Origin of the sequence: Paenibacillus suaedae (assembly GCF_032337355.1) — a bacterium.
In the GTDB taxonomy this organism is placed as follows: domain Bacteria; phylum Bacillota; class Bacilli; order Paenibacillales; family Paenibacillaceae; genus Paenibacillus_B; species Paenibacillus_B suaedae.
In genome coordinates this window covers 230,686-288,356 of sequence record NZ_JAVYAA010000005.1, presented here as the reverse complement: position 1 = coordinate 288,356, position 57,671 = coordinate 230,686, and the positions used below count along the sequence as shown (strand labels likewise).

Annotated in this window: 56 protein-coding genes (2 of these 56 only partly in view); 28 read left to right on the top strand and 28 right to left on the bottom strand. The window is 45.4% G+C overall.

Features of this window, described 5'->3' with window-relative positions:
• Positions 1–1,064: the 3' portion of an FAD-binding oxidoreductase gene (locus RQP50_RS20795; protein WP_394358420.1), read on the top strand. 358 nt of this gene lie to the left of the window's left edge; 1,064 of the gene's 1,422 nt are visible here — the last part of the coding sequence; the start codon falls outside the window, past its left edge; its stop codon occupies positions 1,062–1,064.
• A 159-nt stretch (positions 1,065–1,223) separates the two neighbouring features.
• On the opposite strand, the gene RQP50_RS20790 is transcribed toward RQP50_RS20795, so the two are convergent.
• Positions 1,224–1,697: a VOC family protein gene (locus RQP50_RS20790; RefSeq protein WP_315746601.1), complete on the bottom strand. Its 474-nt coding sequence runs from the start codon at positions 1,695–1,697 to the stop codon at positions 1,224–1,226.
• Positions 1,698–1,857: 160 nt separating this feature from the next.
• On the opposite strand from RQP50_RS20790, the gene RQP50_RS20785 reads away from it, so the two are divergent.
• The 4 genes from RQP50_RS20785 to RQP50_RS20770 all read left to right on the top strand — a co-directional run bounded on the left by RQP50_RS20785 (position 1,858) and on the right by RQP50_RS20770 (position 4,747).
• Positions 1,858–2,292 carry an Lrp/AsnC family transcriptional regulator gene (locus tag RQP50_RS20785; protein ID WP_315746600.1) on the top strand — a complete coding sequence of 145 codons (435 nt, stop codon included), beginning with the start codon at positions 1,858–1,860 and terminating at the stop codon, positions 2,290–2,292.
• Between the two features lie 37 nt (positions 2,293–2,329).
• Entirely contained in the window at positions 2,330–3,139 is an 810-nt protein-coding gene (locus RQP50_RS20780; RefSeq protein WP_315746599.1) for a MerR family transcriptional regulator, read from the top strand.
• 129 nt (positions 3,140–3,268) lie between these two features.
• Positions 3,269–4,060 carry a CPBP family intramembrane glutamic endopeptidase gene (locus tag RQP50_RS20775; RefSeq protein ID WP_315746597.1) on the top strand — a complete coding sequence of 264 codons (792 nt, stop codon included), beginning with the start codon at positions 3,269–3,271 and terminating at the stop codon, positions 4,058–4,060.
• Between the two features lie 102 nt (positions 4,061–4,162).
• On the top strand, positions 4,163–4,747 hold the full coding sequence (locus RQP50_RS20770) for a Crp/Fnr family transcriptional regulator (protein ID WP_315746596.1): 585 nt from the start codon (positions 4,163–4,165) through the stop codon (positions 4,745–4,747).
• A gap of 7 nt (positions 4,748–4,754) precedes the next feature.
• Here the strand turns inward: RQP50_RS20770 and RQP50_RS20765 are convergent, their stop codons facing one another.
• Both RQP50_RS20765 and RQP50_RS20760 read right to left on the bottom strand, forming a co-directional pair.
• Positions 4,755–5,483 carry a DUF4386 domain-containing protein gene (locus RQP50_RS20765; protein WP_315746676.1) on the bottom strand — a complete coding sequence of 243 codons (729 nt, stop codon included), beginning with the start codon at positions 5,481–5,483 and terminating at the stop codon, positions 4,755–4,757.
• Between the two features lie 265 nt (positions 5,484–5,748).
• Positions 5,749–6,327, bottom strand: coding sequence for a TetR/AcrR family transcriptional regulator (locus RQP50_RS20760; RefSeq protein WP_315746595.1), 579 nt, complete (start codon positions 6,325–6,327; stop codon positions 5,749–5,751).
• A gap of 190 nt (positions 6,328–6,517) precedes the next feature.
• Here RQP50_RS20760 and RQP50_RS20755 point away from each other — a divergent pair, with 190 nt between their 5' ends.
• Complete coding sequence (locus tag RQP50_RS20755; protein WP_315746594.1) at positions 6,518–7,711, top strand: MFS transporter; 1,194 nt, start codon at positions 6,518–6,520, stop codon at positions 7,709–7,711.
• 131 nt (positions 7,712–7,842) lie between these two features.
• On the opposite strand, the gene RQP50_RS20750 is transcribed toward RQP50_RS20755, so the two are convergent.
• From RQP50_RS20750 to RQP50_RS20725, 6 genes are all read right to left on the bottom strand, one after another.
• Positions 7,843–9,057: a spr1629 family repressor/antitoxin gene (locus tag RQP50_RS20750; RefSeq protein ID WP_315746593.1), complete on the bottom strand. Its 1,215-nt coding sequence runs from the start codon at positions 9,055–9,057 to the stop codon at positions 7,843–7,845.
• Positions 9,058–9,106: 49 nt separating this feature from the next.
• Complete coding sequence (locus RQP50_RS20745) at positions 9,107–10,405, bottom strand: hypothetical protein (RefSeq protein ID WP_315746592.1); 1,299 nt, start codon at positions 10,403–10,405, stop codon at positions 9,107–9,109.
• Between the two features lie 495 nt (positions 10,406–10,900).
• A complete protein-coding gene (locus RQP50_RS20740; RefSeq protein ID WP_072730979.1) occupies positions 10,901–13,192 on the bottom strand; it encodes a DGQHR domain-containing protein in 2,292 nt (763 codons plus the stop codon).
• On the bottom strand, positions 13,189–14,028 hold the full coding sequence (locus tag RQP50_RS20735) for a DNA adenine methylase (protein WP_139295415.1): 840 nt from the start codon (positions 14,026–14,028) through the stop codon (positions 13,189–13,191). The genes RQP50_RS20740 and RQP50_RS20735 overlap by 4 nt, the downstream gene beginning before the upstream one ends.
• 14 nt (positions 14,029–14,042) lie before the next feature.
• Positions 14,043–14,246: a DNA-binding protein gene (locus tag RQP50_RS20730; RefSeq protein ID WP_315746589.1), complete on the bottom strand. Its 204-nt coding sequence runs from the start codon at positions 14,244–14,246 to the stop codon at positions 14,043–14,045.
• A gap of 362 nt (positions 14,247–14,608) precedes the next feature.
• On the bottom strand, positions 14,609–15,799 hold the full coding sequence (locus RQP50_RS20725) for a coenzyme F420-0:L-glutamate ligase (RefSeq protein WP_072730982.1): 1,191 nt from the start codon (positions 15,797–15,799) through the stop codon (positions 14,609–14,611).
• 126 nt (positions 15,800–15,925) lie between these two features.
• Between RQP50_RS20725 and RQP50_RS20720 the strand changes: the two genes are divergently transcribed.
• The 4 genes from RQP50_RS20720 to RQP50_RS20705 all read left to right on the top strand — a co-directional run bounded on the left by RQP50_RS20720 (position 15,926) and on the right by RQP50_RS20705 (position 21,159).
• Complete coding sequence (locus RQP50_RS20720) at positions 15,926–16,813, top strand: LysR family transcriptional regulator (RefSeq protein WP_315746588.1); 888 nt, start codon at positions 15,926–15,928, stop codon at positions 16,811–16,813.
• Positions 16,814–16,958: 145 nt separating this feature from the next.
• Positions 16,959–17,711: a suppressor of fused domain protein gene (locus RQP50_RS20715; RefSeq protein WP_072730983.1), complete on the top strand. Its 753-nt coding sequence runs from the start codon at positions 16,959–16,961 to the stop codon at positions 17,709–17,711.
• 366 nt (positions 17,712–18,077) lie between these two features.
• On the top strand, positions 18,078–20,180 hold the full coding sequence (locus RQP50_RS20710) for a TerD family protein (protein WP_315746587.1): 2,103 nt from the start codon (positions 18,078–18,080) through the stop codon (positions 20,178–20,180).
• A gap of 391 nt (positions 20,181–20,571) precedes the next feature.
• Positions 20,572–21,159 (top strand): chloramphenicol phosphotransferase CPT family protein, encoded by a 588-nt coding sequence (locus RQP50_RS20705; protein WP_315746586.1) that lies wholly within the window; start codon positions 20,572–20,574, stop codon positions 21,157–21,159.
• A gap of 35 nt (positions 21,160–21,194) precedes the next feature.
• Here the strand turns inward: RQP50_RS20705 and RQP50_RS20700 are convergent, their stop codons facing one another.
• Positions 21,195–22,400, bottom strand: a complete 1,206-nt coding sequence (locus tag RQP50_RS20700) for an MFS transporter (RefSeq protein WP_315746585.1) — start codon at positions 22,398–22,400, stop codon at positions 21,195–21,197.
• Between the two features lie 125 nt (positions 22,401–22,525).
• Here RQP50_RS20700 and RQP50_RS20695 point away from each other — a divergent pair, with 125 nt between their 5' ends.
• The 4 genes from RQP50_RS20695 (at position 22,526) to RQP50_RS20680 (ending at position 27,423) form a co-directional block, all read left to right on the top strand.
• Positions 22,526–23,467 carry a LysR family transcriptional regulator gene (locus RQP50_RS20695; RefSeq protein ID WP_315746583.1) on the top strand — a complete coding sequence of 314 codons (942 nt, stop codon included), beginning with the start codon at positions 22,526–22,528 and terminating at the stop codon, positions 23,465–23,467.
• Between the two features lie 250 nt (positions 23,468–23,717).
• Positions 23,718–24,728: a LacI family DNA-binding transcriptional regulator gene (locus tag RQP50_RS20690; protein WP_315746582.1), complete on the top strand. Its 1,011-nt coding sequence runs from the start codon at positions 23,718–23,720 to the stop codon at positions 24,726–24,728.
• 122 nt (positions 24,729–24,850) lie between these two features.
• Positions 24,851–26,494 (top strand): glycoside hydrolase family 13 protein, encoded by a 1,644-nt coding sequence (locus RQP50_RS20685; RefSeq protein WP_315746580.1) that lies wholly within the window; start codon positions 24,851–24,853, stop codon positions 26,492–26,494.
• A gap of 314 nt (positions 26,495–26,808) precedes the next feature.
• Positions 26,809–27,423 (top strand): hypothetical protein, encoded by a 615-nt coding sequence (locus RQP50_RS20680; protein WP_315746579.1) that lies wholly within the window; start codon positions 26,809–26,811, stop codon positions 27,421–27,423.
• A gap of 172 nt (positions 27,424–27,595) precedes the next feature.
• Here the strand turns inward: RQP50_RS20680 and RQP50_RS20675 are convergent, their stop codons facing one another.
• From RQP50_RS20675 to RQP50_RS20665, 3 genes are read right to left on the bottom strand one after another with little or no spacing between them, the layout of a single operon-like run.
• Complete coding sequence (locus RQP50_RS20675) at positions 27,596–28,201, bottom strand: response regulator transcription factor (protein WP_315746578.1); 606 nt, start codon at positions 28,199–28,201, stop codon at positions 27,596–27,598.
• The gene (locus RQP50_RS20670; RefSeq protein WP_315746576.1) at positions 28,198–29,313 is read right to left on the bottom strand and encodes a sensor histidine kinase; all 1,116 of its coding nucleotides are present in this window, start codon (positions 29,311–29,313) and stop codon (positions 28,198–28,200) included. Before RQP50_RS20670 ends, RQP50_RS20675 begins: the two co-directional genes overlap by 4 nt.
• A 15-nt stretch (positions 29,314–29,328) precedes the next feature.
• Positions 29,329–30,462: a DUF418 domain-containing protein gene (locus RQP50_RS20665; protein WP_315746575.1), complete on the bottom strand. Its 1,134-nt coding sequence runs from the start codon at positions 30,460–30,462 to the stop codon at positions 29,329–29,331.
• 185 nt (positions 30,463–30,647) lie between these two features.
• Here RQP50_RS20665 and RQP50_RS20660 point away from each other — a divergent pair, with 185 nt between their 5' ends.
• The gene (locus RQP50_RS20660) at positions 30,648–31,868 is read left to right on the top strand and encodes a cation:proton antiporter (protein ID WP_021257444.1); all 1,221 of its coding nucleotides are present in this window, start codon (positions 30,648–30,650) and stop codon (positions 31,866–31,868) included.
• Positions 31,869–31,892: 24 nt separating this feature from the next.
• Positions 31,893–32,381, top strand: a complete 489-nt coding sequence (locus RQP50_RS20655) for a cation:proton antiporter regulatory subunit (RefSeq protein WP_021257443.1) — start codon at positions 31,893–31,895, stop codon at positions 32,379–32,381.
• 73 nt (positions 32,382–32,454) lie between these two features.
• Here the strand turns inward: RQP50_RS20655 and RQP50_RS20650 are convergent, their stop codons facing one another.
• Complete coding sequence (locus tag RQP50_RS20650) at positions 32,455–33,357, bottom strand: LysR family transcriptional regulator (protein ID WP_315746574.1); 903 nt, start codon at positions 33,355–33,357, stop codon at positions 32,455–32,457.
• Between the two features lie 115 nt (positions 33,358–33,472).
• Between RQP50_RS20650 and RQP50_RS20645 the strand changes: the two genes are divergently transcribed.
• Positions 33,473–33,880, top strand: coding sequence for a tautomerase family protein (locus RQP50_RS20645; protein ID WP_072729253.1), 408 nt, complete (start codon positions 33,473–33,475; stop codon positions 33,878–33,880).
• A gap of 1 nt (position 33,881) precedes the next feature.
• Entirely contained in the window at positions 33,882–34,211 is a 330-nt protein-coding gene (locus RQP50_RS20640) for a carboxymuconolactone decarboxylase family protein (RefSeq protein WP_072729252.1), read from the top strand.
• A gap of 76 nt (positions 34,212–34,287) precedes the next feature.
• Here the strand turns inward: RQP50_RS20640 and RQP50_RS20635 are convergent, their stop codons facing one another.
• Positions 34,288–34,980, bottom strand: a complete 693-nt coding sequence (locus RQP50_RS20635; RefSeq protein ID WP_072729251.1) for a Dph6-related ATP pyrophosphatase — start codon at positions 34,978–34,980, stop codon at positions 34,288–34,290.
• A 233-nt stretch (positions 34,981–35,213) separates the two neighbouring features.
• On the opposite strand from RQP50_RS20635, the gene RQP50_RS20630 reads away from it, so the two are divergent.
• The gene (locus RQP50_RS20630; protein ID WP_021257438.1) at positions 35,214–35,774 is read left to right on the top strand and encodes an NADAR family protein; all 561 of its coding nucleotides are present in this window, start codon (positions 35,214–35,216) and stop codon (positions 35,772–35,774) included.
• Between the two features lie 233 nt (positions 35,775–36,007).
• Here RQP50_RS20630 and RQP50_RS20625 read toward each other — a convergent pair whose 3' ends face one another.
• The 5 genes from RQP50_RS20625 to RQP50_RS20605 all read right to left on the bottom strand — a co-directional run bounded on the left by RQP50_RS20625 (position 36,008) and on the right by RQP50_RS20605 (position 41,244).
• Positions 36,008–36,835: a carbohydrate ABC transporter permease gene (locus tag RQP50_RS20625; RefSeq protein ID WP_315746573.1), complete on the bottom strand. Its 828-nt coding sequence runs from the start codon at positions 36,833–36,835 to the stop codon at positions 36,008–36,010.
• Position 36,836: 1 nt separating this feature from the next.
• Positions 36,837–37,790: a carbohydrate ABC transporter permease gene (locus tag RQP50_RS20620; protein WP_174810307.1), complete on the bottom strand. Its 954-nt coding sequence runs from the start codon at positions 37,788–37,790 to the stop codon at positions 36,837–36,839.
• Between the two features lie 90 nt (positions 37,791–37,880).
• Positions 37,881–39,179 carry an ABC transporter substrate-binding protein gene (locus RQP50_RS20615; RefSeq protein WP_315746571.1) on the bottom strand — a complete coding sequence of 433 codons (1,299 nt, stop codon included), beginning with the start codon at positions 39,177–39,179 and terminating at the stop codon, positions 37,881–37,883.
• Between the two features lie 200 nt (positions 39,180–39,379).
• Complete coding sequence (locus RQP50_RS20610) at positions 39,380–40,339, bottom strand: AraC family transcriptional regulator (RefSeq protein WP_315746569.1); 960 nt, start codon at positions 40,337–40,339, stop codon at positions 39,380–39,382.
• Between the two features lie 164 nt (positions 40,340–40,503).
• Positions 40,504–41,244 carry an SDR family NAD(P)-dependent oxidoreductase gene (locus RQP50_RS20605; protein ID WP_315746568.1) on the bottom strand — a complete coding sequence of 247 codons (741 nt, stop codon included), beginning with the start codon at positions 41,242–41,244 and terminating at the stop codon, positions 40,504–40,506.
• A 121-nt stretch (positions 41,245–41,365) separates the two neighbouring features.
• On the opposite strand from RQP50_RS20605, the gene RQP50_RS20600 reads away from it, so the two are divergent.
• From RQP50_RS20600 to RQP50_RS20590, 3 genes are all read left to right on the top strand, one after another.
• A complete protein-coding gene (locus tag RQP50_RS20600; protein ID WP_315746566.1) occupies positions 41,366–42,250 on the top strand; it encodes a LysR family transcriptional regulator in 885 nt (294 codons plus the stop codon).
• A gap of 143 nt (positions 42,251–42,393) precedes the next feature.
• Entirely contained in the window at positions 42,394–42,882 is a 489-nt protein-coding gene (locus RQP50_RS20595; RefSeq protein WP_315746565.1) for a DUF2975 domain-containing protein, read from the top strand.
• 15 nt (positions 42,883–42,897) lie between these two features.
• Entirely contained in the window at positions 42,898–43,134 is a 237-nt protein-coding gene (locus tag RQP50_RS20590; RefSeq protein WP_021260803.1) for a helix-turn-helix domain-containing protein, read from the top strand.
• Between the two features lie 102 nt (positions 43,135–43,236).
• On the opposite strand, the gene RQP50_RS20585 is transcribed toward RQP50_RS20590, so the two are convergent.
• From RQP50_RS20585 to RQP50_RS20575, 3 genes are all read right to left on the bottom strand, one after another.
• Positions 43,237–44,721, bottom strand: a complete 1,485-nt coding sequence (locus tag RQP50_RS20585; protein ID WP_315746564.1) for an N-acyl-D-glucosamine 2-epimerase — start codon at positions 44,719–44,721, stop codon at positions 43,237–43,239.
• A gap of 145 nt (positions 44,722–44,866) precedes the next feature.
• Complete coding sequence (locus RQP50_RS20580; protein ID WP_315746563.1) at positions 44,867–45,721, bottom strand: Gfo/Idh/MocA family oxidoreductase; 855 nt, start codon at positions 45,719–45,721, stop codon at positions 44,867–44,869.
• The gene (locus tag RQP50_RS20575; RefSeq protein ID WP_315746561.1) at positions 45,718–46,797 is read right to left on the bottom strand and encodes a Gfo/Idh/MocA family protein; all 1,080 of its coding nucleotides are present in this window, start codon (positions 46,795–46,797) and stop codon (positions 45,718–45,720) included. The genes RQP50_RS20580 and RQP50_RS20575 overlap by 4 nt, the downstream gene beginning before the upstream one ends.
• A 311-nt stretch (positions 46,798–47,108) precedes the next feature.
• Between RQP50_RS20575 and RQP50_RS20570 the strand changes: the two genes are divergently transcribed.
• Positions 47,109–47,450, top strand: a complete 342-nt coding sequence (locus tag RQP50_RS20570; RefSeq protein ID WP_072729239.1) for a zinc ribbon domain-containing protein YjdM — start codon at positions 47,109–47,111, stop codon at positions 47,448–47,450.
• 142 nt (positions 47,451–47,592) lie between these two features.
• On the opposite strand, the gene RQP50_RS20565 is transcribed toward RQP50_RS20570, so the two are convergent.
• On the bottom strand, positions 47,593–48,492 hold the full coding sequence (locus tag RQP50_RS20565; RefSeq protein ID WP_072729238.1) for an SDR family oxidoreductase: 900 nt from the start codon (positions 48,490–48,492) through the stop codon (positions 47,593–47,595).
• A 239-nt stretch (positions 48,493–48,731) separates the two neighbouring features.
• Here RQP50_RS20565 and RQP50_RS20560 point away from each other — a divergent pair, with 239 nt between their 5' ends.
• The 5 genes from RQP50_RS20560 to RQP50_RS20540 all read left to right on the top strand — a co-directional run bounded on the left by RQP50_RS20560 (position 48,732) and on the right by RQP50_RS20540 (position 54,853).
• Positions 48,732–49,871: a DNA cytosine methyltransferase gene (locus tag RQP50_RS20560; protein ID WP_072729237.1), complete on the top strand. Its 1,140-nt coding sequence runs from the start codon at positions 48,732–48,734 to the stop codon at positions 49,869–49,871.
• Positions 49,872–50,086: 215 nt separating this feature from the next.
• The gene (locus RQP50_RS20555) at positions 50,087–50,827 is read left to right on the top strand and encodes a Bax inhibitor-1/YccA family protein (protein ID WP_028533287.1); all 741 of its coding nucleotides are present in this window, start codon (positions 50,087–50,089) and stop codon (positions 50,825–50,827) included.
• A gap of 690 nt (positions 50,828–51,517) precedes the next feature.
• The gene (locus tag RQP50_RS20550; protein WP_315746560.1) at positions 51,518–52,903 is read left to right on the top strand and encodes an extracellular solute-binding protein; all 1,386 of its coding nucleotides are present in this window, start codon (positions 51,518–51,520) and stop codon (positions 52,901–52,903) included.
• A gap of 232 nt (positions 52,904–53,135) precedes the next feature.
• Positions 53,136–54,023, top strand: a complete 888-nt coding sequence (locus tag RQP50_RS20545) for a carbohydrate ABC transporter permease (protein WP_251481752.1) — start codon at positions 53,136–53,138, stop codon at positions 54,021–54,023.
• On the top strand, positions 54,023–54,853 hold the full coding sequence (locus RQP50_RS20540; RefSeq protein WP_028533289.1) for a carbohydrate ABC transporter permease: 831 nt from the start codon (positions 54,023–54,025) through the stop codon (positions 54,851–54,853). The genes RQP50_RS20545 and RQP50_RS20540 overlap by 1 nt, the downstream gene beginning before the upstream one ends.
• Before the next feature lie 253 nt (positions 54,854–55,106).
• On the opposite strand, the gene RQP50_RS20535 is transcribed toward RQP50_RS20540, so the two are convergent.
• The 4 genes from RQP50_RS20535 to RQP50_RS20520 all read right to left on the bottom strand — a co-directional run.
• The gene (locus tag RQP50_RS20535; RefSeq protein WP_315746559.1) at positions 55,107–55,430 is read right to left on the bottom strand and encodes a hypothetical protein; all 324 of its coding nucleotides are present in this window, start codon (positions 55,428–55,430) and stop codon (positions 55,107–55,109) included.
• Positions 55,431–55,518: 88 nt separating this feature from the next.
• Positions 55,519–56,307, bottom strand: coding sequence for a DODA-type extradiol aromatic ring-opening family dioxygenase (locus RQP50_RS20530; protein ID WP_315746558.1), 789 nt, complete (start codon positions 56,305–56,307; stop codon positions 55,519–55,521).
• 35 nt (positions 56,308–56,342) lie between these two features.
• Positions 56,343–57,095 (bottom strand): amino acid ABC transporter ATP-binding protein, encoded by a 753-nt coding sequence (locus RQP50_RS20525; protein WP_268624237.1) that lies wholly within the window; start codon positions 57,093–57,095, stop codon positions 56,343–56,345.
• Positions 57,058–57,671: the 3' portion of an amino acid ABC transporter permease gene (locus tag RQP50_RS20520; RefSeq protein ID WP_021257416.1), read on the bottom strand. It continues 139 nt past the right edge of the window; the window shows 614 of its 753 coding nt (coding positions 140–753); its start codon lies off the right edge, out of view — the gene reads right to left on this strand; it ends in the stop codon at positions 57,058–57,060. Before RQP50_RS20520 ends, RQP50_RS20525 begins: the two co-directional genes overlap by 38 nt.

The following is a 57,671-nucleotide window of genomic DNA, read 5'->3' as shown; positions in this document are numbered from 1 at the left end:
AGACGGGCAATCCGCTTGCCCGAGTGTACAGGAAGCTGTGGGATAAGCGTGTGGCCCTTCCGGCGGGGACTGCACCCGATGTGGGCATTGCTGGGCTTGCCTCGGGAGGCGGAATTGGACTTCTGTCGCGCAAATATGGACTTACCTGCGATAACTTGAAACAAGTAAAGATGGTTGTCGCATCAGGTCGGTATGGGGCGAAGACAATCGTAGCAAATAAGAAGAAACATTCTGATTTATTGTGGGCATCACGAGGTGGTGGAGGAGGGAACTTTGGCATAGCTACAAGGTTTACATTTCGGGTACGCCCTATTCAGTCCGTCTCCATCTACAGCATAACCTGGAAGTGGCGCCATTTAGAGAGGGTACTCCCGGCTTGGCAGCGCTGGGCGCCTTCTGTCACGAACCGTTTAACCTCAACGATTGAGGTGGCTGCGAAGCAGGTAGGGACGATCGTGTCTACTGGACAGTTGCTGGGCAGCAAAGAGGAATTACGCCGTTTAATCAGACCTTTGCTCAAAGCAGGGACTCCGGTGAAGGTCATGGTGCGAACCGTGCCATTTATCGAGGCAACCAAGTTTTTTGCCAAGGGGGATCTGAATTTGGAGCCGAAGTTTAAAATAACTGGGGCTTACGGGTTCCATCCTTTGCCTCCCGAGGGGATTCGGATTATTCGGAAATTCCTGTCTCAAGCACCTAACCGGCATTCTACTGTATGGTCTCAAAGCTTAGGTGGTGCAGGAAGCGCAGTGAGCCGAGTATCACCAACAGCAACAGCCTATCCCCATCGGAAGGCGGAGACGATCTATGAGCTATCTGCGCGATGGAGGAACAATAGCGAGCAGCAGCGGAATATTCAGTGGGTGAAAAGATTTCGAAAAGCATTACGTCCCTTCGTTGTAGGGGATTATGTGAATTTTCCTGATTTGCAAATAAAAAACTGGCCCAAGGCTTACTATGGTGTGAACTTTCCTAGACTGAAGCAGGTAAAACGCAAGTATGATCCCCATAATGTGTTTCGCTTTGCCCAAAGTATTCCGGTGGGGAAGAAGCCTCGCCGTTAGGGAGAGACTCTCTGGGATTTCCCCCATACCACGAATCAGGAAAAACACCCTCAAGGGAATGCTCCTATGTCGTAAGATAGGGGGATACCCATGGAGGTGTTTTTTTATTAAACTGAACCGTACCGCATGTATCGTCGGCGATTCCTTTTGTTAGAGAGCTTAGTTTCCATGGTTCTCGGACCCTCTGGAGGACATATCAAAATCTACATCTTCAATAAATTCGATAACCTCCCCATTGGGACTGTGAATGAGAGCGTTTCTGACTACAAGTGGCGGTTCGCCAAGGGACAGACTCGCCGGTTCTATAAATGGCTTGGCTCCATATGCGAGTGCTCTCTGGTACATATCCTCAACATCTTGGACATAGAAGGCGAGATGTAATAATGCCCCATGAGCTACCTCATCATCAGAATGTGCTCTCTTTCCTTGAGCAGGAATGACCGCGTCGTTATCAAAGACCTCAATACAAGTTCTTTGGTCAGGTGAAATCAGCATGGAGGCTTCTTTAATTTGAAAGGAGGGCAGACTCCAGTGATGGCCGTTCTTGAACCCTAATACTTCCGTATAGAACGCAATGGTTGCTTGATAATTTTTGGCTTGGATTGCCACATGGGCAAGACCTTGTATACTCATTTATAAGCCTCCTCATTAGAGATGGTTCTAATTATAGGGGGATGAATTCGAGAAATGAATGCGAAAAGTGAGGAACATGTAGTAGAATGCATGTGAATATAAGGTTATGCAGGCTGAGGAGTTTATTTTATTAAAATCTCGTATTTGAGGTGTGCATCGTATGGAAAATGGGTTCGATGATATTGATCAAAAGATCATGCAATTACTTCAGCGGAATGCGCGAATGTCGATTTCCCAGATCAGCAAAGAAGTGTCCATGTCTCAACCATCCGTAAAAGAAAGAATGATTAAGCTGGAAGAAAAAAATATCATTTCCGGATATACGGCTGAATTTAATTTGCGGAATTTGAACAGAGGGACGACCACGTTTATTCTGTTAAAAACGGAACAGTGCCAAGAAGTCGTTGATTTTTGTGAAAATGCCAAGGAAGTGACGGATTTATATCGCATTAGCGGAGAATACAATTATCTGATCAAGGTACAAACGGCATCCATCGAGGAGCTTGCCCAGTTTCAAGATGATCTTGCAAAAATCGGAGTTTCAAAATCCCATATTAGTATGAAAAACATTCTAGAGAACAGGGTGTTGCTCTGAACAGAGGAGAGTACGGACATCAGGAGGCCTACTTGAAATGGAGGAACGAAACACATACCGAACAAGCCAGTTATCAGATATCCTTGGAGTGACTAGGGATGCCCTTAGATACTATGAGGAACAAGGGATTGTGAATCCGAGGCACAATGAATCCAATCACTATAGGCAATATGACTATTATGATATCTATACCTTGATGGTGGCTGACTTTTATAAAAAGAGAAATCTATCGATAAAAGAAGTAAAAAGGCTGCAGGTAGGCAGCGAAATCGAAGAGCTTGGAGCTATACTGGGGGATAAAGCCAGCGAATTAGAAGAAACGATACGGCTGAAAGCACACATGCTTCAAAAAATAAAGGAAACCCAACAATTCTGTGAGGATATCAAACAACATCTCAACCAATATTCTATTAGGGAATTCCCCGCTTGTGAAGTAATGGGGGAGATATCTGATTTCACAGCCTTTCAGGAGTATCCAGTTATATTGGAGCATATGGACTCAATGAAGGACGATATTCTCAGTAAAATTATGAGGCAGTTTACGTTTGATGAAACGGGATTCCTGGATACGAAGATGTACATTGTGGAGAAGCTTGAAGCGAAGCCAACAGAAGAAGGATGCTATTTGGAGTTCCCCACATGCATCTACACGATTGTGGAGGATGGCAGGTTCCAAAACGGGAGCGGGGATATTAAGCATCAGGTTTTTGAACATACGTTAGCATGGGGACGGGAACAGGGGCTTGCACCCAAAGGAGTCGCTTTTGTGATTACCCGTCTGATCACGTATTTGGATAACATGGAGCGCGTATTTTTAGAAATTTATATTCCTGTCGAGGGAAAATAGGGACTTTATGATCGATCTATTGACCTGGGTGTAACACCATAGTTTATATTTGGAAACCAGTGGAGCATGAGCGCGCAAATTGTTCTATTGGTTTTTTGTTTTATAAACTAGTTACAGGCGGGGATTAATATGAATGGCATACTAAAAAGATATATTCTATGGACCTATGGCATATTCTATGTGTTTCTTCTTCTCATCGGGTTATCCATGTTGGTTATCAAATCTCAACCATTAGCCGAAGTGTTAAAAGTGCTATCAGCTTGGACAGCTACCTTTGTGTTCATCGCGATGTTTCGTAAAATCAAGCCTCAAGAAAACCTGATGGATTTTATAAAGGGTCAATTTCGTGCAAGGATACGCCTATCAACGGTACTGAGCGTTGTTTTGCTCCAATTATTTGTTTTAATAGGGAGTCTCTCTGTAGTAACTGCAGTTTGGAATGTGCCCATACGCGAGCAATTAGCTGATTCCTGGACGACACTGCTTCTCGTATTTGGCTATAATCTGATTCTGGGGCCACTAGGGGAAGAGCTCGGGTGGAGTGCATTTGTACTCGATGAATTGCAAAAACGATTCAGTCCGTTAAAATCAGCTATTATAGTTGGAGTCACATGGGGATTCTGGCATGCTCCGTTATGGCTGATGACAGGCTATTCAGGAATGAATTTAGTGCTGTATATTGTCTGCTTCTTGGTCTCCATCATCTCTGTATCGATCATCATAACGGTATTTTATAATTTGAATCACAATCTGATTATCCCTATTCTCATTCATCAGCTTTTTAATTACTTTATGGGGATTCAATTGGGAGATCCATTGCGTATTATTGTCGTTACGGCCCCATTCTATTTGATCGTGGCTGTAGGTTTGGTTGTATTGAATGATAGAAAGTGCTTGTACAAATTTCATCAATCCAAGTGATCACGACCTTGGCCTTTCCACTGGTGTTGAAGTATGGTGAACCCTTTTATAATAAATGGTAAAGTGAAATGGAGATGACCTTTTCTACGAGGTGGGAGAAGCATGAAGGAATTATTGGTTAAATACATGACCAAATACACAGCCCTTACTGAAGAGGAACAGCGGGCTGTTCTCGAAGATATTCATGTAGAGGAATATAAAAAAGGAACAGTGCTCCTTAGACAAGGAGATGTCCCTACGAATTGCTATTTTGTATTACAGGGATGTGTAAGGCAATACTTGATTCATGAATCGGGCAAAGAGGTTACGATCAACTTCTATACCGAGGAGCAAGCCATCACCAGCATCAATGCTCACAGACAAGATAAGTCGTCCGAATATACCTTTACCTGTCTGGAAGATACCGTGTTAGTTGTTGGCGAGCTGGCTGTTGAAAAGGACATGTTTCGAAAATATGGTCAATTGGAATCCTTAACGCGCCAGATGGTGGAAGAAAAGTTTGGCCAAGTCCAAGATGAATATGCTGCGTTTATCGCCTCGACGCCGAAAGAGCGCTTCAAGGCATTGCTGCGAAATCGGCCCGGACTAATCGATCGTGTGCCGCAGCACCAGCTGGCGAGTTATCTTGGCATTACGCCAGAGTCTTTAAGCAGAATCAAGAAGCGGGTACATCAAGACAAGGAATAATCAATAGTCAGGCTGCAATAGGGGTCTTTCCGTCCTTTCCACCTTTGAACAGCATCCATAAGCCTAAGCCTAAGCCTAATTCGCCGGCGATCATGGGTATCGTAAATACGTAAGTAAGAATGGTTTTGATCCCCTCATATTGAGGGAAGAACACGTTGCATAAGTGGACGAGCATGTAGCCTGTACCGGCAAGCAGCAGCAAGATACTGATGATTTTCGGTATACTGGCTGATTTCAGGGTTACGTAACCGACAATCAACAGATGCCCGCCAAAAATAATTAGCCCAATCGACCAGATGGCGTCAAAAGCTCGTACATACAACATCGCCTGTGTCTGAAGCTGATCGGAGATTGCTGAATGATCTGCACTGCCCGTGAGCAGCAGCACGAATAGTAAGTTTAGAATAGCAATCCCTAGTATCGCTGTATAGATGAGTCGGAACCATGCGCCGAGCAAGGAAAGCCCTTGATGGATAGGCTTTAGAACCATATAGAAAGCCCAAGCAACCACGATATCGGCAATGAGGATCATCAGCCAGCCCAAGATTTCAGCCTTGAATAGTGTGGTCGATGACATGATGTTATGAAAGGTGGCGCTGGCATCTCCTTGTACCACAAGGCTGGCATGGACATAGCCGTACGAGAAAAAGGAAGCTAGCGTCATAATGATCAGCGCTATGCCAGCAGTCAGGGCAGCTGTACGCTGATCGGTTCGTTGTATGTGTGTCGTAACCATCATCAAATCCCTCCAGGTGTTCGTTATGAATCTTATTGTAAGCAGAGGATGATGATGGAGCATTGACTTAAATCAAGAAAAATGAAAAGTAGCTATAGATCGTTTAAGCGCCTAAGCCAAGGAAAGAAGCCTTCGGCTTAGGCGCTTTATGTTCCTTCCCCGCACTAATCCACCACAGGGTTTGGGCTGCTCATGGAAAGCATGAAAGAAACGATCATAGAATGTTGTTCGATCGCTACTAATTGGATGTTGTAGCAAATTCGATTCAGATTGATCGGATTCCTTCAAATGCGTTGATCACCAATTGTTGCACATAGGGCTCGTCCAACGCTTCGCCTGTTACAAGCAAGCGATAGAAAATTGGACCATAAATGAGATCAATGCATATACCAATGTCGAGATTTTGTTTCAATTCTCCGCGTTGAACCCCTTTCTCCAAAATACCCCTTGCTTCAAGTCGACGGGGACGGAAAAACCGAGATCGATAGGCCTCCGCCAACCCTGAATCAAACTGACCTTCGCCTAATAACTCCGTAATGATGATACCCTCCCGACTTGTCAAAAACCGGGTTAAATTTGTAGCGTGAATTTGAATATCTTGAAATGTCGAACCCGTATCAGGCACTGGCAATCTGGTCGTAGCGGCGTACAGGAAACCATCCATTACCACGGCAGCCTTGTTAGGCCACCATTTATAAATCGTGGCCTTGCTAACCTGGGCACGATCGGCAATTTTATCGACGGTTACGGCTTGAAAGCCATTTTCCAACAATAATTCGTAAGATGCGGAAAGGATAGACTTTTGCGCTTCTACATTACGCGGCCGGCCTCTTTTTCCATTCATCTAATCATCACCTTTCATCCATACATATCTTCTCCGAGATAAATAAACTATACGTTCAGTATACCAATTATGAATAAAAAATAAAGTTGAGGCTGCCTATTTACAAAACTAAACGTTCAGTATATTATTTGATTATCGAATTTATAAACTATACGTTCAGTATTTAAAAGAGGAAGAGGAGGAGCCTATAATGACTGCTTCAAAAAAACAAACAATCGAGAGAAATATTCCGACATGGTTAACCGTACTCCTAGCTACCGCATGCGGTATCATTGTAGCCAATCTTTACTATGCGCAGCCCTTAGTTGGAGTAATTAGTTCTTCAATCGGGTTGTCTGCAAGCAGTTCCGGCTTTATTGTAACGTTAACGCAGATTGGTTACGTAGTCGGGTTGCTATTTGTCGTACCTATGGGGGATATTGTTGAAAATAAAAGGCTGATTGTCATATCGTTGCTTCTTACAGCGGTTGCCCTTGGAATTACGGCATTGTCAAAGCAAGCTTTCCCGTTTTTAGCAGCTTCGTTTGTAATCGGTGTAGGATCAGTCGCAGCACAAGTGCTCGTACCTTTTGCGTCATACCTTGCATCCGAATCTTCACGCGGCCGTGTTGTCGGCAATGTCATGAGCGGACTGTTGCTTGGGATCATGCTCGCACGCCCTGTGTCTAGCCTGGTAGCTGACTTCTTTGGCTGGCATGCCGTATTCGCTTTGTCCGCTGCAGCTATTCTTATTTTGGCGATCGTACTGTCGAAGGTGTTGCCTACAAGAAAGCCTTCGTTAGACACTTCCTATACAGCTCTGCTTGGTTCGATGTGGCATTTGCTGCGAACAACCCCGATCTTACGCCGTCGGGCTGCATATCATGCATGTGTGTTTGCGACGTTTAGCTTATTTTGGACAACAGTTCCATTACTTCTATCAAGCCCGATCTTTGGTTTTTCTCAGAAAGAAATCGCATTGTTCGCGCTTGTTGGAGTTGCGGGTGCAGTAGCAGCGCCTGTGGCTGGACGGTTGGCTGACCGCGGCTGGACTAGACCCGCAACAGGGATTGCACTCGTTACGGTCATCATTTCTGTTCTGTTGCCGCTTATAATTCGTACGGGTTCACCTATCGGAGTAGCCGTTCTCGTCATTTCAGCCATATTATTGGATGCCGGTGTATCCGCAAATCTGGTGCTTGGACAACGCGTGCTCTTCTCGTTGAATCCGGAAATTCGTAGTCGATTGAATGGGCTTTTCATGGCTATTTTCTTCTTTGGAGGTGCTATCGGATCCGCAATTGGAGGGTGGATATACGCTACGGGAGGATGGAGTGCCGCGTTATGGATCGGAATGGCTTTCCCAATCGCTGCAATACTTTATTTTGCTACAGAGAAGAAGTAAGGGGGCAATGACTCATTCGATCAGTGAGGGGAGGGGAATCTGTCCCATAAAAAATCCCCTTTCCGTTCACTCGTTTGCTCAGGGTGTCCTGACTCACGTTAAGTGTGCGTAAAGGGGATTTTGATTCATATCTATGCTTTTATTTTATTGGCAGAAATACGTTCCGTAATTTCGGTAACATTTTGCAGACCAAAGTCCAAATTTTTAGCCATATACTTCTCGAAAAAGCTTGGGTCAATTCCCGTCAAATGATGAAAGAAGGATACTTCAACCTTCCAGTCGTGTTCGATCATATGTCCAATATCCATAATTCCCTTCTTTGAAGCAAAATCAATGATTGTTTTGATTTTCATTGGCTTCTGGATCGGAATGGTATCATCAAGCGGCTCCATTTTCAAATAACCTTTGCGGTGCAATGCCGCGTAGAAATTCCGATGTTCTTTGGCCTCAATGATTCCAAGGTTTGCGGCTCTATAGCCTAACACTTGAAGGGATGTTTTCCATTTCTTCTTTAAATCTACATAGCCATCTGGATTGGTAGGACGGGAGATATCCTTCATATCCAGTGTGAATTGTTCTTCCGGCAATAACAAAGCTCCGGCAAACATGTTCGCTTCATTCTTAATATTTTTGTGCTCTTTTCGATCTAAGTTAGCGAACTCAAGCTGGTAATGGAGCAGAAGATGCCCGAGTTCATGAGCAAGATCAAAGTTTCTTCTAGAAGCTGATTGCTTCATATTTCCTAACATAATATAGGAGCGGTCATTTCGAGTCCACAGGCTATAAGCATCGATTTCCTCGCCAATGGCCTTCTCGAACACGAACACGCCGCTTTTCTCGATTTGGAACAAGAGATCATCATTATTGGATGTCGATAAATCGAGCCGTTTCCTCGCTAAATGAGCAACACGGTTGATTTGGGCAGTTCTATCGTCATCTGTATGCTTTACATACTCCATCACTTCGTCCCGAAGTTTGATGATTTTGAGGGTCGGATGGCTTACATTAGCCGTTATATAGTTTACAAAAGAATCTAAATACTCGAGATGCATGGCTTCCGCCTGTGTCTTAGAGATGACATTCAACACCTTGGAACGATAAGCGATATTCATGACGTCGACATTCGCAGGTGACCTATATTTTGCAAGTATGTCTTTCGAATAAAAGTATTTGCTTTTTACGTTAAAGATTCGCTTCAATTCATTCACGATCTGCATTTTCGGTGTCGTATACGCGTTCTCGTACTGCCAGACTGCTTGTTCGGTAACCCCTAACATGTCGGAGAGTTGTTTGCGCGAATATCCGTGCATGATTCGTAAATTGGCCAGATTTTCGCCAATGAACATGCCTGTCCCTCCTTTTTACTTATCGTTATTCCAAACGACGTTTCCCGTCTTATTGAACGATACTTCTTATGAACAACTTTATAAGGAAATACTCAACAGTAAGTATGAAAATCGAGAAAAAACTAGCAATAAAATAGAAAACTACTATATGAAAGCTCTTGCGATAGTACAAATGACTTACGGTAGCAATTATAAACATTGTGGTAAAGGCTATTGATAGTGAGTTAAATAATATTTTTAAAAATCGAAATATTTTATTGATTTCGTAATTCATTAAAATAAAATCTAGTAGTGCAAATGCAGCGAACCCGCTAAAAGCAATACTTAGCAAAGTCAATTGAATTCGAAGATTGTAGTTATCAGCAAACTGTCGGAGTACAATTGGTAATTTTGTGATTTTCGATGTAACGGATTTGGAAAATTCAGCAACTATCTTCGCTGCCAACAAAATACGACTGGAAACAGTACTAGTAAAACGTTGCCCCCAGGAACTATTAATTGGCTCATTAGTTAATAATGAGTTGTAATAAGTAACAAAGCCATTGTTACTTCTGATAAGCAACTCATAGCTTTCTCCACCGTAGTAGACAGATTTTTTAAGATGAATTATTACATCTTTTATGTTTTCATTACTATGAAGATGTAAAGCGGTTAAATAGTTATTTCTAGCTTTTTGCTGCAGGGCTGTTTCTTTCCGATCCAGCAGAAGTAATCCTATGAATGAACCTATGATATAGGGTATTAAAGTCACGTTAATAAACTTATCAAACAGCTCTTTAAACGTATGGTTATTTGTTTGATTGAGCAATTCCTCAATACCTATTGAATGAAAACTTTTAATAGATGAATTAATACCGTTTATCACATCTTGTGACACAAATAATAGCAATAGTATCAAGGCATTAAATATGTAATTCACAAAAGTGAGAGCATTTTTTGAGCGTTTCAACAAATATGGTGGTGTAATAAAGATAATAAGAACCTGAATTAAAACTGAAATTAGTAAGTTCCATATAAAATATGTCCTATCCGACGCAATGAAAATCAGCCCTATCCCTATTTTAATGAGGTTATCAATAATATCCTGAATCTCCGAAACAGCAAATAAAGGTGCGCCTGTTTTGAGAGACTTTAAGGATAGAGTAAATAGTGAAGCAATGAATAATAGCAGTACCATTAAAGAAATTAATAGAATCATAAGACCAAAAAACGTTGAAGCAAATATCATTAATAGTGGACTGACTTTAGAATGACTTAATACAAGTATTATGATGAAGGAAAACGAAATCAGGAAGATAAAGGGTATAACATCTTTATTAACGAGTATAGATGGGCGATATGCTAACACTTCTACCTCATATAATAATGTAATTACTAATAAAAAACATCCAACCAACAATTTAATGACATTGTGTAAAATACTTTTCCTGTGGTTCAAATCATAAGAGAAAGAGTTGATATAAAAATGCACTAATTCCTCCAATCCCTTTATCGACTTAAAAACTCTCCAACACAATACAAACATCGCATATATCGAGTAGCTTATAGATACGATCATTAGTAAATTGAAAATCAGGTATTTATGAGTCAATAGGATTAACATAAGATTTATGAAATTAAAAAATATAAATCCATAGAAAGATAAAATTTTTTCATGAAACCACTTTAAAATAATTACCACTCCAATTAACCATATTGTTCGTGTAAATTTTTTGTTGTGAATCGCGACATATTAGCAAGTAATACATAATTTTAAACATTTTATATGCCTCAAAAAAATAATTGGCGTTGGTCTCTACCAACGCCAGTTTCGCTTTATATGTACTATTTGAACAAGCGTTAGTCAAATTGGTAATCGATTAGCAAGGAGCCAATCATTAAGTGCTTTTAAAAATAGATATTCTTCTTCTGAGACACTATAGTTTGAGTTATTATTATTAGCGATGGTGGCTAATTTAGTAATCCATTCTGTTTTAGCTGTTTTTCCACCTGGTAGCTTTTTTTCTTCTGGACGAGTATAGGATGCTTCAAATAATTCCGTCCAGTTGGGGCCAAATATTGCTATATCTCTACAGTGTAAAATTGTAACACAGTCCCAAATAGAAACGGACTTATTCACACCATTTATACTGTTATCATAATTTTGTTTTCCCATTACATTATTAGCTTGCTTATATACCTTTGGTGGTAGACCAGCAGTAAGCCATCTTTCTCCATACTTGCTTTTTAATTTTGACTCAAAGTCTTGTTTGATTAAATTTTCAAGATCGTGGATCATTTCAAACGAAGTAACATTGTATTGTTTGGTATTATCTTTTATCCATTGATGTAATCCAAAAGGTTGGAAATCTATCCTGTGTTCTGAAATGATTTTTTGAAAAGTTCTCCAAACTTTTGTCCTCCCCCCACTTCCGTAATTCGTTCTGATTTCTTTTCGACTTTCTTCAGAAATTGTGCTAAAAAAGTTTACTAGAGGGGCGAGATAATATTGGATTTCTTTGGCGACATCATTAGGATTATCGACTTTTGGATTTATTTTGTTTGAAGTAAATAAATGGTTTACAATATCATTAAATATCTTAATAAGGCCATATATACTATTATTAATTGTTAGTATCCCCTGGTCACTTTCTCCTTTGTTCCATTCTTCTGATAAGTTTTCCTTAATATAGTTGAAACATGCAGTAATAAAAGGGAAGAGAATTTTACTAGTTGCTTCGTTGTTTCCCTTATCAAATGTTCCATCCACATCGATAATATTTCCTTTGCTATATCTGCTAAGGAAATCTGTAGATTTTAGAGATTTCTCAATAGTATCAATTGTAATACAGCAAGTAGAGCTGATTTCATTTTCCCCTATTATGATACGTCCAAAGAGAGGTGATGATTGTATTTCACCCAACTTTTGGGCAACATATAATCGTAGGGCCTTCCTTTGTTTATTCCAATCGTCAGACGACCATAAGAGATCAGCATTAAGTGTGTTTTGGAGGTTCTTGGATACTGACTTTTGGTTTTCGTTAATTTCCATAAATAACTCTACTTGTTTTTCCTGGGCAAGGTTTACAAATGCGACCACAGGAATGGAGTTTGTACCTGCATATTTTGAATTTGCATATCCGTATAACCGATGTTGTCCATCAATAATATATGCAGAGCGATACAATTGTGGAAGATGCAATATACCAATTCGTGAAATTGACTTTTCAGCTTGTGGTGAAGCAATATCAAATTTCAGTTTCTTTCCTTTTGTATCAATATTAATAATAAGAGAATTCGGGAAAAATCCACCACAATCAACAAATTTTTGAATCTCTTTTAGTCTGCTCTTTTTTACAATTCTCTGGTAAGTAGGCATTATGTCATTATTAGCTTCATTTCTATGAAGAACATAAGCGACTTTTAATAACTTTTCAGGTTCTATTGAAAATGAATAATATGTAAATCCGCCCATCTTGCCTTCAATAGCCGGAATTTTGTTCTCCATACCATTTATTTTTTGCCCTTCAAAAAGATTACCAAGGAGTTGGAACCGTGCGCAATCTCCCAAGTGCTTTGATAATTCGGTAAAGTATCTGATGGCATACTCATCAAAATGGTGAATTCCTAACTCCTTCATTCTTACCCGGTCACTATCCGTAACTTCGTAATTTTTTGTAGCTAATATATACTTCATTTTTCTGTTGTGAAAAATCTTTCTAGCCTCAGAAAAAAGTCCATTACGTATTCCATTTATCGATTCTATTTCTTTCTTAAAATCGCCCTTTTTGCCTATATGAGAGCACTTACATTCTATAAATAGAATAGTCTCTTCGTCTGCTGCAAATACATCTATTTGTTTTGTGGTGGCTGTCCCTGGGGTACCATAAGGAATTTCAAGGTGTCGATCTTTATTCATATAAGAGAATCCTAAAGTGGAAAATAGAGTCCAAACCTCATCTTCGAACCGTTCATCTAAAGGTTTAATCTTCTTCATGCGGACTGAATTTTTCAGGTTTTTATCAAATTCCCATCCTTCGCTTTCTCTTTTTTCCTGAAGTTCAGGCTCAAATTTTTCAAAATAATATATCTGACTTCGTTTTCTTCTTAATCCAGTGATTTCTTTATCAGAAACTAACTTTTCCATAAAGCTCATCGGTTTGCCCCTCCCGGAATATTTGTGAAAATATATTCAGAAACTATTCCTCTTTTTGCTTTATCTCCTCCGATTAAATTTGCTCGGCTAAGTTCTAATCTTGTGTCTCCCTTTTCAAAAAGTTCCAAAATTGTTTGATGAGCTGCATTTGTTAAGATATAATAAGCGCCTTGTGACTTTATATAATCAATATACTGGCTTAGGCGCTTCTGGTCATCTAAAGAGAACAACTTTTGGTTATACTTTATAAAGCCATTATTGTTGTGTGAGACAGTATAAGGTGGATCTAAAAATACTAAGTCTCCTTCAGTAATGTTTTGATTGTTACATGTAAAGTCTCCACAGGAGATAATTGCATTTTGTAGAGATTTGCTAGCAGCGATTAACTTATCTTCCTCAAGGAAGTCCTTTTTACGAAATCCAAAGGGAACATTATATTCACCACGCTGATTAACACGATAAAGACCATTAAACGAAGTCTGGTTTAGAAAAATAAATCGGGCAGCTTGATCAAATTGGTCTTTTGGAACGTGACTTCGAATTATGTAATAAAAATCTTCAGTATTTTCATATGTTTTTAACGAATTAATAATAGCAAATGGATTTTCTTTTACTGATTTATATGTAACAATAAGTTCCTTGTTAAGATCTGATAAATATGATCTACCTTCAGGAGAGATTGTGAAAAAAATAGAGCCGCCTCCCAAAAATGGTTCATGATAGTTATTAAATCTCGAGTCACCAATTATCATGTTGAGATATTTTATTAGCCACGTTTTTCCACCTGCCCATCGAAGGAAAGGTTTGGTTGTGTTAAATTCAGGAAATCTAGCCATCATCATACTCCAAGTTAAATAGATTCTGTCTTGCCTTTTCTTGCACAATTTCCACTTTTCACTCGTGCATCCGCGGGTTTATCAGTGTTTTTTGGTATTGCCCAAGCCTTTCCAAACCGAGTAGCACCAATTATTCGTCCTTGTGCACATAATGTTTGTACTCTTCTAGGACTAATACCCCATTTTATAGAGGTTTCTGCAATTGAAATATAGTCCATTTGGTGTTCACTCCTAAAAGGTATAAAAATGACTCTACAGCGTCGTAGAGTCTAATAAAGCAATGATGATTGTCGATCATATGTAAACAGAAAAATAAATCAATGCAAATAAGTAGAAATATAGTTATTGCTGTATTTTTACAGTATTCCATTTAACGAATAATGTCAACAAACAAACAATAAATTATCAGGTATATTTACCTAATTTTATAGGTCTATGTTATGTAGTTACACGAACCATTATCTCTACTTCTAGAATTCAGATTAGTTATAGAACAAAATAAGATTAAGGCTTTTTCAATAAAACAAAACCCCTCCACCATTTTGGGCGGAGAGGGCCGGTTTAATAAGATGCTGTTGTTTTAATTCGTATAGTTATCGAAATACCCTTGGATAAAGATAATCGGTGTACCTTTATCTCCGCTGCCGGAAGTCAAATCGGACAGAGAGCCGATGAGATCGGTCAATCTGCGAGGAGTTGTGCCTTGCGCTTCCATCGCTCCGACGAGATCTGCACCTTTATTGGTAATGTATTCGGAGATCGCTTGCTTCAACTCTTCGCCTTTTAGATGAGCGAAATTATTATCGGCAAGGTATTTCAGTTTCACTTCATTCGGAGTACCGTCCAGTCCTGCTGTGTAGGCTGGCGATACAACGGGGTCAGCGAGCTCCCAAATCTTGCCCACAGGATCTTTAAATGCCCCATCCCCATAAATCATTACTTCAACCTGCTTGCCCGTTTTTTCCTTGAGCACGCGTTGGATGTTGTCCACGATAGGCTGGGAATTGCGCGGGAACAGCTTCACGATATTCTCTGTGGATTTGTTGGAGCCTAATAGGCCGTATGCTTCGTTGTATCCACTGCCTTCAATCGATGTAGTCATGATGTCATCGAGGCCGTATATACGTTCTCCACCATTGGCCTTCAAAATCTTCTTCGTTCTGAAACGCGTATGAATGTCGCAAGTCAGTACGTTTTTCGTGTACTCCAAGATTGTCTTTGGATGGTTGGAGAAAATAACTTCACATTCCACGCCGTACTCTTCGATCAACGATTTATAGTAGTCGATATAATCGACGCCAGTAAAGGTATGTTTGTTATAGCCGAACAGCTCGCGGTATTTCTGTTCTGTCAGCACGTCCGTCCAAGGATTGATGCCTTTTTCGTCGAGCAGGTCAAGATCCACCAAATGGTTGCCTACTTCATCCGATGGATAGCTGAGCATGAGCACAATTTTTTTAGCGCCCTTTGCAATACCACGAAGGCAGATCGCAAAGCGATTGCGGCTCAAGATCGGGAAAATGACTCCAACCGTCTCATCTCCGAATTTAGCACGTACATCCTGCGCAATATGATCAATAGTCACATAGTTGCCTTGCGCACGAGCAACGATGGATTCCGTAACCGTAACGATATCTTTATCTTGAATGCGGAAGCCTTCCGCCTCGGATGCTTTCAACACGCTATCTACAACGATTTCCTCGATGCTGTCCCCTTGATTAATAATAGGGCAGCGGAGGCCTCTAACGACTGTTCCAACCATTCTTTCCAATATAATCGCTCCTTAGGTCGCTTATAGTGAATACATGACTTGGCGTTCCTATTTGTACTATACACCCGTCTAATGATATAAGTGAAATTAATATATCGAATATTAGGTATAAGGAGTGCTTATGTAGTGAGTAAGTTAGATTTATATAAGGTATTTTGTACGGTTGCGAAACGTGAAAGCTTCTCTAAAGCGGCACAGGATATGTATATGACGCAGCCGGCTGTCAGCCAGGCGATCATGCAGCTGGAGCGGGAGTTGGATACGCGTCTATTCACGCGGACATCGAAGGGTGTATTTTTGACGAACGAAGGCCAACTTCTATTCGAGTATGCGAATTCGGCGATGAATCTAATTTATGTCGGCGAGGAAAAAATGCTGGAGTTAAAAAATTTAACGACAGGCGAGTTGAAAATAGGGGTTGGCGATACGATTTCGAGATACTTTTTGCTCCCCTATTTGGAGGAATTCCATAATCGGTATCCCAATATTAAGTTCAAGATTATTAACGGTACCACTCTTGAAATATGTGCGCTGATCAAGTCAGGCGGGGTGGATATTGGCATATGCAATTTTCCGCTGGAGGATCCTGCACTGGAGCTGAGACCGTGTGCGGATATTCAAGATATTTTTGTATATGGGGAGAAGTTCAAGCGTCTGTTAACTGGCCCAGTCAGCCTTGACACGATCGCGAAGCTGCCGCTCATTTTCCTTGAGTCGAAGTCCAATTCCAGAAAGTATGTTGAGGACTATATCTTGTCAAAAGGCATACAGATTTCGCCGGACTTTGAGCTGGGTTCACATCATTTGTTATTAGAGTTCGCTAAAATTAATTTAGGCGTCGCCTGTGTGACGAGGGAATTCTCCCAAGAGTATTTGGACAAGGGGATTTTGCAGGAGGTTCAATTGGTGGAGGAGATTCCGAAGAGAAGCATTGGCATATGTTTTTTGAAAAGTGTATCGTTGTCTCCCGCATCAACAAAGTTCGTTGAGATTATCGAAAGTAAGAGACTTTGATTATATGCGTCTATATGCGTCGAAATTGTTACAAAACTCCAAAATGAAGCTGCAATATGAGCGTAGATGAATGGAGGAGAGGCCTGTCCTATGGTAGACTTGTGTTATTAATATTTACCAATTACTAATGAGGCGAGGGGATAAGATGGGGTTTCTGAAGAAGGTATTCGGCGGCAAGAATGATGGGGAGAAAGCGAATGACGGCACTACAATTTACACATATGGCGAAAGTGCCAATGATGGTTATGAGCCTCCTGCACCAATGGAATACACGGAAGAAATCGTAGCCCATTTCGAAGAAGTATTTCCGGGGAGGAATAGCAGCGTCTTTCATGAACTTATATCTGATGTGGTACATATTGATGTCAATATTATGGAACCTACGGAAGAAGAGCCATTCTGGGTGTTGTATACGACCGGCATGAGTGATTTGCCGATGACGATTCCAGATGAGATACGAGCGGAAATGGATGGCAATTACGATCGGGCGGAAGTGATGATGTTCCTTCCGGCTTCGTGGGAGCTAAGCCAAGAGGCGTTTAAGGACGATAACAATTATTGGCCGATCCAGCTTATGAAGCAGATGGCTCGTTTTCCACATCTATATAACACGTGGCTGGGATATGGACATACGATTCCGAATTTTCAGGACTATGAGCCTTATGCCGATGGGACAGGCTTGAATGGGGTTGTACTTTATCAATTAACAGAGGAAGTAAGCGTCATTCCGACCAAGGATGGCAATCAAGTTCATACATATTTCCTGATCCCTCTGTACAAAGAGGAAATGGATTATAAGTTGGAGCACGGTATGGATGCCTTAATAGACAAATTATCAGAGTTGGAAGATGATTTGTTCGAGTTAAATCCGAAACGAATCAATACGTGCAAGTCATAATAAATAATTCTAGTTCTTGTCTAGAATCTAAAACGCCAGCTCTTTCACATCATTGAGAGAGCTGGCGACTTTTTTAGGTTAAGTACCTTCAATTTTGTATGACCAAATCGCGGCAGTCGTAATACTTTCACCCTGTTCGCGCGGTGTGAAGTATGTGAAGATGGATGCATCAGAGGTTGAGGCCACTCGGCTTTGAGCTTTTGACCTTCAGGCTATTGCGATCCTTCCTTCTAACTCATTGGCGAATTAGGGTCGCAGCTCTCCTGAAGATGTTAATTAGGAAAGGGGGCATCCAGGCTATCATATTCCTTCCTTCTATTGAATCTCCCATTGAAATTAGGGATATGGCTTTCCTGGAGTCTTTTTATGATGATGAATACCATCTATCTGCGAAGAGCGAACAAATTGATTGTGAACCAAGGGCAAGAAGATCATCGAATCTCTGCAGCCCATTTGGCTACGGCGTTGAAGAACATAGAGCAGCTTGGGTATACGTTTTCCAAGCCATTAATAAATGTTGTCCGTACTTTGTCCAGGGATCAGTTCACTGTATTCTATCAGGAACTGGTCACCGATCTTAAGGTAATGGTAGGTGCCCATGTGGCATACACACCGATGTATCCGGATTTCCCGGAGCAGGTGATGCAGGAAGATGACGTGGAGCTGTACCTGAATGCGATTTATCATTATGTGACCTTGGATGTGCCACGCTACGAGGCAGCAGATCGACCGCCACTGCTGGGTCAGATCGACCTGAAGGTTATTGACCTGGGCAGCAGAGCAGAATTCCATTGGATGATTCGCCAGCTTATTCAGGCTAAGGGATCCATTTCCGAGACAGATCAGAACGATATCGACGCCGCTATCGAAGATGCGGATGTAGATGAGTTGGGGGATATTCTTCCTGACGAGATTCCATTCAAGGAGAATGTCGGCTTCGTGGCAGGCTCCTTATTGAAGCATGACAAGGCGAGCCTGAATGTGATCCGGCCGTACTTCAAGACGGCTACCGATGTCCTGCGTCTCGCTGTCGCTTGGTCATCTGGCGACGTTAGTCTGGCTGAGCCTACGCGCTTCCGCAAGTTCAAACGGCCGGAGAGACGGCTGCTGCTTGGTCTGCTGGAACAATGCGGAGCGATTACCGAGGATATGCTGAGATATAAGCAGCGCTGGATTCGGTTAGGCGAGATTTTGCATCCATCGGAATATAAGCAGCAATTTGGGAGAAGTAAGGAAGCCTTTGATATATTGCGCAATAACAAGCCCTTTACGACTTATAACAGCAGTGTGGAGCTTGCTTTCCAATATCAGAATGTGTGGACGCTAATTGATCTGTTGACGAAGCGCCCAGGTGAGTTCGCGAGAAGACTGGATCACTTGCTGCGAATCACGGAACAAGCGGAGTACGTGGTATTGGCATTCGGCGAAATCGCGAATCAAGTGTCGACCCCTGTACTCATGCAAGTGAAGTCCCATTTTACCCATCGTAACGAGCCCAAGGAGCTTCGTACCTTCTTCCCGAAAGGGAATGTCGCCAAGGCTGCAGCGATTCCCAATACGCTCCCAGAGCTTGATACAGCTCTATGCCAAGATATTGTGCAGTTGTGCGAACAGACGCTTATAGAGCGGTTCTCGGCGCTTCCATCGCTCGGAAAGGTGTATGTCGATGAACGTATGAAGCGGTATAATGTCCCGTTCTCCCAGCGTTCGGCGAGTAAGGCGCTGCACACGATCGTTCGGGGAAGCCGCGTGCCGATGGAGGAAGGGGACACGGTTCGCTTCTTCACCTGGTGGAAGGAAGGTACGGTGAACAGCATTCCTACCGGCCGTGTGGATATCGATCTGTCCGCTGTCATGTACGATCACAATTGGCAGTATGTTGAGCATATCTCATACACGAATCTGCGATCCTCGAAGTACCGAGCTGTGCACAGCGGAGACATCGTGTCCGCTCCACAAGGAGCCTGTGAATTTATTGATCTGCACATTCCATCCATTGTGAATTATGGCGGTCGTTATATTGTCGCTTCGCTTCATTCCTTTACGATGCAGCCTTATTGCGAATTGCCGGAGTGCTTCGCAGGTTGGATGATGCGCAAGAAGCCGGGATCCGGCGAGATATTCGAGCCTGCGACGGTCGCCAATAAGATCGATGTAACGGCTGATACGAGGATTGCAATTCCTGTTATTTTGGATTTGGTAGAGCGAACTGTAATTTGGACCGATCTCTCGCTGACAAGACATCCAGACTACTGCAACAATGTAGAAGGGAATCAAAAAGGGATGGTCTTGATCGGCAAGGCGATGACGACTCTGCAAAAGCCGAATCTGTATGATCTGTTCATGCTCCATGCCCAAGCAAGAGGGGAAGTTGTTGCAACGGCAGATCAAGCGGGTACGATCTTCTCGGTAGACGAAGGAGTTACTCCTTACGATATCGAGCAGATTATGGCGGAATACCTTATATGAGTGCACATGCTTAGGCTCTATAGATGGCGGCGAGTCAGGACATCGGTTATCCAGTCTTGACTTGCCGCCCTTGTTTTTAATAGTGAGGCGATTTCGGCAGTCCATGCAATATATAGGTTATAAAAGGTCATGAAGCCCACCATATGCTGAACACAGCTTATGTGGGCTTCTGTATGTTTTTATTTGATTTCACTGTCAGGAGAAAATAAAGTATTAGACTAAGAAAATAAAATTGTAGCCTGGCGCTCGTTGACTAAGCTAACGGGCAGGATTGCTTAATCACTACACGAATACCTTAGATATGACGGATTTTACTATGTTTGCAAAAAAGACGTTATCTGGAAGAGAAGATGCGCAAACGCAATGATTATTTTTTGAAGGGGCGATTAAATTGAAGCAAGGGATAATCGTTTTTCTAAATGGAACCTCAAGTTCCGGAAAGACTTCCATAGCGACTGAACTATTAAACCAAAATGAAATCTCGTTTTATCATTTATCAATTGATGATTTTTTTAATGGATTGTTTCATAACTACATTGATTTCATTAACACCAAATATGCAGAAGATGCGCAAGGCCCAACCCATATCATTATTGAACCATTGATTACTTTGTTTTATTCAACAATTAAATTTATGTCGGTAATGGGGACGAATATCGTTGTAGATACAGTAAATGATACTGACGATCGATTTAATACATTTCTAGGTTTATTAATGGATCATCCTGTACTGCTTGTAGGAGTAACATGCTCGAAAGAGGAGCTTATTAGGAGAGAAAAACTAAGGGGAGATAGAGAGATTGGTTTAGCAATCTCTCAGTATGATAAAGTTTATTGCCTTAATGAGTATGACATTGAACTAAATACTGAAACCTTGAGTCCAGATGAATGCGCCAATTTGATATTAAATTTTATTAGATCAAATCGTGAATACTCTGCTTTTAAGAAGTTAAATAAAAGAAGTGTTGGTGTTTCATAAAAGCCGTATCCTTCAGTTAACAAAACAGCGGCAGTCTAATACTTTATTTTGTTTGGACTTTCACAGCATAAGTCGAGTTTCTCCATTCGATTCTTCATACGCCCGCTTAACAGGAAGGAATAGGACGCTGTAACGAAAGCAATAAGCACCATTACACTGCTAATCCAACCGAAGTGGAAAATCGGCACTCGTTCAACTAGTACGCCTCCTACGGCCGCGCCTAAGGAAATGCCAATGTTCAATACGGCTGTCTGATAGCTTAATATGATTTCGGAAGCGGAAGATTTCAAGGAAATGAGATAGATTTGATTGGCCGTGGTTGTCGTCCAAGAAGAGAATCCCCATACCATGATCGTGACCATAGCCCCCCAAGTCGAACCAAGCGCCACAGGCAAAGCAATTAGCGCCAGTACGTGCAGGACGAGGCTGGATCGAATCGTTACGTTTGCGCCCCATTTGTCAGATGCATAGCCGCCGAAGCGAGAGCCGAAAAAGGCAAATATCCCTAAAACAAGGAGTGCCGTACTAATCATTTCAACGGAAAAATGCCCTATCTCCTGTAAAAGCGGAGAAATGTAAGTAAACGTAATCGTATAGCCGATGATCCAAAATAATGTCGTCAATAAACCGCTGAATACTCGTTTATCCTTGATGATCAGCAGCTGTTCTTTTAACGGTATTGGCGTTTGTCCTGGAGCGGTTGGGATCATCCATGCCAGCATGATAATGAGAAGCATGGTAATTGCACCCAGGATAAGGAAAATGAAGTGCCAATCCATGTATGAAGTTAGCAGCGTGCCAATGGGCATTCCGAACACGAGTGCAGCGCTAAAGCCAGTAGTCACTGTAGCAATAGCAGCACCTTGCTTGCCAGGTGAGGCCAGCTTAGCAGCGAACACGGTAGCGATCACAGTGAACAGACCGCCGCTCGCAGCCAAAAGAACGCGTGAGACCATAAGAATTTCAAATCGGGTGCTTAGAAACGCTGTAAGATTGCCAACCAAAAAGATAGCAAGGGAATATAACAATACTTTTTTGCGTTCAAATCGGATCGTCAACGCAACGAGAATCAATGATCCGATAACAAATGAAATAGAAAAAATAGTGACAAGCTGGCCTGCCATCCCAATGGACACATTCATGTCCGCAGCTATCATATTCAAAATCCCTACCGTGATAAAATCCACTGTTCCGATAATAAAAGCGCCTAACGCCAATAAATAGATGCCTACACGATTCATCAACTTGGTCTCCTTTACTGTCAGGGCGCGCGCCAAGTATGAATATCGATTTCTTGCATCAGTATATATCCCGTGTTAGCATGAATCAAACGAATCCTATTCATATATGACATGAGGTTTTACTTATGACAATAGCCAGGTTTGAAGTTTTCTCCCATGTAGTGGAGCAGGGAAGCTTTACGAAAGCAGCGGGAAAGCTGAATATGACCCAGTCTGCCGTAAGTCACGCAGTAGCTAGTCTGGAATCGGAGTGGGGCGTTGCACTATTAATTCGTGATCGTCGAAGAGGTCTTCTACTGACAGAGGTTGGCCAGAAGATGCTGATACCGATGCGCGAAATATTGAACCAAATGGAAATCATCAAGCAAGAAGCCGCCTTGGCTTCCAATCTGGAGGCAGGCACGATCCGGATCGGCAGTTTTCCCAGTGCATCAGCTAATATTTTGCCAAGCATCATTTCGAAGTTCAATCAAAAGCATCCCAACATTGCCTTTACATTTTATGAAGGAACCTATGAGGAGATTTTGGAATGGTTCGAGACAGGAGTCATTGATATCGGCTTCGTCATCCAGCAGAACAAAGAACTGAATTTGCATATTGTACCCTTAGTTAAGGATAAGATGGTTGTCGCTTTCCCTGCAGATCATCGCTTTCAACGTGAAGATGTAATTGATGTGCATGATCTGCAGGAAGAGGATTTTATTATGCCGAAAGGGCTTTATCGCGCAAATGTAGAGGAAATTTTCGAGCAAGCTCAAGTTACTCCCCGCATACGCTTTGAGGTGCAGGATTGTAATACCATCTCCAGTATGGTGCAGGAAGGGCTTGGTGTTACCATCGGGCCTGAGCTGTCGTTCAAAAATCAGCCCAACATCGGTATCGGTAATCTGAAGCAATCGAGCTGGCGTAAAGTGGCCCTAGCCAGTCCTCCTCTCCAATGCACGTCGCCAGCCGTACAAGCCTTCTTCACTGTCGCAAAGACAATGTTTGCGCGCACAGGAGAGCATGCTCAAGTATCAGGATCGACAGATGACGAATGCGCCTACACAGAGATGTCCAGTTTATAAGAGCAATAAGTTAGGAGTAATTTCACCGAAATGTGGGGCAAATGCTAAAGATAGAGTAGCAGTGTATCTCTTGCATAACGGTGCGAAGGACATAGATTTCAATGACTGAAAACGCTTCAAAAAAAGCATTGACTTAACAGCGCTGAGAAACTAATATTGATTACGTAAACGTTTAACTAAGACATAGTATCTTCACTGGTCTTATTCAGTTTCGAATTATGAAAAACGTTTACCCACGAGAGGTGGTTAGATGGCAGCTACAATCAAGGATATTGCACGAGTTGCTGATGTCTCTACCGCGACCGTATCGAGAGTCATTAATAATCTCGGCGGATATAACGAAGAGACGGAGAAGAAGGTTATCGCCGTAGCCAAGGAATTGGGATATCGAAAAAATGAAAATGCAAGAAGCTTGGTGCAGAAGTCGACCAATACGATAGGTGTCATTATGCCGGACGTGGCGACTTCTTTTTATGGAGATATTATTAGAGGGATTGAAGACACTTCGTATACGCACGGTTACAGCGTGATTCTGACTCATGCCGGCAGCCATGGCTCCCGAATTCAAGATTGTCTAAAGTTAATGGGAGAGCGCAGAGTAGATGGCCTCATTATCGTGTCCATCGAGCTGCAAGAGGTTGCAATCGACGCTATGTCATCATTGGGTATTCCCTTTATTTTGCTTTCCACCAAGACAGATCGGGAAGATGTACCTTATCTCAAAGTGGATGATTTACGTGCTGCATATACCGCAGTTAAGTATCTCATTGAGCATGGACATATGAAGATAGGGATGGCTGGTGCCAATCCAAAAGATCCGATATCTGGTGCGCCGAGAATCGATGGATATACACAAGCTTTGCGGGATCAAGGGTTCAAGGTAGACTTGAACCTGATTAAGCCCGGAGACTTCAGCTTCGAATCCGGCAAACAGGCCATGCAGGAGTTCCTTGAAGACGAAGCCGATATTACCGCAGTATTTTGTGCGAGCGATGAGGCTGCACTCGGCATTATATCGACATGCTTTGAGCACGGCATTAGGGTGCCAGAGGAGTTGTCCGTGGTCGGATACGATAACTCCAAGGTGTCGCGTATGTCGATACCCCCGTTAACGACAGTTGCGCAGCCCTTGTTTGAGATGGGAAGAGAAGGCTGCCGGAAATTAATTGATGCGATTCAGCATAGGATACAGATTGAGTCCGAAGTGATACCCCATGAATTAGTGGTACGCAAGTCGGTCAAATCATTAAATGCAAAGTAATGACGAGTATATCCATGTGCAATTGCACGTCAAATGAAATAGAGATGATTTTTACGCGTTACGTAAACGTTTACGTTTAATTCAGATAGCTTCATATTTCAACCCGAGAGGATTGGTGTCCGATGAGTGAAACAATGAAACAAGCAAAAGACGTGAAATGGTGGCAGACCGCCGTTGTATATCAAATTTATCCGCGCAGCTTCCAAGACAGCGATGGAGATGGCATCGGTGATTTGAGAGGGATCATCAATCGAATCGATTATTTGAAGCTGCTAGGCATTACTGCAATCTGGCTGTCCCCTGTATATAAATCGCCGAATGATGATAATGGCTATGACATTAGCGATTATCAAGATATTATGGACGAGTTCGGCACAATGGATGACATGGATGAGCTGATTGCGAAGGCGAATGAGGCTGGCATCAAGATCATTATGGATCTTGTCGTAAACCATACCTCTGACGAGCATAAATGGTTCATTGAAGCGAAAAAGGGCAAAGACAATGAATACCGCGATTACTACATTTGGCGTGATCCGGTCAACGGTGGCGTTCCGAACGGCCTTGGCTCTATATTTAGCGGCCCGGCTTGGGAGTTCGATGAAGCGAGCGGCCAGTATTTCTTGCACCTATTCAGCAAGCGCCAACCAGACCTGAACTGGGAGAATCCGAAGGTTCGTCAAGAAGTGTATGACATGATGAACTTCTGGCTGGATAAAGGTGTAGGCGGCTTCCGCATGGATGTCATCGATCTCATCGGCAAAATTCCGGATCAAGAAATTACGGGCAACGGACCGAAGCTGCATGAATATTTGCAGGAAATGCACGAAAAGACATTCGGCTCCCACGACGTCTTAACAGTAGGCGAGACTTGGGGCGCGACGCCGGAAATCGCGAAGCTGTATTCCGATCCAGCGCGTAAGGAGATGTCCATGGTGTTCCAATTCGAGCATGTCGGATTGGATCAACAGGAAGGTAAGGATAAGTGGGATCTGAAGCCACTGGAAATTGCCGAATTGAAGCGAGTGCTGGCGAAGTGGCAAACCTCGCTAGGCGACCAGGGCTGGAACAGCTTGTTCTGGAACAATCATGACCTGCCGCGCATCGTGTCCCGATGGGGCAACGATAAGGAATACCATGAGCAAAGCGCAAAAATGTTCGCGGTTCTTCTCCATATGATGAAGGGGACGCCTTACATTTATCAAGGTGAAGAGATAGGGATGACGAATCGCCCTGTGTCGAGCATTGATGAGGTAGAGGATATTGAATCCATCAATATGTATCATGACCGTTTGTCCAAGGGATACGCGGCAGAGGACATTATCGCCTCGATCAATGCCAAAGGAAGAGACAACGCTCGCACACCGATCCAATGGGATGACAGCGCGAACGGAGGCTTTACGACGGGTACGCCTTGGCTGCATGTGAATGACAACTACAAGACGATTAACGTGAAGCGTAATCTCGACAATCCGAATTCGATCTTCTATACGTACCAGCGCTTAATCAAGCTGCGCCAAGAGAACCCGATTATCGTATGGGGCGACTTTGAGCTTATTGAGCATACGCCGGAAGAGGTATTTGCATACTACCGCATCTATGAAGGTGAAAAATGGCTCGTGGCAGCGAACATATCCGAGCAGGAGCATGGAATCACTGTCGATGGTAAGGTATCCGAGATCATTATGAGCAACTACGACCGCGCTGAAATTGACGTTACTGCGTTTATGATGAAGCCTTATGAGGTGTTAGCGGTTAAATTGTAAATCGTAAGAATTAAAATAAAGAAGATGATTCCTTTACGAAATAAGGGGTCATCTTTTTTAACGTCTACTGGATTGCTACCATCAGTGGTAACGAGCATCTTTACCAATTCGCCGTCACTTCCTTGTTGGTGATCCTCGCATAACTCTATAAAGCTTGAGGTTTTTCTTGTTAGGGGTCTGACAGGGGGCGTTAATCATGTGATTTATAAATCGAAATATGTTAGAAGCCCTTGTGCCCTGTGGGCAATATTTCCTGTTAAATGCGGAGGGTTGGTGGTACATTTGAACTACATATAAATAGAGGGGGAGAAAACATGAAGCGGGTAACAATCCTAGTCATATTAATTTCACTTTTTACATTATTGGCAGGATGTAATAGTGATAAGGAAGAGAAACAAAAATATATAGAACAAGTAAAATCAATAAATGAGAAAATCCTTTCTTCTTCTTCCGTTTCAGAAAAAGTAATCAACAGCTATTCAAAAATATGGTTGGAAGCAATCGAAAACGGGATTACACTTGAGAAATTTGCTGAACTGTTGGATACAACCAATACCAATGTCAATACGATTTATTCTGCACATCATATGGGTGTCGGGCTTCTTGAAGACAATGAGTACTCCAAAGTAGAAGATTTCAACGAGGCAATTACCATTGCAGAAACGCATTACAAAAAGACAGGCGACATTGAGACAATAAATAGTGCCAGAGCTAGTATTCAATCTGCAATTAAAGAAATAGCTTTGCCACCGGAAGAATATCAAAGTATTTACAACGAATTATTTGAACTATATAAAAACTATGAAAAATATGTTGATTTGGCAATTGACCCATCAGGTAGTTTACAAAGCTATACTAGTAAGGCTCAATCATTATCACCCGAAATTGTATCTGGGGTAAAAGCAGTAAATGCCAGATTACCTCAGTAGAAAAAGTAATGCTACTCTTTTGTTTTAGAGAAAGATGAATGACCGATATATAATACTACATAAATCAATAGTATTTGACGTGGAAGCAAGTTGAACATTTCTTATAGCAAGGAGTGAAGAGGACTAGGGACAATTGAAGTGTTAGGATACTTCTTTATCTAAAAGTATCCCTTCAAAGCCATCCCTTCTCCTCGGCAATGGCCGCGGCCTGCTGCCTCGACTCGGCATCCAGCTTTTGAATGGCAGAAGATAGATAATTTCGTACCGTGCCAATCGTCAGGAAGAGGGATTTGCTGATTTCGCTTGTCGTCAAGCCTTCCTTCGTTAGCCGCAGCATCTCAGCTTCTCTCTCGCTTAATGGATTCTCATTGTTCATAAAGAGCACTGCAGCCAGATCGGTGCTGATCACCCTTTCTCCAGCCATGACCCTACGAATGGATTCAATGAGATAGTCGATCGGTTCATCCTTAAGCAGATAGGCATTCACTTGGGCATTCATTGCCTTTTGCAAATAACCAGGTCGGGCAAAGGTGGTAACGATCACAATTTTGCAGGGAAGGCCGGCATCTCTAATTTGCATTGCCAACTCTAAGCCGTTCATGTGCGGCATTTCAATATCTACCACGCATACGTCAGGCTTATGCTGCTGTATGGCTTCCCATGCCTGCTTCCCATCCGCCACTTCCGCCAATACTTCAATATCATCTTCGAACTTCAGCAATGAGGCAAAGGCACCTCGCAGCATCTGCTGGTCTTCAGCAATCACAACGCGAATCATGTAGCTGCATTCTCCTTTCCGAGATGATGGAGGGGGAGCATCATTGCAACCGCAGTCCCTCCGGCAGGCGAGCATTTCACTGTAAGAGTGCCGTTCAGCGCGTGCATTCGTTCCTTCATTGACGGAATGCCATTTCCGCCTTCTTTGTGGCTTAGCCCGACACCATCATCAGTTATGTATATGATGTACCTGTTATCTATCACTTGAAGCTGTATCGTGCAGTGCTGCGCCTGACTATGCTTAATCGTATTTGTAATTGCTTCCCGCACAGAGAGAGCAATCATCGTTTCCTCGACACTGGATAGCAGTGGGGGAGATCCATGCTCTATAATTTCAAGCTCAATGCCAGCCGTATGCAGCAGCTTTCGCGAATGTGTCAGCTCACTTGTCAGTGAAATGAACTTCATCTCGGAAACGAGTTCCCGTACTTGCTTAAGGGCAATTCGCGAGGTATTGAGGATGTCGTTCAGCTCTTCTTTGGCCTGCTTAGGGTCTTTATCTACCCATCTAGCAGCCAGCTCGCTTTTCAGTTTGATCATCGTTAAGGTTTGTCCCAGCGTATCATGGAGATCGCGTGCGATGCGGTGTCTTTCCTCCTGCAGGGCATATTGTTCAAGCTGTTCATTGGCAGAGTCCAGCTGGCCTTGCAGGCTGACCGCTCGCGCTCTTATGTATAGGATAGAAGGCAGGAGTATCTGGATAATGATAATGGGGAGATGCATCATATACCTGGCATAGAAATCACTTTCTCCCCATCTTGCGACTACCGCGTACATAAGGGCTATGGCTGCAGTTCCGACGCCGATTTGCCATTTGGTCTTCGATCTGCCGAGCAGATCGGCGAATATAAATCCGAACATGAGAAGATTGGGGTCAATAAAGATACTGAGTACCGCAATCGTGCCGAGACCAGATACAACAGCTGCCAGCAGATAGATATTCCGATGCCATAATGCAATATAGAAGGAAATCAAAAATAAGCTTAGGATCATAAGGGATCCCAAGAGACCAAGATCGGAACGCGTGCTCAGGACAAAATAGCACAAATATACGATCGCAATTACATCTATGAGCAGAAACTGTTTCATCTGATCTCTTGGGTAGATCTTCATCGATAGCCTCCAGATTCACCTAGACTGAAAAATGCCTACCGCACGCTTGCGGACAGACTCCATAGGGCCAAGCTTGAAGATCCGCAGCCATCTTGAAGCGAACCATAGCTGGAACACGGAGATCTCCACCCAGATTGCGATAATGGTTAACGAATTCAACTTGCCGCCTAATGCTAAGCCCCAGCCATAACAGAGCACGGAAGCAATCACATTTTGCATAACATAGCAGCTTAACGACATCTTCCCTGTGTTTTCAAGCAGGCGCCACAGTCGATCTAGTTTGTTATATTGTACCATTTTACCAATGAGTGCTATATACCCAATCGACAGAAAGGGAGCAAATAAATAGCGGACGGGCATGTCGAAAATGCCGCCGGGTATGAAGATAAGCAGGTTCAATGGCACCCCGACGTAGATGCCCAGCTTCAAAAGCTTGCTGCGTTGTCGCTGCCCATTCTCATCTGGAGCGAACACTCCGGAGCGCATAAGGCGAACGCCGAGTAAAAACAGAAACACATTCAACGGAATGACAAAAATGGGCTCAAAGCGAAGCTGTACGAAATGAGATAGTCGATATTGGACTTGCTCCAGCCATGAACCGTCCTTGTAGAGAGTGACCACCTGATCAAAGTTCCCTAGTGACATATTGGCGCCCATTAACCCAAGCATAAGGATACTCAAAATTGCGATGACATGTACGCTGCCAATCACTCTCATCGTGATAGATATGGCGCGATCGCCACCACGAATAATGAAAGCGGCAATCATGCCTGTTATGCCGTAGCTCATTAAGATGTCATACTCCATTACGAGAATAAAATGAAGCAAGCCCTCCAATAGCAAAACAAGAAGCACCCACATATAGACGCCCGGCCAGGCCTTGCCCACACGCTTCGCCTGCTGATACTTCATTTCCATGCCTACTCCGAACATGATCGTTAATAAGCCGAGCATCTTGCCATTTACGAAAAATAATACGATCATGCGGAGCAGATCATCGAGCTTCCACCAGCCCGTATACGCGTACGTGGTGAGGTAAGATAAATCTCCTAGATGTGCAAATATCCAAATATTTGTCCCCAATGTGCCTAGAATTGCAAATCCCCGCAAAATATCGAGCAGACGGATTCTCTCCTGACGTTGTTCCACATGTACTCATCCTTCCCTCATATTCATCTTGCAGCTTTATTGTAGTGGGGAAGAGGGGCGGTGGAATATTCACAGCTGTAAAGGAATTAGGATGACAGGTGTCATATTGTTCGAATTTGGATAGCAAGGAATATTGTTGCGCAGGATAAGGCTACAGGATTTTGAAAGAAGGAGATAGCCGCCATATGGATCATATGATTTTTCAGGTTGGAACCGCCTTGCTGTTAGTTACCGCCGCCTCGCTAATCGCTGGGAAACTAAAGTTTTCGATCATACCATTCCTCATCGTTCTCGGTATGTTGGTCGGACCGCATGCTCCAGTGATCGGCTTGTTCGACTTAACCTTTATAGAGAGTCAGTACATAATAGCTTTTCTCGGGCGGATGGGAGTACTATTCCTGCTCTTCTACATTGGTCTAGAGTTCTCGGTTTCGAAGTTAATTAAGTCTGGGCGCAATATTGTATTTGGTGGTACCGTATATGTCGTACTGAACTTTGTGCTGGCAATGGCTTACGGATTTTTGGTTAATTTTCCGCTGTATGAAACGTTAATCATTGCAGGGCTGATGTCTGTATCCTCCACTGCCATCGTAGCCAAGGTTTTGGTTGATCTTAGACGTACAGGCAACTCCGAAACAGAGCTGATATTGGGCATGATTTTGTTCGATGATCTCTTTCTGGCCGTGTTCTTATCCGTTATGTCCGGCCTTCTGCTTGGAGGGGCTACATCTATTGGCGGAGTTCTGCTCTCCGTAGGGATTTCCATGGGGTATATGCTCGTATTCTTCATCATCGCAAGAGTGGGGCCGCCAGTATTGAACAAGCTGTTAAATATCACATCGAACGAAATCTTTATTATAGTCGTGTTTTCCCTGCTATTCTTTATTGCCGGGTTCTCGGAAACCCTGCATGTAGCTGAAGCTATCGGTGCGCTCTTATTTGGACTTGCATTGTCAGAAACAGAGCACAGCAAACGAATAGAGCATCTGGTTGTTCCTTTCCGGGATTTCTTCGGTGCGATATTCTTCTTCAGTTTCGGTCTAAGCATAGATCCGCTGACGCTGGGTGATGCTGCATGGATGGCTCTAGGGGCTGTGCTGCTCACGGTGGTGTCCAATATGGTTGCAGGCTGGATGGCAGGACGTAAGGCAGGATTATCCTATAAGGCTTCGACGAATATTGGACTTACCATTATGGCGCGGGGGGAATTCACCATCATAGTGGCGAACTTAGGTATATCAGCCGGTTTGATGCCTTTACTTAAACCTTTCTCCGCGCTGTATGTACTCGTGCTGGCTATAGTTGGCCCACTGCTGGCGAAAGAGTCGAAATATGTGTATAGCGGTCTGAACCGCATATTCAAATGGAGCAATACCAAAGAAAAAGCAAACGTACCAAATAAATAGGATTGAAGGGAGATGTCAGGCCATATGGCAACGATAAGGGAAACGGAACTACCGGGTATCGGGAAAAAGTATCAGATGGAAGCTGCGTCGGGGGATAAAGTCGTCGTCGTTATCCATGATGATGGCAGAAGAGAAGTATACCATTTCGAAGATGACGATCCAGAGCAGAGCATTTCCCAAGTGACACTGGAGGATGAAGAAGCAAGACAGCTTGCATCTATTATCGGCGGCATGAGCTATAAGCCGAAGGCATTGGATACTATCCAAGTGGAACTTGATGAACTTGTCATTGAATGGTGCAAGGTGGGGCCGTCCTTTCCATGCATTAATAAATCCATTGCCGAGCTGCAAATCCGTCAGCGTACGGGAGCAACAATCCTGGCAGCTATAGAAAAAGGAAAGCAGTATATCAATCCCGATCCTGAGGTACAGCTTACGCCCAATATGACACTCGTCATTGCAGGAGAGCGCAAACAAATCAAGCAGCTCAAAGAGCTGCTCGCACAAGGATAACGGATCATTATAGTCGGAGAGCATCTGCTTGGATAATAGCAGGTGCTCTTTTTTTTGTTTTGCTGAGATAAGACTAGCTGTGTTTACCGTGTTTGCTACCTCTCTCCATTTCTTCTCTAATGATCTGCATGAGCAGATTAGCAGAGGGCGACTGCATATATTCCTGGGCGCCTCGCCTCTGCAAGAAGCCGATTTGAATCAGGGGATCGGCGATGTTGACGTCAATTGCTGCGACTTCCTGCATCAGTGGTGTGGTATCCAATACGACGCCCACGGCAGAAGTATTCTTCACAAAGTGTGGGATTGAAGAAATCTGACTTACGGTGTTCAGGTTAGGTGATGATTCGAATCTGGCGAAATGCTTTGATAAACGCAGCGAATATAAGCAGTTTGGCCCGCCAGCTATGATTGGGTAATGGAGAACCTCTTCCAATGAGATGTTCTCCTGTGCACACAAAGGATGCGCCTGATCTGCAATGAACGTAATCCTCTCTTGATACAGCGGCTGAAAATAGAAGGGAGACGCGTCGGAAGGCTCGCCACAGATGGCAAAGTCCAGCTCCTTTTGCAGGATAGATTGGGAAAGGAAATCGGTATTTCCCGCCACAACGTGACATTGCATGTTCGGCTTATGCTCTCGGAACTTCCGCAGTGCATTTGGGAATACCGTCTCCATCATGGATTCAATTCCTCCAATCCGTACTGACCCAATTTCGTCCTGCTGCAATGCTTTCGCCTGTTCCGAGATATAGTTCCAATGCTGAATGAGACTGTCAATCTCCGCTGCCAGCATGTGGCCGGCACGGGTCAATTCCGCATCCCAGCCTCTGTTGAACAAGGGTATGCCCAGCTCTTTTTCTAAGCGTTGAATTTGACTCGTAATGGTAGATTGTGCGTAATTCAACTTCTCGGCTGCTCGGGAGAAAGTCCCTTCTTCAAGTATGGTTTTGAATGCGGTTAGTTCTTTGAGATCCATTTGCTTGTTGTCACCTCTATCGAAATAATCGAATAAGATCATGATTTTATTCAATTATACAAATGAAATTAGCGGGCGTACAATGGAGGCATCTCAGAGAAGGAGTCGATCGGATATGCCATTCATTCGGGTTAGTTACATGGAGGAGCAATATGACACCCGCCTACTTGAACAAATCAGTAAGACAATCATGTGCACTTTGATCACACACTTCAATGTGCCGGAAGATGATTATTTTCAAGTCTTTCATGCCCATAGGGCGGAGGAATTTTTCTACAGCAAGAATTACTTGAATGTTGAACGGAGCGATGGCTTGCTCTATATCCATATCACACTTAAATCGGGGAGGACGGAACAGCAGAAAACAAGCTTTTATGCGATGCTGGCTGAGGAGTTGTCGAACACGGTGAGTATAAGAAATGAAGATGTATTTGTTGTGCTTGTTGATAATGAATTCGATGATTGGTCGTTCGGCAATGGCATTGCTCAAATGCTGGATCGTCAGACAAAGAGGGGTGATTAGCATGGCTCATCGAGCAATTAAACCGCATGTAAGCGAGTCGTTAAGAGGATTAGCTCCGGCATTTGTTGATTATTCGGAGAATGTGTTGTTCGGAGACCTGTGGCAACGGGAGCAATTATCGCTGCGGGATCGGAGTCTGATTACGATTTCTGCGCTAGTTGCTGGAGGATTGATGGAGCAACTTCCTTATCATTTGCGACTCTCGGTAGAGAATGGACTGCAGCAGGAAGAAATCGTGGAAGTGATAACGCACCTTGCGTATTATGCAGGCTGGCCGCGTGCAGCTTCGGCGCTGCAGGTGGTGGAGGTGGTCTTCGGGAATAAGGCGTAATCATGGATAGAAAAAGCACAGCATCTAGCGAATGGCTAAGCACTGTGCTTTTTATGTTCAAGCCACTATTGCTGACTCACGAATTCTGTAACTCCAAAGGCAAAAATGCATAATCTCCGTCTCTTACGATTTCGCATTTGCGAACCGGAATCGGGTGCTTAAATAGAGGGCCGTCGATTACGGTCGTGTGGAACTCTCCACCTTCACCACATGGATCAATTCCGCGTGCGAGGAGCTCCTCCACGAACTCGTGAGTCAGCACACGTCCTAAATCTTCTTCCTTCATGCCCTTCGACAGATTGACTGTCACCAGCATCGTAACAAATCCGAGATTGATGAATTCCTGAACTGCTCCCAGATGATCCATTTCCCAGAGAGGCATTCCCAAGCCTAGCCCTGCATTCTTCGTTACTCGATCATGCCAGCAGCCGTGTTCCGGTACGTCCAAGTCCCCCGTCACTAATACTTCGGCACCTTGCTCCTTCGCATGCGCCAACAGCCCCATAAATACGGACTCATAGTCTGTCCAGCTTGCCGCACCTGCAAATATAGGCAGCCCGATGGCCTCGGCTTGTGCCCGGATAAGCTCAGGCGGCATGCCATGGGAGCGGGAACGCTTGCCCTCTTCTTCAAGCATGACGATTAAGCCTACTGCTTCTCCGCCCTGCATGGCCTTATAGAGTGCCAATGTACTATCTTTTCCTCCGCTGAAGGAAGCAATGAATCTATGTCCGTGAGCACCGTTTTTCCAAGTTGTTGCGTCTGTCATGGTTGTACGCTCCTTTGTTGTATGCATGTAGATATGGCTCGGTTGATAAAAGAATGTCGCATGACATGTGTTTTATGTTTGGATACTTTATTTTAACACTATTACGTGTGAAGAAATATGCGCAATGCAATAGTAGGCGTTTCTGATTTTAGGCATGAGAACCTTCGATGGAGACCGCCTTTTGATTGCAATTATAGTAAAATGGTAGGATGAACCAAGTTGAGGTGATAGAGATGATATATAATCTTGAAGCGTTACAGAAAGCGCACCAAGCGGGGAAGAAGCTCAAGTACTTATTCTTCTGGGGGCATACGCCTCCTGCTGACGGAAGCATCAATCAGAGCTGCTTCAGCCAATGGTGGACAGCTAGCTTTACAGTAGATGGCCATAAATATAGCTGCACGGAGCAGTATATGATGGCAGAAAAGGCAAGGCTGTTCGGTGATAACGAGATGTTGGAAGCCATTATGAACGCGAAGCATCCGAAGCAAATGAAGGCGTTCGGGCGCGCCGTGAAACGGTTTGACAACGAGGTGTGGAGCCGCGAATGCTATGACATCGTGAAGCGAGGCAACTTCGCGAAATTTTCGCAAAATGAGGAACTGTGTGCGTTTCTCAAGGCGAGCAAGCAGCGGATTTTAGTGGAGGCAAGCCCAGTTGACCGCATCTGGGGTATTGGAATGGCTAAGGATCATCCAGATGTGGAGAATCCGATGAAATGGCGGGGCGATAATTTGTTGGGATTCGCCCTAACCGAAGTGCGAGATCAGTTATTGGCGAATGGAACGGAGTGACGCCGCCACAGCCAAATAGGCTGCCCCTAATGTTAGAAGGCAGGGGGCAGCCTATTTACTTAACCGTTAGTGATTCTCCTTGTCAACCATAACGATAGATTGCCCACGATACATACATGCGGAGCTCCATTTTTATCGTAGTACCGGTAAGGCGAGCGCATATATCCCTGCCATGTAGATCGTACGCGGCTTATGCATCGTTGTGGCGCGATTCATTCGATTTCCCTCCTCACTTATTTAAATCCAGTCAAGGCTGAGCCAGACTGCATAAAGTATTTCTGCCCGAAGAAGTAGAGGACGATCATCGGCAGTGTCATTACGGTAGAGGCGGCCATGAGCTTCTCCCATTGTGCCCCGTGATCCTGCTGAAAGCCTTGCAGGCCAAGCGTTATCGTCCATTTGGCTGAATCGTTCAAATAAATAAGCGGCCCCATAAAATCCACGTACGCCCATACGAAAGAGAACAATGCCACGGTAACGAGGGCGGGCTTCAGGATAGGCAGGATAATTCGGATATAAATTCGAATCTCAGAAGCCCCATCTATCTTGGCGGCCTCAGACAGTTCTGTCGGTATACCCATTAGAAATTGCCGCAACAGGAAGATAAAGAAGGGCGCCCCGAAGAAAGCTCCGATCGTTAACGGTAAAATCGTATTCACCCACCCAAGCTTTGTGAAGATGATATATTGCGGGATCAACTGAACTTGTGCGGGTAAAATCATCGTGGCAACAACGATCGAGAAGATGATGCCGCGCCCTTTCCACGGTATTCTTGATATGGAATAGGCAACAAGCGGCGCTGCGAATAATTGTCCGATAATATTGACGGTACAGATGATGAGCGTGTTGGTCATATACCGGGCGAAGGGGATGGTTTCTAGGGCGGCTGCATAGTTGGACCATTGGAAAGTGTCCGGCAGTAGGTTAGGCGGAAGCTGGAAGATCTCATCCGGTGTCTTTAGGGAGGTCATGACCAGCCATAGAAACGGAAATAGAAACAGAAACGAGAACAGAATAAGCACGGCATGCGGCAAAATCGATTTTCGAAGCTTCGCGGCCACGTCAGTCACCTCCGTAATAGACCCAGCGTGCCGAGGTCTTCATAAGCACGAATGTAATGAACAGGACAAGGATGAATAGAATCCAGGCAAGAGCAGAGGCATAGCCCATTTTCAAGTACACGAATGCTTCTTGATACAGGTTAACTGCATAGAACAGCAGGGATTGATCCGGCCCGCCGAGCGATTTGCCCCCATCTACCTTCCCGCCCGCCAGGATGTAAGATTCCGTGAAAATCTGAAATGATCCGATTAAGCCCATAATGAGCTGGAAGAGGATGATGGGTGACAGTCCTGGTAAGGTGATGTTCCAAAATCGATGCCACCAGTTCGCCCCATCAACTTGAGCCGCTTCGTAATATTGCTTCGGCACGCCCTGCAAGGCAGCGAGGAAGATGAGAGCTCCTGCACCGGTTCCCCATAAGCTCATGAGAATTAATGAGGGCTTCGTATACTGGGGATCCAGCAGCCAAGCAGGATCAGGAAGACCTAAGGAGCGTAGAAGGGTATTGATTAGGCCAAAATCCGGGTTCAGCATCCACGTCCACAAGAGGGCGCTGGCGACGATCGGAATGACGGAAGGCAAATAGAAAATCGTCCGATAATAGTTGATTCCCTTCACCTTCGTATTCAACAGCAGGGCAATCAACAGAGAGACAATAAGCGTAATAGGCACGGCAATGAAGGTCATGAACAAGGTGTTGCGAAGTGAACGATAGAAGCTCTCATCCTCAAATATTTGCTTATAGTTATTCAATCCAACCCACTTGGGCGAGCTGAACAGATCATACTCTGTCAGGCTGAAATATAAGGAACTGAAGAACGGATATACCGTAAAGGCTAGAAATCCGATAATCCAAGGGGCGGCGAACGCTAGGCCGAGGAGGAAAGTATGCCTCTCCTTCTTCGACCAGCCTCTCTTCTGCCTAGAAGGGGCAATGGATGAGGAGACGTTCATCTTGAGTGCCCTCCTTTCGTCAACAATACGTGAATCGGCTCTGGCTTTGCTGCAAGTAGCCGGATGCGAAGGCCATAATCTATACAGCTTTTATTTCACTAACGGCTGAATCTTATCTTTCACCTTCTTCAAGCCTTCTTCCATGCTTACGGTACCCCTTAGAATGGCATCAACCTGTACGGCGAACTCTGCAATATACTCATTGGCGAAGGAAGTGGCAGGGAAGGAGCGCAAGTTCTGGCTCGTGGAGTACTCCAAGAACTCTTTGAACCCTGGCACATCGTTATAGGCGGGATTTTTCAGCGCAGACAGCTTCGTCGGCAAATTCCCGATTGCTGCCGTGAATTCGGCCATCTGCTGCGGCTCTGTCATCCACTTCAAGAACTTCCAAGAAGCTTCCGGATGCTTCACACCCTTCGGGATGTAGAATACGCTTGTCGTTACATTGCCCGGATTTTTCAGGTCTGGGTGATTCTCGTCGTAAGGGATAGGAGCTATGCCGTAGTTCAGATTAGGTGCGAACTGCTTAATGAAGGTCGGCAGCCATTCGCCGTCGATTGTCATGGCATACTTGCCGGAGAAGAACGGATTCTGAGCGGACATATATTGCCCGAGACCGGAAGAGAAGCGATCCAAGTTGGCTGAGCCGTACTGATCCCAGATGCCCTTGGATAATTCGAGTGCAGCTTTGACCCCAGCATTGTCGGGTGTTACCTGCTTCGCAGCCTCATCGTAGAACGAGCCATTGTACGCATTCGCGAAGGTGTACGTATCCATTCCCGGCCATAATCCGAGCCGCTGCAGGCGACCTCCATTCTCCACAATGCTAAGTGCCTTGATGTACTCCTTAAGTTGGCTGATCGTCTCCGGCGGCCCGCTAAAGCCAGCCTCCTTCAAAATATCTTTGTTATAAAACAGCATCGTTACGTGCATGGCAATCGGTATGGCATATGTGTTGCCGTCGTGCTGGGAAGTGCTAATCGCAGCGGGAACGAAGTCTTTCATATCAACGCCGTCTTTAATGATGTAATCATCAAGCGGCATCATGGCACCGCGAAGTCCCCAAGGTACTACGTTTTGCCCGAATTGGGACGCGATATCGGGGGGATTTCCTCCCGTGATGGCGGTCAACTGCTTCTGATAATCACTCTGGGACAACCCCTTCACCTGAATATCCGGATTGGCAGAGTTCCACTTGGCAATCAGCTTCTCCAGCGCTGCTGCCTCCGGTCCAGTCCATCCATACCAGAAGCTCAGTTCTACCTTCTCCTTGGAGGATGAATTGCCAGACGCTCCTTCTTCGCTGGAGGTGTCCCCCCCAGAACAACCTGCAAGCATGGAGAACGCGAGAATGAATGCAAGACACCACATCAACGGCTTTCTTTTCATGACTTTTCCCCCTCCATCATTCAGAAATGTATACTTCCGATCTCCCGATGAAGCATACCGTGCGCATAGGGCATGCAGACCGAGCTATCCGGAAGTGTTCAAATATCGTCGTCAATTTCCCTCCCTTCTGGACTTGAAGTATTCCCATGGTAGCATGTATGCGCTTTATTTTGATTTCATTTTCGTGTGCAAAAGTGGGATTATCGTATGCGTGGCGTGCCTGGCTCCTGCTGGATCGCTTGCTTGCGGTAGGAGGTAGGGGAAATGCCGGTGTATTTCTTGAACATGCGGCAGAAATAAGAAAGTTCGTTGTATCCGATCGCATAGCAGACATCGGTAACGGACAGTTCAGGCTGCTTCAACATCGTAAGGGCATGAAACATGCGAAGATCCGCTAGGTAACGATTGAACGTCTTGCCTGTCCATGCCTTGAATATGCTGCAAAAGGTAGAGCGGGACAATTTCGCGAGCGAGCAGAGCGTGTCCAAATGGAGATCCTCATGATAGGCTGCATGGATATAATCGATGACCCCAGTCATAATCGACCGATATTTCTCGGTTTTCTCGTATCCTTCCTGCACAAGATCTTTGTTAATTTCCCGGATAAGCATCGAGAGGAGGAGGAGCAGGTTGGATTTCAGTACGATTTGGAAAAAGGGGGGTCGCCGCTCATATTCGGCAAGCATTTCTTTGAGCACATGACGGACACGCATTTCCGTAATGTGTTCGAGCGTAATTCTCGATTGTGCGCTATCATCGCGGCTGAGGAAATATTCCAGATAGGCAACATCGAAAAAGAGAGGTTCCATCGGCTTCTCCTCGAAGCGCTCGTTAATAAAAGAAGGCATAAACTCACAGCCGTAGATTTCAATGTTCTGTTCAGGGGGAATATCAATACTGTGCAAGGTAAATGGGGGGATGACAAAAATATCGCCCTGTTCAATCTCGAATCGCCGATTGCTGACGGTATGCCAGAAAGCTCCTTTCGCCACATACCAAATTTGAAAATAGTCGTGGCAATGATAGGTCAGACTATGCTGCTTGTACAGCCTGTACATTTTGCAGGGCAAGCCTTCGAGCATTTCCATTTTGGATGTGAAGTAGATAATGCCTGAGCGAGTCCATTTCCCAATGTCGGCTGCTTTCCACTGAATATCCAATGCCGTTCACTCCTTTGCATCATGTAAATGGGGATCGTCTGAAGAGAATGCCATTTCCATCGAGCATGCTAATCAGTTTAGCTGTAAGATGCAAATATCCTCCCGCAGAAGAGGTGCAGGAGGATATTTACCTTATTGCAAGTATATTCACGAGCCCCTCGTAATTACAGGGTTTGTCCGCTGTCTACCGTGATGATTTGCCCCGTCATCGCTTCTTGCTCCAAGGCGGAGCAGATGAACTGAGCAATATCCTCCGGCGTGGAGATCCGCTGCAGCAACAGATTAGGAGCCAGATGCTGCATCCGTTCTTCCTGTCCGAGCCACCATCTTGTTGCTACCGCTCCCGGAACGACGCAATTGACCCGAATGCTGGGTGCAAGCGCTCGTGCTAAGGATTTGGTCAAGCCATGAACTGCCGCCTTGGATACCGCATAGGGAAGGGAAGAGCCGAGTCCCGTCTGTCCAGCTATACTGCCGACGTTGACGATCGCCCCGCACTGCTTCTCCTTCATATAAGGCGCGACGGCCCGCGCACAGTAGAACATCCCCTTCACATTTACGTCGAACATCTCATCCCATACTTCCTCCGTTGCAGCGTCGAGATCCTCCATCGGAATATGCTTCGTAATGCCTGCGTTGTTCACCAGTACATCAATCGTCCCGAAGGCCTGCACAACCTCATCAACCATTGCTCTGACTTCATCATCTTGTGAAATATCGGCTTGAACCGCTATGGCGCGCCCGCCACCCGCACGAATGAGTTGTACAACTTCTTCTGCATCGGCCTCGGAACGCGAGTAGTTAATGGCAACTGCTGCTCCACGCTTCGATAGAGTAAGAGCGACCGCCCTGCCGATTCCGGTGCCTCCACCCGTTACGACTGCCACTTTATGCTTCAAGTTCATATGTATTCCCCTCTCCTTGTTCATCCTATTGTCCATTGTATCGGCCGCCTATCTATTTGTATAATTGAATGATTTGAAGATATAATTCAATAATATTGAACTTATGAGCAGGAGTACGCTAATGGACATCAAAACCTTAAAAACATTCCAGTGTATCGTTAAATACGGCAGTTTTAACCGTGCGGCAGAGGAAATGAACTACGCTCAATCTACCATTACGATGCAAATACAGAAGCTGGAGAAGGAGATAGGCGCACAGCTTTTCGACCGAGGAAAAACGATTCAACTGACAGAGGCAGGCAGATTGTTCTACGAACAGAGCCTGGATATTGTAAATCGCATGGAACAGCTGCAGATCAATATAGCGGATATGAAAAACGGGGAAGCGGGATCAGTTCGCATTGGCGCAACAGAACCGACGGCTAGCCATCGGCTGCCTATTCAGATCGCACAATTCATGAATAACTATCCGAGGATTCGTATTGCTGTGGAAATTGCGAGCACGCCTGTATTGGCGGAGAAGCTGCTTCGCGGTGAAATTGATTTTGCGATTTGTTCGTCTCCAGAAGTAGGCACCGATCTTCACTTCGAACCGTTATTTATGGAGAAGTTTGTTCTGTTATTGCCAGAAAATCATTCGCTCACTGCACAAAATACCATTCAGCTGACAGATATCGAGGGGCATCGCTTATTGATCACGGCAGAGACTTGTCCGTATCGTAAAAAGCTTGATTTCATCCTGCAGGAAGCCGGACAGTTATCTATGGACACCATGGAGATTGGCAGCATGACGGCATTGCAGCATTACGTACAAAGGGGGCTAGGAATTGCTTTAGTCCCACAAATAATGGTGGACCCGATACCTGAAGGAATAACTGTACGAGCGATAGGCGGAGCCGAAGTGGACATGCTGTCCGGAATGCTCAGTAGATCAGCGGTACATCCGTTAAAGTGTGCTGCCGCAAATATATATCGGTTTTTGGAAAAGGAACTTCGCCAAAACTGATGTGGAAGGATGTTCAGCTTATCTGTAACAAGTCTGCAAAACGCTGCAATTATTGTTAAGAGGTTAATATTTATTGACTAACAATAAATACTGATCTACAATGGGTCTCAAATCCATAGAAAACGGAAGTTGAGGCTGGGGAAATGAAAACATCCATGAGTTCAAGAGTTGTGAACATCATTGTGGCATGCGGTATTGTGTTAACCTTGCTCGCACTTTTGGCGACTCCTTTACTGCTGACTGCCTTTTTAAAGAGTGCCTATTCTATTCTCGATCAGGACATGGTGACCGTGATAACGAGCAGTATCTATTTATGCGCGGTGCCGTTTGTGATGGCTTTATTTCAGCTCAAGAAACTTAGTAAAATAGCGTTAGGCGGCAATCCGTTCACCCATCATACCGCAAAGGCATTGAAGGTCATTGCAGTCTGTGCATTTATTGAGATTGTCTTGTTCAATGGTTGCTCCGTATTTTTGATATACGCTTACGATCTATTCTTATATGCGGCGACTATCGTCCCGATGGTAGTCGTAACGTTCCTTGCGCTAACAGGTGGGTTATTGAGCTTAACCTTGGCTCAGTTGTTTGAGGAGGCTGCGAGAATCAAGGAGGAAAACGATCAAACGATATAAAGCGAGGTTATAGTTGTGGCAATTATCGTGAATCTGGATGTAATGATGGCCAAGCGGAAGATGAGCTCGACCGAGCTCTCGAAGCAATTGGGTATCACGATGGCTAACCTGTCGATATTGAAGACGAATAAAGCGAAGGCGGTGCGCTTCTCTACACTCGATGCGCTATGCAAGATTTTGGACTGTCAGCCCGGCGATATTCTCGAATATGTTGAGGATGAAGAAGAGCAGGAAGACAGCTCTCACACCTAAGAAGTGCAGGATATCCGTCTATGAACCGAACACCACAAAAAGCAATCAACAGCCGTCCGAGTGGCCTCGGGGCAAGTGGATTGCTTTTTTGTTTGTTGTCTGTTATTGTACCGTCACAATCGTAACGCCTTTCATCACATTGGCGGGCTTATCCTTGTTATACAGCCAATAGGAAGGTGTATCCGCAATCTGTTGAATTCGCAGGAAGAATGCTGACTGCGGCAGTTGATCGGATTGAATGATAAGCATATTGCCGTCGACAGAAATAAGTTCTGGTGGAAGGGGGAGCTCTGCCTTGCCCGTTACAATGCTTACACTGCCGGGACGCTTGGCGGAAGCTTCATCAATCCGCTTTTGAAACGAAATCACGACCTTATCTCGCTGTGGTCTGGCGACCGCAGTCGGGACAGGGGCTTCGTCGTACATATACTTGCCGAGATGATATTCATAGGCAGTCCAAGTAGAGAACCCCATGTCCTGTGCTACCTCGCCGAATTCTTGAAGCCATCTGCGATCCTTCACCATCGATAGGGTAGAGCCGATATCAGCCTGCACACCTAGCGGAATGTTCGGATGGACGGCACGTATCTGATCCACAAAGTTCTGGTAACTGCGAATATACTGTGGCGGCAGCTTGCTCTGCGGCTTCATCCAATCTGGCCAATGCGTCTGCAGGAAGTGAAGGTCAGGCTGAACGGCCGAGATCATCGCCGCAGCATCGAGACCTTGCAGCTCGCGGAGCTTGGCAACGGAGTCAGGTCCGGCGTCTATCGCCAGCGACCAAGTAGCCACTAGGATGTCGCATCGGGCTTCTCGTACTCCGCCTTCTCCGTTCATGACCTCATTCAAGAAGCTGTTCACCGCTTTGACGCGAAAATCAACCCAATCCTGATATAGTGCCTTATTGGTCAGATAATAGTCCGGCTCGCGCGGATTGGTGAAGTTCGGAATGCGTGGGTGCCCGTACTGTTCCTTGAATGCCGCTTGGGCAAGGGGGCCAACATCGCCGTATACACCACGCTTAATTCCGTCCCATTCAGGGAAATACGGTTCTGCTACCTCGATCCCGTCAAAAGGATAATCGCGTACCAATTGGGCGAGCTTCTGCTTCTTCCATTGGACATAGTCCTTACTATGCGGGGAGAAGCGATAGTAACCGTCATTCACAGGCTTCAGCAGTTCCATTTGCCAGCTAGGCCATTCCGGAGGGAATCCCTCTACGGAGTAAGATCCGTTGCCGAGTACAAGCGCCCATACGTACAACCCTCTCTGCTTGAATGCCTCAATGAGTTCACGATTGACGTTGTTTTCGTTAACGACGAAATAATGGACACCCACAAAGCCATTTTGGATAATCTCATCAGCAATGCTGGCTGCCGAGCGATCTTGATAATAGCGGAAAGTCGGATCTACCTGGATCGTAGGCCCTACAAGGGCAGGGGAATGTTGTTTCGCAAGTGGTGAGCAGGGATGCAGCTTCTGCTTGGGCGATGTATTCGTGATCGATGACAGCAAGATGGGAGGAGGTAAGCGATCCGTATGGGAACCGGTTAATCCGAAATTACGAAACGAACGAAATGAAAACATCACAATACCTCCTCTTATGCCGGCTTCTTGCTGCACTGCATCTGCCTCATGTTGAACCAGAGCCTATTGCGGCCCAATTATTATTGTTCCTTTATAACGAATTGGTTCATGAAATGCAAATTGTCCATTCCACTCTTCTCTTGCATTACGAATGGACAGCAGCGCAAGGGAGCTCAATCCATTCATACGGCTGCTGCAATGCTTTCATTCCATTTTCAATAATGGAAATAATCATAATTGTCTGTTCAGACGGAACGGTCGCATGACCAGACTCGAAGAAAGCAACCAAGTCGCGGGCGAACAGCTGGAAGAAGTCCGATTCCACCTTCAAGATGCGGCTGCTGCCTGAGTGATATTTCACCGCCATCGTAAATGGGCATTCGTCGCCAAGATGGCGAACTGTTGCTTGCCTGCCATCCCCGAATTCAATCAGCAGCGCAGGGGCTGTCTTCGTTCCAATAGACATTACTCGCTTCGCGTCTGCTCCCATCAGCGAAACAATCGGTTCGATCTGATGAATGGAGTAGTTATGAAATGCACCAGGCCCCAAGCTGGATATAACCTCAATCCCATCACGGTCTGCTTCGGTATATTCCGCTGCATATCGCAGGGCCGATGAGGAGTACAGCGGCGTGCCGTGCTTAGCAGCATGTTCGAACAAGCGAATGGCCGCAGCCCGATCAGGGGCGAACGTCTTATCGATATACGTCGGCTTGCCAGAAGCCAGCGGCAGCTCAGCAAGGATTTCGTGCTGCTCTGGATGGTCAGGGGCGAGCACGATTAGGTAATCACTCTGCGCGACAACTTGCTCAATGCTGTCCAATAGCTGAACACCATGCTTCTCCGCCCATGCAGCATTGCTGAGCCCATGTTCCGAATCCTTCAGGCCATAGGCATAGGCGACCTCCATGGTTCCTTCAGAAGCATTGCGAATCCATGCTGGATAATTATTGGCATGCCATTCGTCTAAGTAATAATCGATAAACCCGATCTTCTTCATGCGAACGAACCTTCCTTCGCGAACGAGATTTCCCTTCTTTGTTCGGATGAATCGTAAATAGCTTGCAGCATCTTGGCAGTCAGAATAACCGTATCAATATGGGAAGGCAGCTTCTCGCCGGATTTAATACAGGAGATGAAGCTGTCAATCTCGTTCTGGAACATATCTGTCTTATTGAACTTCGGCGTGCTCTCCATCAGAGCCCCATGCTTCGCGCTGTAGATCGTGAAGTCTGCGCCGTACTGCAGGCGGATGCCAGCCTTATCGCCTAGGAAGTCGATGTACATTTCATCTACGCCAATGTTCTGAGCCCAAGCGCCATTGACTGTAATGGAAGGACCGGAAGTGCGGATCATTGCCGTTACAAAGTCATCTACATCGTAAGTGCCTGCATAATTCGGAGGCCCTGCCCACATGTTGATGTAGGAGTAGTTCTCCATATCCTTGCCCAGCTTGCTATAAGCCTGACCGGTTACGGTCTGCGGATCTGGATCGCCCGTGCAGTACATCACGATATCGAGGAAATGCACGCCCCAATCAATGAGTGCGCCTCCGCCGGCAACAGCCTTGTTCGTGAAGTCCCCGCCAAGACCAGGGATCGAACGCTGGGAGCGGAAGCTGACGTAAACATGGTACAGTTCGCCCAAATCGCCGTCGGCAATCATCTTTTTAATAATATTCACGCCAGTATTGAACCGATTTACGACCCCGATGTTCAGCGTCATGCCTGTCTCATGCTGCACCTTCTGCATTTCCAGTGCCTCTGCATACGTTCTGGCAGCTGGTTTCTCGCACAGCACATGCTTGCCTGCGCGCATGCAATCAATCGCGATGGAGGCATGGCAATAGTTCGGTGTACAGATGGACACAGCTACGACTTCCGGATCATCCAGAATGATATGATAATCCTCAACTGCTTCCCCACACTCGTACTTCTCGACAGCTTGCTCTGCCCGTTCCTTGCGAATATCACAGAAATACTTAATCTCTACCTCTGAATTCGCCATATAAGACGGGATGTGGGCACTGTTCGCAATCGTCCCGCAGCCGATAATGGCAACAATCGTTTTACTCATATCGAATCCCTCCAAGGTATGGGGCCAGTAAGGAACTAGGCCGAATTAGTTCTAGTGACTTGCGCAATAAGTACTCCCATGGTAGCATGTATGCGCTTTAATTAATTTGACTTTCGTATATAAAATTGGGATTATTGTTCGATTTTCGAGTAGGGAACGCCTCAATCTACGTCTTCTACAGAGCTACTGCAATGGGCGTGCATATTTTACAGATTCCGGACAAATCCCATATATAGTGGAATCCTTGCCATCAATCCCATATACTTAGAGCTTACTGATTTGAAAATATAGAATGAATGGAGATATGAAACATGTCTAATTTGCCTAACTGCCCTTCCTGCCAATCGGAATATACGTATGAGGATCGCAATATGTTGGTATGCCCGGAATGCGGGCACGAGTGGTCTGCGAATGCAGATGCTAGCCATTCGGAAGATGACAAGGTCATTCGCGATGCGAACGGCAATATATTGAACGACGGAGACACGGTATCCGTCATTAAGGATTTGAAGGTAAAGGGAAGCTCTTCCGTGATCAAAATCGGAACAAAGGTGAAAAATATTCGCCTTGTTGACGGCGATCATGATATTGATTGCAAAATCGATGGCTTTGGCGCCATGAAGCTGAAGTCTGAGTTTGTAAAAAAGATATAAGCGAGCTATGCGAAAATGTAAAGCCCACCTAGACGACTGTCACAGGTGGGTTTTATTGTGTTCGCTATTCAATTTGTATGGGTTGAATTGGGCATCGCAGAGCGACGGGAGTGTCACGCTGACAACGTTGTTCTACGTATGCTCAGCTTTCAGTCATGATACCTCCATTTACATGAAGCACCTGACCTGTGACATAGGAGGAATCATCGGAAGCTAAATAAATATAAGTCGGTGCAAGTTCAAATGGCTGTCCGGCACGTCTCATTGGGGTGTCGCGTCCAAAGGTTGAGACATAGTCAGCTGAGTAACTGGATACGGTAAGCGGCGTCCATATCGGGCCCGGAGCGACAGCATTGACGCGTATGCCTTTATCAACAAGCTGCAGTGATAATGAACGTGTGAAGGATACGACGGCCCCTTTGGTAGAGGAATAATCAACTAGCAATGGAGCGCCTGCATATGCGGTTACAGAAGCGGTTGAGATGATGGAGCATCCCGGCTGAAGATGAGGCAGGGCGGCTCTGGTCAAATAAAACATTGGGAATATGTTCGTGCGGAACGTATTTTCCAGCTGTTCGTCAGAAATGCAGAGCAAACTTTCCTGAGGAAACTGAACGCCTTGGTTCAGCACAAGCACATCAAGCCGACCATAGTGTTCGATTGTTCTGCGGACGACCTCTTGGCAGTGTGCTGGCTGACGGAGATCGACTTCAAGCAGCAAGCATCGCGCTCCATAGCTTTCAACCATTTGGCGGGTTGCCTCTGCATCTACACGCTCGTATAGATAGGCGATTGCAACGTCTGCTCCTTCCTTGGCAAATCCGATTGCAACAGCACGTCCGATGCCGCTGTCACCACCAGTAATAATCGCTACCTTGCCCGCCAGTTTGCCGCTGCCTTTGTAACCTGGATTATCGGAAATTGGCAGAGGGTGCATCAAATATTCAAGTCCTGGCTGCACATTCTGATGCTGCGGCGGGAAGGTAAGGGGGACTTGGCGACATTGCGTTTCGTAGCTGTAATAAGGAATCATCGGAATCATGGCAAGACATCCTCCTGTGACTTTGTAAACTTACAGGCAGGATATTCGCCTACGCTAAGATCGGTGCTTCACAAGTGATCTGCACTCGTCGTACGACGTTGTCTTTCCACTATACCACTTGATCATGGAAGCGGCGGGAACTGCCAAATAATAAACAAGCACAAGTCGGTTATGCTCATGGACCTGTCAGGAGGGAGATGGTATAATACGAGGTAGAACAACAGGTTGAGGTGGCTATTATGGCAACGGCAATTTCCTTTTTTGCAGGTGCTGGTGGACTCGATACAGGCATTCACCAGGCAGGCTTCGATATTAAACTATCACTTGAAATAGAACCTATCTTTTGTGAGACGCTTCGGGCAAACTATCCGGATATGAATGTGGTCGAAGGCGATATTTCGGACTATTCTCGGGAGCGCATCTATCGAGAGGCAGGCTTGGATGAGGGACAGGACATTGACCTTATGTTCGGCGGCAGTCCTTGTCAATCATTCAGCACGGCGGGTAAAAGGCAGGCATTTGAAGATCCGCGCGGTAATGCGATGTTGAAGTTCGCGCAGCTGGTGGAGGAGACACGCCCCAAGGTTTTTCTATTGGAAAATGTGCGCGGACTGCTGTCTGCTTCTTTGAAACACAGACCGCTCCGCCAGCGGGGAGAGGAGCATGCTCCGCTTGAGCCGGAGGAGATGCCCGGCAGTGCGCTCGCACATTTGCTCCAGCATTTCCATGAATACAATGTGACCTATGAACTGCTGAAAGCAGCTGATTACGGGGTTCCTCAGTCGAGGGAGCGGGTATTCTTTGTCGGCGTACGCAAGGACTTGAGTACAACATATGCGTTTCCCGCCAAGACACATGACGCTGAGGGCGGCGAAGGGCTGTTGAGATGGGTGACGCTTGGAGATGTCTTGCGCGACTTGAACGTAGAAGAGCACCATTACCCTCGGTATTCACCGGAGAGATTGTATTACATGCACATGATTCCGCAGGGTGGAGGCAACTGGCGAAGCTTGCCCGAAGAGTTCGTAGAACTGGCTATGGGCGGCGCCTATGAGTCGGGCGGAGGCAAGGTAGGCTTCTATCGGCGCCTATGGATCGATCGGCCAGCCCCAACGCTGCTGACCTCGCCCATTCAGAAGAGTACGAATCTCGGACACCCGTATGAGGATCGTCCGATAAGCATTGAGGAATACATTGCCCTGCAAGAATTCCCGAAGGAATATCATGTAGCAGGCACATTATCTCAGCAATATACGCAGATTGGAAATGCAGTTCCCGTCCGTCTTGCAAGAGTGCTGGGCAGTTCGATCATGCAGCTGCTTGAGCGCATTACAGAGATACAAGAAGCGAATCCAATGGAAGCAACAGCAAGCAGGTAACATGGGTTTCTTCTTATATGGCCTATAAGGACTTCAAGGTGCAGAGATCATTGCTGCACTTTTTTTGTGCATCTATACGTGTAAAAAAATAAGTAGATTCACCTCTCGTGGTTAGGACTTTAAGAGGTTTACATGATTCATCCAATAACCCATATAGGCTGATTGACATGCATATGATACAATAGGTGAAACCAATAATTAGGAGGTCTATTCATTTGATCGGACGTAGCGGAAATCCAACACTTAATGAAGAAACGTTTGCAAATCAGGGTAACTATGAAAATCAAGAACGAATGACGATCGGCGGTACCGTCAATAAATCGTTCATGGCACTGGCGCTGCTTGTTGGAGCGGCAGTCATATCGTGGACCATGTTCGCGAATGGATACAATATGAATCCATATTTAATAGGTGGAGTAATAGGCGGCGCGATTCTAGCACTTATTATCAGCTTTGTTCCGACAACGGCCCCGTTCCTTACGCCGATTTATGCGATAGCCAAGGGACTTTTCTTAGGTGCTATATCTGCAAGGTTCGAAGCATGGCAAGGAGGAATCACCCTTCAGGCAGTATTGCTGACAATGTGCGTATTCATGGGCATGCTGCTGGTGTACAGACTTGGGCTAATCAAGGCGACAGACGGATTCCGTAAAGGTGTCATTACGGCGACAGCAGGAGTTGCCCTTGTCTACTTGTTCAGCTTTATTTTGGGATTTTTCGGTATTACCATTCCTTATTTGCACGAGAGCTCGCTTATAGGCATTGGAATATCTGTCGTTATCATCATCATTGCAGCATTGAACTTCATTCTTGACTTTAATTTGATTGAAGAAGGTGCGGAACAGGGCGCTCCAAAGTATATGGAGTGGTATGGTGCATTCGGATTGCTCGTGACGCTTGTATGGCTGTACATTGAGATTATTCGTTTGCTTGCCAAGATCGCTAACCGAGATTAATAGGTCTGCTTGTATTTTTAAGCCATTCCTCTCTAGGGATGGCTTATTTCGTTTACTTCTGTAGAGATGAGTAGGCTGACATAAGCCGTTCACTCTTAGGCATATGGGAAGTGCTCTGCTCATTTATAGCTAATATAGGCTCCATTTTCGTTAAATTTATCCCTCGAGTAGAGGAATTCACCCTTGTAGTAGCATCCTGTATCCCTCTACAATGTAAGCAATTAGACCTAGTAGTTATCGAGCCTGCATCACCAGCCACGAGTAGTTCCGGTACTACCGCATATCCATTCTTATATTCACATCCAAATTTACTTTTTCCCGAATAGACATTCATCTTATCCTCATCACCGTATAGGGCATACCCAGTTTCGTAAGCGCTTTAATTAATCGAGTTCTCACTCCTTTCGAAAGCGCTTTAATTATTGCCAGACCACACTTTTACAACTTCTCGGTAGCATTCGCCTACATCATGATCATATTTCATTCCGCTTTTCATTCTGGCAAGGAGGTGATCGCTGCCACAATGACTTTGTAATATCCACCGTAACAATTCAAAAGAGGGTTATACCAACAACAGTCAACAAGATACAGCCTCATTTCGCTAACTCCAAGATACGCAGAAGCTTGAATGGTAGGATAGTGCCATTTTTTTAGGCTTGGACAAATTTGAACATGCGGGAGTGTTATGAGATGAAAAAAAGCTTGATGTTGTTAATGATTATCACCTTGATGGGCATGATGGCTTTGTCTGGTTGCGGCAGTAAAGATGCGGGGAAACCGGCTGAACCAGCGAAGGAGCAGGCAACAACGACAACACCGCAGGAGCCTGCGAAGCAAGAACCTGCTAAAGAGGAGAAGGTTGAAGAATTCTCCATGGTCATTCGTCACATCAACGTCCGTGACACTGCGAAGGCGACGCTGAAGCAGCTGGAGGATGTTGTAGCGAAGACAGAACAGGATGTTCCTGGCTTGAAGTTCAAGTTGGACGGGGTAGAGGATACAGTTAACCGTGACGTGAAGCTGAAGGCGGAGATGTCTGCCGGTACACAGCCTCCGATCTTCAACCTGTTCGGTGGCGATGACACAGTGAAGTACTCTAAGGCAGGACGTTTGCTTGATTTGACTGGGATTTTGGATGAACTGGGCTTGAAGGATGCATTCTTCAACTTAAGGGAATTTACAGTGGACGGTAAAATTTATGGCCTCCCCGAGGCTGGTTATATTGAAGGCTTCTTCTACAACCAAAAACTGTTCAAGGATGCGGGCGTAGAAGTGCCTAAGACATGGGATGAATTGATCAAAGTGTGTGAAGCCTTGAAAGCAAAAGGTATTACACCAATCGCATTGGGCTCAGGCGCAGGGGATGGCTGGGCAGCCAACATGCTTGTGAATTCCCTGTTCGTCGGCTTGGGCGGACCAGAGCTGCAAGAGGGCTTTGCTTCCGGAAAGACAAAGTGGACAGATCCAGCAATCATCGAGACATTTAAGCGCATTCAAGATTTCAAAAATAAAGGCTACATTGACCCGAACGTACTTGGTCTCAAGTATCCACAAGGTCAAGCGAATTTCTACACAGGCAAGGCTGCGATGCTGTTCGATGGCAGCTGGGCAGCGAATGCAATTACAGGGGATACTTCTACAGTGAAGGATGTAGCTGGATTCTTCCGCATGCCTGATGTTGGCGGTCCTGGCGACGGCTTGATCAATGGCGGTTGGTCGAACGGCTATGGCTTCTCCGCTACGCTGAAGGACAATGAGCTGAAGGCCGTTAAAGCATTTATTAAAAATTTATACACAGTCGAGGAACAAAAACGAAGCCTCGTTGAATCCAGTCGTATCCCTGCTATGAAGGGTGTAAGCGGTGTCGAGGGTGGTACGGAATTGGTGAAGGCGCTCGGCGAATCTCAAGGATCGGCGAAGGGTGCATTCCCGGCATTTGATGCGCTCGTACAGAAGAGCGTGAAGGTAACATTAGAGCAAACGGTACAAGAGGTTCTTGGCGGCAAGCTCACGCCTGAGAAGGCAGCTGAGCGTATGCAGCAAGCTCAAGAAAAGGGCAATAAAGAAGGGAAATAATCTCGTCGTATTGCATAGTTGGGGGCCGCAGCAGCGCTGTGGTTCCCCTTTCTTATCAGGGTTGATGCGTACATGCTGGTTCGTTAGGCATAACAGCTATTACAGCTCTGACCAGGAAGAAATAGCAGCTGATCAGGCAGCCTTCATCTATGAACGGACTCCAGCAAGTGTTTTCCTATCATTTTGTCCCGGTTATGGCCCCACGCTCACCGGATAATGGGAGATGTGAATCATGAACAAGATACTCCGGAATCGTGTCGCTTTCTTTCTATTTGTAGTTCCGGCACTGGCACTTTACATTACGTTCTATTTAGTGCCTCTATTCAAGTCGCTTCAATATTCCGTAACGAGTTGGGACGGCATTACGGAGCCAGTCTTTAACGGATTCGATAACTTCGCCAAGGCATTGTCTGATGAGAAGTTTTGGATCGCGTTCAAGAACAATATTTATTTTGTGTCTTTCTCCGTATTCATTCAGGTACCAATGATTGTGTTCGTCTCCATATTGGTCAGCGGTGTAAGGCGGATGCTTGATTTCTACAAGCTGACTGTATTTATGCCAAGTATCCTCTCAACCGCTTCGATTGCGGTTATTTGGCAGTTCATTTATTCTCCCGATGCAGGTCTGCTCAATCAAATCTTGAAAGCAGTCGGCCTCGATACATGGACAAGATTGTGGCTGGGGGATGAGAATACCGCAATGCTGTCCGTACTCGTGACCAATGCTTGGCAATGGACAGGATTCTACATTGTCCTTGTGTTGGCGGGCATATTCGCGATTCCGAAGGAAATGTTGGAGGCTGGAGAAATAGATGGTGCGGTCGGCTGGCGCAAGGCATGGCTGCTAACCATTCCGCTCATTCGCCCAGTCATTGTAGTAACGATGCTGCTCTCCATCACGGGTGCCATGAAGGCGCTGGATATTGTACTCATCATGACTAACGGCGGGCCATTCGGCAGCTCTGAAGTTATGGCGACGTACATGTATCAGCAGGCATATGCGCTTGGCGACTTCGGTTATGCGAATGCCATTGCGATCATCATTACGGTATTTACCGCAATTCTCTCGCTCATTTACCATATCATTAACAAGAAGACGTCGAAGGAGGCGGAATACTAATGAGGGCTTATCGATCCAAGCGTATTCTGTCTCATGCCGTGCTTCTCATCTACGTAGTCATCGTTATTTTCCCTATATTGTTCGTTGTGCTCTCTTCCTTTAAGGACAATACAGAGATTTTCAATAATCCTTGGGGATTGCCAGCGAAGTTAAGCTGGGACAATTATGATAATGCCTTGTCGAGTGCACATATAGGCCGGTACTTCGTGAACAGCTTATACATTAGCGTGATCGCGACGACCGCGACCATACTCCTCTCTACAGCGATTGCTTATGCAGTTACACGGATGAGGTTCCCGTCTCTAAGCAAGCTCGTAATGGGGCTCCTGCTACTGTCGATCCTCATTCCACCCGCATCGCTGCTTATACCACTGTATATGATGATTAAGGACTTCGGCATCTACAACACGCCGTTCGCCCTGATGATTCCTTATGCGGCATTCGGCATCCCGTTAACGACGTTCGTCATCGCTGCCTTCCTCAAGTCGATTCCGACAGAGCTTGAAGAAGCAGGGGTTATGGATGGACTGTCCACTTACGGATTGCTGCGCCGTATCATTATCCCATTGACGATGCCAACTCTTGTCACGGTCTTTATTTTGAACTTCATCAGCCACTGGAACGAGTACATTATGGCGAACCTGTTCTTGTCCGATCAGGAGCTGCGTACGCTGCCGGTTGCAGTTGTATCCTTTGCCGACAAATTCAATATGAACTACGGGGCGCTCACTGCGGCCATTACGATCAGCGTCGTGCCTGTCATTGTCATTTATGGTGTTCTGCAAAAGCAAATTATTGAAGGTGTGACAGCAGGAAGCGTTAAGGGGTAATCTAATCGATTTAGCAAATAGCTAGAATTGGGGAATGGGGCTGTCTTCTAGTCATAGAGGACAGCCTTTGTCATGCTGGATAGAGGAAGTGGATTGCATGCAATTGTGCATGTCCGTTATCTCATATCGGTTTCAGTACCTTGAAAGGGATGCTTTGGGGAAGGAGGATGCCCTCTTCCCATACGCGAGAAGGCCTACCCATGAGAGCAGGCCTTTGTTCGACGGAGGATGATACGAGGGTGAATGGGCGTGATTAAATGATGGATAGAGAACCGCTTCTAATCAAGTTCAATGTGGGGGAACCTTCAGTAAGCACAAGCCTCTCTTCCGCATCACGCGCTTCTTGCTGAGGCTCGACAACGTATCGATAGTTTACGGCATGTTCAAGCAGATACGGCTCTTCTCCATTCACGTAATCGAGATAGCGTGCACGCAAATTCGCAGTCTGTTCCACATAGATGACTTTGTACATCCGATTGTCCAGCTGCTTCGTCAGGAACACGAAGATTCCGATCGCTTCAGGGATAAGCTCCGCTGATTCAGGGGTAAATGGCAGTACTCGCGACCAATCCGCCATCTTCGTCGCCTCCATTTCGTTATAAATTATTCAATATGGCCAATATGGCGTGTAAACAAGACTGTCCGCAGATACCCTCAGGCCTAGATCAGAATTGATAGCACAAATAGCTAAGTAGACCTGCATAATCTCGGTAGATGACCTTAGCCTCGCGTTCTGGTTCTCCGCTTCCTAGTGCGATCAGGATCGGAACGAAATGCTCCGGTGTAGGCACAGCAAGCTTCGCGTAGGGAGCGTCTTCGGCATAGTTGAATAGAGCATCATAGTTCTTGCGTTCAATGTTGTCAATCAGCCAATCGTCGAATTCCAGCGCCCATGATTCAGTTACGTCGCTATGCAGGCTCAGATTGTGAACGGTCACGCCGCTTCCGATAATGAGCACACCTTCATGCTGCAGCTCCCGAATGGCACGGCCAATCAAGAATTGATCCCTGGCGCTCAGTTTCGGATTCACTGACAACTGTACGACAGGAGTGGAAGCGTTCGGATCGAACTGCTTGAGCAAGGACCATGTGCCATGGTCAAGCCCTCGCTCGGCGTCCAGCTCACTCTGGATATCGTGTTGGTTGAATAGATTGTGGATACGGAGAGCCAGCTCTTTATTTCCTTTAGCAGGATATTGTACGGCGAACATCTCATCCATCCACCACGGACCGAAGTCATGAATGGTGTGGTAGGTATCGTCCGTGTACGTTATTCGCGTGCTGGATTCCACTTCCCAATGTGCAGTGAATACGACGAAGGCAGTTGGCTTTACAGGCAGATCCTTGGCAAATTGAGCTAAAAATTGAGTATAGTCATTCTCCTGAATGGCGATGAGCGGCGATCCATGTGCAAGAAATAATACAGGCGCCGAAGTCGTTGTAGCGTTGGACATGATTCACACACCTTCCTTTTTTATATCTCTTAGCGTTAAATCACATAATCAGCAGGTCGGCTGACACGGGAGAGGAACTGCTTCGTCCGCTCGTGCTTCGCAGCTCTGAAGATTTCTTTCGGTGTTCCTTCTTCCACGACCGAACCCTGATCGAAGAAGATCACTTTATCTGCAATTTCCTGAACAAACCCCATCTCATGAGACACGATAATCATCGTCCGTCCTTCCCTTGCAGCTGCCCGAATAACGGCAAGCACTTCGCCGACCATCTCCGGATCAAGTGCAGAGGTTGGCTCATCGAGCAGAATTACCTTCGGTTGAAGGGCGAGTGCCCGGGCAATGCCCACACGCTGCTGCTGACCGCCTGATAGCTCGCGAGGGTAGTAGTCTTTCCGATCCTGAAGTCCGACTCGATCCAAGTAGCTGCTTGCGATGTCATGGGCTTGCTGTGTCTTCATTCCTTGTACCGTCACGAGACCTTCCATAACATTTTCAAGAGCTGTCTTGTACTTCAGTAAATGGAACTGCTGAAATACCATTGCGGTATTGCGGCGCAAGTACAGAATATCGCGCTTCGTCGCCTTGGACATATTAAGCTCATAGTCGCCCAGTGCGATTGAGCCCGCTTGCGGTGTCTCCAGGAAGTTCAGGCAGCGAAGCAGTGTAGACTTGCCTGAGCCCGAAGGGCCGATGATGGCGACAACCTGACCTTCCTCAACCGTCAGATCCACATGGTGCAGCACGACATGTTTACCGAATGTTTTGTGTAAGCCCTGGATTCGGATCATCAGCTGCCACCCTCCTCTCGTTGACCTTCAGCCGCTTTTCCCAACGCGCAATTAGGCGCTCTATCACAATTGTCACGAGCCAGTAAATGATCGCAAGCGACACATACACTTCGAAGAAGCGGAAATTGCGGGAAGCCATCAGCTTGCCTGCGGCTGTCATCTCCACAACCGAGCATACAAAGGCAAGTGAAGTGCCCTTAATCAGCCCGATTAGAGAATTGCCGAGGGTTGGCAGTGCAACGACGAGCGCTTCGGGCAAAATGATGCGGCGCAGAACCTGCGTTGTTGTCATACCCATAGAATATCCGGCTTCAATGCCACCCTTATCGACAGATTGGATAGCAGCCCGAATACTCTCTGAGTTGTAGGCTCCTTCATTCAAGGCAAAGGTGATGAGCACGAAGATCATCGGCGGAATATGGTTCGTATTGTAGTCCGTCCCGTAATAATAATTGATATACTGCATAGCCATCGGAACCGCATAGAAGGCCAGATAGAGCTGAACGATAATCGGTGTCCCTCTCATGAAGGAGACATAGAATGCCGACAGAGAGCGGAGCACGGGAATTTGCTTAA

What these genes read in the sequence shown, in the direction of transcription:
- RQP50_RS20755 (WP_315746594.1), top strand. Translation starts at nt 6,518, where the DNA reads ATGACTGCTTCAAAAAAACAAACAATCGAGAGAAATATTCCGACATGG.
- RQP50_RS20780 (WP_315746599.1), top strand. Translation starts at nt 2,330, where the DNA reads ATGGAGGAACGAAACACATACCGAACAAGCCAGTTATCAGATATCCTT.
- RQP50_RS20790 (WP_315746601.1), bottom strand. Translation starts at nt 1,697, where the DNA reads ATGAGTATACAAGGTCTTGCCCATGTGGCAATCCAAGCCAAAAATTAT.
- RQP50_RS20545 (WP_251481752.1), top strand. Translation starts at nt 53,136, where the DNA reads ATGAACAAGATACTCCGGAATCGTGTCGCTTTCTTTCTATTTGTAGTT.
- RQP50_RS20655 (WP_021257443.1), top strand. Translation starts at nt 31,893, where the DNA reads ATGGCAACGATAAGGGAAACGGAACTACCGGGTATCGGGAAAAAGTAT.
- RQP50_RS20770 (WP_315746596.1), top strand. Translation starts at nt 4,163, where the DNA reads ATGAAGGAATTATTGGTTAAATACATGACCAAATACACAGCCCTTACT.
- RQP50_RS20650 (WP_315746574.1), bottom strand. Translation starts at nt 33,357, where the DNA reads ATGGATCTCAAAGAACTAACCGCATTCAAAACCATACTTGAAGAAGGG.
- RQP50_RS20550 (WP_315746560.1), top strand. Translation starts at nt 51,518, where the DNA reads ATGAAAAAAAGCTTGATGTTGTTAATGATTATCACCTTGATGGGCATG.
- RQP50_RS20700 (WP_315746585.1), bottom strand. Translation starts at nt 22,400, where the DNA reads ATGAATCGTGTAGGCATCTATTTATTGGCGTTAGGCGCTTTTATTATC.
- RQP50_RS20690 (WP_315746582.1), top strand. Translation starts at nt 23,718, where the DNA reads ATGGCAGCTACAATCAAGGATATTGCACGAGTTGCTGATGTCTCTACC.
- RQP50_RS20685 (WP_315746580.1), top strand. Translation starts at nt 24,851, where the DNA reads ATGAGTGAAACAATGAAACAAGCAAAAGACGTGAAATGGTGGCAGACC.
- RQP50_RS20535 (WP_315746559.1), bottom strand. Translation starts at nt 55,430, where the DNA reads ATGGCGGATTGGTCGCGAGTACTGCCATTTACCCCTGAATCAGCGGAG.
- RQP50_RS20740 (WP_072730979.1), bottom strand. Translation starts at nt 13,192, where the DNA reads ATGAGCTTTATGGAAAAGTTAGTTTCTGATAAAGAAATCACTGGATTA.
- RQP50_RS20775 (WP_315746597.1), top strand. Translation starts at nt 3,269, where the DNA reads ATGAATGGCATACTAAAAAGATATATTCTATGGACCTATGGCATATTC.
- RQP50_RS20645 (WP_072729253.1), top strand. Translation starts at nt 33,473, where the DNA reads ATGCCATTCATTCGGGTTAGTTACATGGAGGAGCAATATGACACCCGC.
- RQP50_RS20620 (WP_174810307.1), bottom strand. Translation starts at nt 37,790, where the DNA reads ATGAACGTCTCCTCATCCATTGCCCCTTCTAGGCAGAAGAGAGGCTGG.
- RQP50_RS20715 (WP_072730983.1), top strand. Translation starts at nt 16,959, where the DNA reads ATGGGGTTTCTGAAGAAGGTATTCGGCGGCAAGAATGATGGGGAGAAA.
- RQP50_RS20600 (WP_315746566.1), top strand. Translation starts at nt 41,366, where the DNA reads ATGGACATCAAAACCTTAAAAACATTCCAGTGTATCGTTAAATACGGC.
- RQP50_RS20680 (WP_315746579.1), top strand. Translation starts at nt 26,809, where the DNA reads ATGAAGCGGGTAACAATCCTAGTCATATTAATTTCACTTTTTACATTA.
- RQP50_RS20565 (WP_072729238.1), bottom strand. Translation starts at nt 48,492, where the DNA reads ATGATTCCGATGATTCCTTATTACAGCTACGAAACGCAATGTCGCCAA.
- RQP50_RS20580 (WP_315746563.1), bottom strand. Translation starts at nt 45,721, where the DNA reads ATGAAGAAGATCGGGTTTATCGATTATTACTTAGACGAATGGCATGCC.
- RQP50_RS20710 (WP_315746587.1), top strand. Translation starts at nt 18,078, where the DNA reads ATGATGATGAATACCATCTATCTGCGAAGAGCGAACAAATTGATTGTG.
- RQP50_RS20525 (WP_268624237.1), bottom strand. Translation starts at nt 57,095, where the DNA reads ATGATCCGAATCCAGGGCTTACACAAAACATTCGGTAAACATGTCGTG.
- RQP50_RS20630 (WP_021257438.1), top strand. Translation starts at nt 35,214, where the DNA reads ATGATATATAATCTTGAAGCGTTACAGAAAGCGCACCAAGCGGGGAAG.
- RQP50_RS20765 (WP_315746676.1), bottom strand. Translation starts at nt 5,483, where the DNA reads ATGGTTACGACACACATACAACGAACCGATCAGCGTACAGCTGCCCTG.
- RQP50_RS20615 (WP_315746571.1), bottom strand. Translation starts at nt 39,179, where the DNA reads ATGAAAAGAAAGCCGTTGATGTGGTGTCTTGCATTCATTCTCGCGTTC.
- RQP50_RS20675 (WP_315746578.1), bottom strand. Translation starts at nt 28,201, where the DNA reads ATGATTCGCGTTGTGATTGCTGAAGACCAGCAGATGCTGCGAGGTGCC.
- RQP50_RS20735 (WP_139295415.1), bottom strand. Translation starts at nt 14,028, where the DNA reads ATGGCTAGATTTCCTGAATTTAACACAACCAAACCTTTCCTTCGATGG.
- RQP50_RS20695 (WP_315746583.1), top strand. Translation starts at nt 22,526, where the DNA reads ATGACAATAGCCAGGTTTGAAGTTTTCTCCCATGTAGTGGAGCAGGGA.
- RQP50_RS20670 (WP_315746576.1), bottom strand. Translation starts at nt 29,313, where the DNA reads ATGAAGATCTACCCAAGAGATCAGATGAAACAGTTTCTGCTCATAGAT.
- RQP50_RS20730 (WP_315746589.1), bottom strand. Translation starts at nt 14,246, where the DNA reads ATGGACTATATTTCAATTGCAGAAACCTCTATAAAATGGGGTATTAGT.
- RQP50_RS20540 (WP_028533289.1), top strand. Translation starts at nt 54,023, where the DNA reads ATGAGGGCTTATCGATCCAAGCGTATTCTGTCTCATGCCGTGCTTCTC.
- RQP50_RS20640 (WP_072729252.1), top strand. Translation starts at nt 33,882, where the DNA reads ATGGCTCATCGAGCAATTAAACCGCATGTAAGCGAGTCGTTAAGAGGA.
- RQP50_RS20530 (WP_315746558.1), bottom strand. Translation starts at nt 56,307, where the DNA reads ATGTCCAACGCTACAACGACTTCGGCGCCTGTATTATTTCTTGCACAT.
- RQP50_RS20660 (WP_021257444.1), top strand. Translation starts at nt 30,648, where the DNA reads ATGGATCATATGATTTTTCAGGTTGGAACCGCCTTGCTGTTAGTTACC.
- RQP50_RS20595 (WP_315746565.1), top strand. Translation starts at nt 42,394, where the DNA reads ATGAAAACATCCATGAGTTCAAGAGTTGTGAACATCATTGTGGCATGC.
- RQP50_RS20575 (WP_315746561.1), bottom strand. Translation starts at nt 46,797, where the DNA reads ATGAGTAAAACGATTGTTGCCATTATCGGCTGCGGGACGATTGCGAAC.
- RQP50_RS20585 (WP_315746564.1), bottom strand. Translation starts at nt 44,721, where the DNA reads ATGTTTTCATTTCGTTCGTTTCGTAATTTCGGATTAACCGGTTCCCAT.
- RQP50_RS20605 (WP_315746568.1), bottom strand. Translation starts at nt 41,244, where the DNA reads ATGAACTTGAAGCATAAAGTGGCAGTCGTAACGGGTGGAGGCACCGGA.
- RQP50_RS20785 (WP_315746600.1), top strand. Translation starts at nt 1,858, where the DNA reads ATGGAAAATGGGTTCGATGATATTGATCAAAAGATCATGCAATTACTT.
- RQP50_RS20570 (WP_072729239.1), top strand. Translation starts at nt 47,109, where the DNA reads ATGTCTAATTTGCCTAACTGCCCTTCCTGCCAATCGGAATATACGTAT.
- RQP50_RS20560 (WP_072729237.1), top strand. Translation starts at nt 48,732, where the DNA reads ATGGCAACGGCAATTTCCTTTTTTGCAGGTGCTGGTGGACTCGATACA.
- RQP50_RS20750 (WP_315746593.1), bottom strand. Translation starts at nt 9,057, where the DNA reads ATGTTCATTGGCGAAAATCTGGCCAATTTACGAATCATGCACGGATAT.
- RQP50_RS20635 (WP_072729251.1), bottom strand. Translation starts at nt 34,980, where the DNA reads ATGACAGACGCAACAACTTGGAAAAACGGTGCTCACGGACATAGATTC.
- RQP50_RS20760 (WP_315746595.1), bottom strand. Translation starts at nt 6,327, where the DNA reads ATGAATGGAAAAAGAGGCCGGCCGCGTAATGTAGAAGCGCAAAAGTCT.